This is a genomic window from Streptomyces nitrosporeus, assembly GCF_008704555.1.
In the GTDB taxonomy this organism is placed as follows: Bacteria; Actinomycetota; Actinomycetes; order Streptomycetales; family Streptomycetaceae; genus Streptomyces; species Streptomyces nitrosporeus.
On sequence record NZ_CP023702.1, the window covers coordinates 114,644 to 169,883 of the forward strand.

The 55,240-nt window shown below is 72.2% G+C and carries 53 protein-coding genes (2 of these 53 cut by a window edge); 23 read left to right on the plus strand and 30 right to left on the minus strand.

Annotated elements, in window-relative coordinates; genetic code table 11:
• The 4 genes from CP967_RS00525 to CP967_RS00540 all read right to left on the minus strand — a co-directional run.
• Positions 1-90, minus strand: the beginning of a protein-coding gene (locus CP967_RS00525; protein ID WP_208838854.1) for a carbohydrate ABC transporter permease. 804 nt of this gene lie to the left of the window's left edge; 90 of the gene's 894 nt are visible here — the first part of the coding sequence; the start codon lies at positions 88-90; its stop codon lies beyond the left edge, outside the window.
• 92 nt (positions 91-182) lie between these two features.
• Complete coding sequence (locus CP967_RS00530) at positions 183-1,505, minus strand: ABC transporter substrate-binding protein (RefSeq protein WP_229888423.1); 1,323 nt, start codon at positions 1,503-1,505, stop codon at positions 183-185.
• A 71-nt stretch (positions 1,506-1,576) separates the two neighbouring features.
• Positions 1,577-3,310 carry an alpha-glucosidase gene (locus tag CP967_RS00535; RefSeq protein WP_229888424.1) on the minus strand — a complete coding sequence of 578 codons (1,734 nt, stop codon included), beginning with the start codon at positions 3,308-3,310 and terminating at the stop codon, positions 1,577-1,579.
• Positions 3,311-3,392: 82 nt separating this feature from the next.
• The gene (locus CP967_RS00540) at positions 3,393-4,574 is read right to left on the minus strand and encodes an ROK family transcriptional regulator (RefSeq protein ID WP_150486005.1); all 1,182 of its coding nucleotides are present in this window, start codon (positions 4,572-4,574) and stop codon (positions 3,393-3,395) included.
• Positions 4,575-5,310: 736 nt separating this feature from the next.
• Between CP967_RS00540 and CP967_RS00545 the strand changes: the two genes are divergently transcribed.
• From CP967_RS00545 to CP967_RS00565, 5 genes are all read left to right on the plus strand, one after another.
• The gene (locus tag CP967_RS00545) at positions 5,311-7,659 is read left to right on the plus strand and encodes a family 49 glycosyl hydrolase (RefSeq protein WP_167535299.1); all 2,349 of its coding nucleotides are present in this window, start codon (positions 5,311-5,313) and stop codon (positions 7,657-7,659) included.
• A gap of 78 nt (positions 7,660-7,737) precedes the next feature.
• Complete coding sequence (locus tag CP967_RS00550; protein ID WP_150486006.1) at positions 7,738-8,172, plus strand: DoxX family protein; 435 nt, start codon at positions 7,738-7,740, stop codon at positions 8,170-8,172.
• Positions 8,173-8,248: 76 nt separating this feature from the next.
• Positions 8,249-8,902, plus strand: coding sequence for a lytic polysaccharide monooxygenase auxiliary activity family 9 protein (locus CP967_RS00555; RefSeq protein ID WP_190175123.1), 654 nt, complete (start codon positions 8,249-8,251; stop codon positions 8,900-8,902).
• A gap of 388 nt (positions 8,903-9,290) precedes the next feature.
• Positions 9,291-9,569, plus strand: a complete 279-nt coding sequence (locus tag CP967_RS00560) for a hypothetical protein (RefSeq protein WP_150486007.1) — start codon at positions 9,291-9,293, stop codon at positions 9,567-9,569.
• 47 nt (positions 9,570-9,616) lie between these two features.
• A complete protein-coding gene (locus CP967_RS00565) occupies positions 9,617-10,921 on the plus strand; it encodes an ABC transporter ATP-binding protein (RefSeq protein WP_150486008.1) in 1,305 nt (434 codons plus the stop codon).
• Positions 10,922-11,530: 609 nt separating this feature from the next.
• Here CP967_RS00565 and CP967_RS00570 read toward each other — a convergent pair.
• On the minus strand, positions 11,531-12,979 hold the full coding sequence (locus CP967_RS00570) for a dihydrolipoyl dehydrogenase family protein (RefSeq protein WP_150486009.1): 1,449 nt from the start codon (positions 12,977-12,979) through the stop codon (positions 11,531-11,533).
• A 117-nt stretch (positions 12,980-13,096) separates the two neighbouring features.
• On the opposite strand from CP967_RS00570, the gene trxA reads away from it, so the two are divergent.
• A complete protein-coding gene (gene trxA / locus CP967_RS00575) occupies positions 13,097-13,480 on the plus strand; it encodes a thioredoxin (RefSeq protein ID WP_150486010.1) in 384 nt (127 codons plus the stop codon).
• Positions 13,481-13,647: 167 nt separating this feature from the next.
• Here the strand turns inward: trxA and CP967_RS00580 are convergent, their stop codons facing one another.
• From CP967_RS00580 to CP967_RS00590, 3 genes are all read right to left on the minus strand, one after another.
• Positions 13,648-14,010, minus strand: coding sequence for a hypothetical protein (locus CP967_RS00580; protein ID WP_150486011.1), 363 nt, complete (start codon positions 14,008-14,010; stop codon positions 13,648-13,650).
• 162 nt (positions 14,011-14,172) lie between these two features.
• The gene (locus tag CP967_RS00585; protein WP_150486012.1) at positions 14,173-15,201 is read right to left on the minus strand and encodes a LacI family DNA-binding transcriptional regulator; all 1,029 of its coding nucleotides are present in this window, start codon (positions 15,199-15,201) and stop codon (positions 14,173-14,175) included.
• Positions 15,202-15,283: 82 nt separating this feature from the next.
• Entirely contained in the window at positions 15,284-16,120 is an 837-nt protein-coding gene (locus tag CP967_RS00590; RefSeq protein WP_150486013.1) for a TIGR02452 family protein, read from the minus strand.
• A 149-nt stretch (positions 16,121-16,269) separates the two neighbouring features.
• On the opposite strand from CP967_RS00590, the gene egtA reads away from it, so the two are divergent.
• The 4 genes from egtA to egtD are packed head-to-tail and all read left to right on the plus strand — an operon-like array spanning position 16,270 to position 20,634.
• Positions 16,270-17,574 carry an ergothioneine biosynthesis glutamate--cysteine ligase EgtA gene (gene egtA, locus CP967_RS00595; protein WP_150486014.1) on the plus strand — a complete coding sequence of 435 codons (1,305 nt, stop codon included), beginning with the start codon at positions 16,270-16,272 and terminating at the stop codon, positions 17,572-17,574.
• Positions 17,571-18,920 (plus strand): ergothioneine biosynthesis protein EgtB, encoded by a 1,350-nt coding sequence (gene egtB, locus CP967_RS00600; protein WP_150486015.1) that lies wholly within the window; start codon positions 17,571-17,573, stop codon positions 18,918-18,920. Before egtA ends, egtB begins: the two co-directional genes overlap by 4 nt.
• Positions 18,920-19,675 (plus strand): ergothioneine biosynthesis protein EgtC, encoded by a 756-nt coding sequence (gene egtC, locus CP967_RS00605; protein ID WP_150486016.1) that lies wholly within the window; start codon positions 18,920-18,922, stop codon positions 19,673-19,675. Before egtB ends, egtC begins: the two co-directional genes overlap by 1 nt.
• Entirely contained in the window at positions 19,672-20,634 is a 963-nt protein-coding gene (gene egtD, locus CP967_RS00610) for an L-histidine N(alpha)-methyltransferase (protein WP_150486017.1), read from the plus strand. Before egtC ends, egtD begins: the two co-directional genes overlap by 4 nt.
• On the opposite strand, the gene CP967_RS00615 is transcribed toward egtD, so the two are convergent.
• The 3 genes from CP967_RS00615 to CP967_RS00625 all read right to left on the minus strand — a co-directional run bounded on the left by CP967_RS00615 (position 20,577) and on the right by CP967_RS00625 (position 23,627).
• Positions 20,577-21,416: a lysophospholipid acyltransferase family protein gene (locus CP967_RS00615; protein WP_150486018.1), complete on the minus strand. Its 840-nt coding sequence runs from the start codon at positions 21,414-21,416 to the stop codon at positions 20,577-20,579. The genes egtD and CP967_RS00615 overlap by 58 nt on opposite strands.
• Complete coding sequence (locus CP967_RS00620) at positions 21,413-22,198, minus strand: GNAT family N-acetyltransferase (RefSeq protein WP_150486019.1); 786 nt, start codon at positions 22,196-22,198, stop codon at positions 21,413-21,415. The genes CP967_RS00615 and CP967_RS00620 overlap by 4 nt, the downstream gene beginning before the upstream one ends.
• Positions 22,199-22,373: 175 nt before the next feature.
• Positions 22,374-23,627 carry an extracellular solute-binding protein gene (locus CP967_RS00625; protein ID WP_150486020.1) on the minus strand — a complete coding sequence of 418 codons (1,254 nt, stop codon included), beginning with the start codon at positions 23,625-23,627 and terminating at the stop codon, positions 22,374-22,376.
• A gap of 205 nt (positions 23,628-23,832) precedes the next feature.
• On the opposite strand from CP967_RS00625, the gene CP967_RS00630 reads away from it, so the two are divergent.
• The gene (locus CP967_RS00630; RefSeq protein WP_150486021.1) at positions 23,833-24,048 is read left to right on the plus strand and encodes a dodecin; all 216 of its coding nucleotides are present in this window, start codon (positions 23,833-23,835) and stop codon (positions 24,046-24,048) included.
• A 37-nt stretch (positions 24,049-24,085) separates the two neighbouring features.
• On the opposite strand, the gene CP967_RS00635 is transcribed toward CP967_RS00630, so the two are convergent.
• Positions 24,086-24,574, minus strand: coding sequence for a phosphatase domain-containing protein (locus tag CP967_RS00635; protein WP_150486022.1), 489 nt, complete (start codon positions 24,572-24,574; stop codon positions 24,086-24,088).
• Between the two features lie 118 nt (positions 24,575-24,692).
• Between CP967_RS00635 and CP967_RS00640 the strand changes: the two genes are divergently transcribed.
• Complete coding sequence (locus tag CP967_RS00640; protein WP_150486023.1) at positions 24,693-25,262, plus strand: type 1 glutamine amidotransferase domain-containing protein; 570 nt, start codon at positions 24,693-24,695, stop codon at positions 25,260-25,262.
• Here CP967_RS00640 and CP967_RS00645 read toward each other — a convergent pair.
• The 3 genes from CP967_RS00645 to CP967_RS00655 form a co-directional block, all read right to left on the minus strand.
• Positions 25,243-26,520 (minus strand): PP2C family protein-serine/threonine phosphatase, encoded by a 1,278-nt coding sequence (locus CP967_RS00645; protein ID WP_150486024.1) that lies wholly within the window; start codon positions 26,518-26,520, stop codon positions 25,243-25,245. The two genes, CP967_RS00640 and CP967_RS00645, sit on opposite strands and share 20 nt — an antisense overlap.
• Positions 26,517-27,317, minus strand: a complete 801-nt coding sequence (locus tag CP967_RS00650; protein WP_150486025.1) for an alpha/beta fold hydrolase — start codon at positions 27,315-27,317, stop codon at positions 26,517-26,519. The genes CP967_RS00645 and CP967_RS00650 overlap by 4 nt, the downstream gene beginning before the upstream one ends.
• Positions 27,318-27,448: 131 nt before the next feature.
• A complete protein-coding gene (locus CP967_RS00655) occupies positions 27,449-27,733 on the minus strand; it encodes a hypothetical protein (protein ID WP_150486026.1) in 285 nt (94 codons plus the stop codon).
• Positions 27,734-27,923: 190 nt separating this feature from the next.
• Between CP967_RS00655 and CP967_RS00660 the strand changes: the two genes are divergently transcribed.
• Both CP967_RS00660 and CP967_RS00665 read left to right on the plus strand, forming a co-directional pair.
• Positions 27,924-28,115: a DUF6381 family protein gene (locus CP967_RS00660; protein WP_150486027.1), complete on the plus strand. Its 192-nt coding sequence runs from the start codon at positions 27,924-27,926 to the stop codon at positions 28,113-28,115.
• A gap of 106 nt (positions 28,116-28,221) precedes the next feature.
• Positions 28,222-30,639, plus strand: a complete 2,418-nt coding sequence (locus CP967_RS00665; protein WP_150486028.1) for an excinuclease ABC subunit UvrA — start codon at positions 28,222-28,224, stop codon at positions 30,637-30,639.
• A gap of 54 nt (positions 30,640-30,693) precedes the next feature.
• Here CP967_RS00665 and CP967_RS00670 read toward each other — a convergent pair whose 3' ends face one another.
• From CP967_RS00670 to CP967_RS00680, 3 genes are read right to left on the minus strand one after another with little or no spacing between them, the layout of a single operon-like run.
• The gene (locus tag CP967_RS00670) at positions 30,694-31,440 is read right to left on the minus strand and encodes a succinate dehydrogenase/fumarate reductase iron-sulfur subunit (RefSeq protein ID WP_150486029.1); all 747 of its coding nucleotides are present in this window, start codon (positions 31,438-31,440) and stop codon (positions 30,694-30,696) included.
• Positions 31,437-33,386 (minus strand): fumarate reductase/succinate dehydrogenase flavoprotein subunit, encoded by a 1,950-nt coding sequence (locus CP967_RS00675; RefSeq protein ID WP_150486030.1) that lies wholly within the window; start codon positions 33,384-33,386, stop codon positions 31,437-31,439. Before CP967_RS00675 ends, CP967_RS00670 begins: the two co-directional genes overlap by 4 nt.
• 1 nt (position 33,387) lies before the next feature.
• Positions 33,388-34,095 (minus strand): succinate dehydrogenase, encoded by a 708-nt coding sequence (locus tag CP967_RS00680; protein WP_150486031.1) that lies wholly within the window; start codon positions 34,093-34,095, stop codon positions 33,388-33,390.
• Between the two features lie 95 nt (positions 34,096-34,190).
• On the opposite strand from CP967_RS00680, the gene CP967_RS00685 reads away from it, so the two are divergent.
• Complete coding sequence (locus CP967_RS00685; protein ID WP_150486032.1) at positions 34,191-35,129, plus strand: LysR family transcriptional regulator; 939 nt, start codon at positions 34,191-34,193, stop codon at positions 35,127-35,129.
• Between the two features lie 11 nt (positions 35,130-35,140).
• Here the strand turns inward: CP967_RS00685 and CP967_RS00690 are convergent, their stop codons facing one another.
• A complete protein-coding gene (locus CP967_RS00690) occupies positions 35,141-37,315 on the minus strand; it encodes a putative bifunctional diguanylate cyclase/phosphodiesterase (RefSeq protein ID WP_150486033.1) in 2,175 nt (724 codons plus the stop codon).
• Positions 37,312-38,130 carry an SAM-dependent methyltransferase gene (locus CP967_RS00695; RefSeq protein ID WP_150486034.1) on the minus strand — a complete coding sequence of 273 codons (819 nt, stop codon included), beginning with the start codon at positions 38,128-38,130 and terminating at the stop codon, positions 37,312-37,314. The genes CP967_RS00690 and CP967_RS00695 overlap by 4 nt, the downstream gene beginning before the upstream one ends.
• A 1,125-nt stretch (positions 38,131-39,255) precedes the next feature.
• Between CP967_RS00695 and CP967_RS00705 the strand changes: the two genes are divergently transcribed.
• Positions 39,256-40,023: a bestrophin-like domain gene (locus CP967_RS00705; RefSeq protein ID WP_150486035.1), complete on the plus strand. Its 768-nt coding sequence runs from the start codon at positions 39,256-39,258 to the stop codon at positions 40,021-40,023.
• 230 nt (positions 40,024-40,253) lie between these two features.
• Entirely contained in the window at positions 40,254-40,778 is a 525-nt protein-coding gene (locus CP967_RS00710; RefSeq protein ID WP_150486036.1) for a hypothetical protein, read from the plus strand.
• Positions 40,779-40,876: 98 nt separating this feature from the next.
• On the opposite strand, the gene CP967_RS00715 is transcribed toward CP967_RS00710, so the two are convergent.
• Complete coding sequence (locus CP967_RS00715) at positions 40,877-41,473, minus strand: hypothetical protein (protein WP_150486037.1); 597 nt, start codon at positions 41,471-41,473, stop codon at positions 40,877-40,879.
• 309 nt (positions 41,474-41,782) lie between these two features.
• Here CP967_RS00715 and CP967_RS00720 point away from each other — a divergent pair, with 309 nt between their 5' ends.
• Positions 41,783-42,442 carry a class F sortase gene (locus CP967_RS00720; RefSeq protein WP_150486038.1) on the plus strand — a complete coding sequence of 220 codons (660 nt, stop codon included), beginning with the start codon at positions 41,783-41,785 and terminating at the stop codon, positions 42,440-42,442.
• Positions 42,443-42,582: 140 nt separating this feature from the next.
• Positions 42,583-43,050 (plus strand): universal stress protein, encoded by a 468-nt coding sequence (locus CP967_RS00725; protein WP_150486039.1) that lies wholly within the window; start codon positions 42,583-42,585, stop codon positions 43,048-43,050.
• Positions 43,051-43,074: 24 nt separating this feature from the next.
• On the opposite strand, the gene CP967_RS00730 is transcribed toward CP967_RS00725, so the two are convergent.
• Positions 43,075-44,274 carry a CapA family protein gene (locus CP967_RS00730; protein ID WP_150486040.1) on the minus strand — a complete coding sequence of 400 codons (1,200 nt, stop codon included), beginning with the start codon at positions 44,272-44,274 and terminating at the stop codon, positions 43,075-43,077.
• 257 nt (positions 44,275-44,531) lie between these two features.
• Here CP967_RS00730 and CP967_RS00735 point away from each other — a divergent pair, with 257 nt between their 5' ends.
• Positions 44,532-45,101 carry a sigma-70 family RNA polymerase sigma factor gene (locus CP967_RS00735; protein WP_150486041.1) on the plus strand — a complete coding sequence of 190 codons (570 nt, stop codon included), beginning with the start codon at positions 44,532-44,534 and terminating at the stop codon, positions 45,099-45,101.
• Here the strand turns inward: CP967_RS00735 and CP967_RS00740 are convergent.
• Positions 45,035-45,232, minus strand: a complete 198-nt coding sequence (locus CP967_RS00740) for a zf-HC2 domain-containing protein (RefSeq protein WP_150486042.1) — start codon at positions 45,230-45,232, stop codon at positions 45,035-45,037. The two genes, CP967_RS00735 and CP967_RS00740, sit on opposite strands and share 67 nt — an antisense overlap.
• Positions 45,233-45,345: 113 nt before the next feature.
• Here CP967_RS00740 and CP967_RS00745 point away from each other — a divergent pair, with 113 nt between their 5' ends.
• The gene (locus CP967_RS00745) at positions 45,346-45,858 is read left to right on the plus strand and encodes a hypothetical protein (protein WP_150486043.1); all 513 of its coding nucleotides are present in this window, start codon (positions 45,346-45,348) and stop codon (positions 45,856-45,858) included.
• A gap of 19 nt (positions 45,859-45,877) precedes the next feature.
• Here the strand turns inward: CP967_RS00745 and CP967_RS00750 are convergent, their stop codons facing one another.
• From CP967_RS00750 to CP967_RS00780, 7 genes are all read right to left on the minus strand, one after another.
• On the minus strand, positions 45,878-47,065 hold the full coding sequence (locus CP967_RS00750; RefSeq protein ID WP_150486044.1) for a sensor histidine kinase: 1,188 nt from the start codon (positions 47,063-47,065) through the stop codon (positions 45,878-45,880).
• A 22-nt stretch (positions 47,066-47,087) separates the two neighbouring features.
• Positions 47,088-48,551, minus strand: coding sequence for a sodium/solute symporter (locus CP967_RS00755; protein ID WP_150491621.1), 1,464 nt, complete (start codon positions 48,549-48,551; stop codon positions 47,088-47,090).
• 23 nt (positions 48,552-48,574) lie between these two features.
• Entirely contained in the window at positions 48,575-48,937 is a 363-nt protein-coding gene (locus tag CP967_RS00760) for a hypothetical protein (protein ID WP_150486045.1), read from the minus strand.
• Positions 48,938-48,992: 55 nt separating this feature from the next.
• Positions 48,993-49,745 carry a LytR/AlgR family response regulator transcription factor gene (locus CP967_RS00765; protein WP_150486046.1) on the minus strand — a complete coding sequence of 251 codons (753 nt, stop codon included), beginning with the start codon at positions 49,743-49,745 and terminating at the stop codon, positions 48,993-48,995.
• 104 nt (positions 49,746-49,849) lie between these two features.
• Complete coding sequence (locus CP967_RS00770) at positions 49,850-50,737, minus strand: amidohydrolase family protein (RefSeq protein ID WP_150486047.1); 888 nt, start codon at positions 50,735-50,737, stop codon at positions 49,850-49,852.
• Positions 50,734-51,723 carry an aldo/keto reductase gene (locus CP967_RS00775; protein WP_150486048.1) on the minus strand — a complete coding sequence of 330 codons (990 nt, stop codon included), beginning with the start codon at positions 51,721-51,723 and terminating at the stop codon, positions 50,734-50,736. Before CP967_RS00775 ends, CP967_RS00770 begins: the two co-directional genes overlap by 4 nt.
• A gap of 372 nt (positions 51,724-52,095) precedes the next feature.
• Positions 52,096-54,162, minus strand: coding sequence for a SpoIIE family protein phosphatase (locus tag CP967_RS00780; RefSeq protein WP_150486049.1), 2,067 nt, complete (start codon positions 54,160-54,162; stop codon positions 52,096-52,098).
• A gap of 134 nt (positions 54,163-54,296) precedes the next feature.
• Between CP967_RS00780 and CP967_RS00785 the strand changes: the two genes are divergently transcribed.
• Positions 54,297-55,169 carry a YndJ family protein gene (locus tag CP967_RS00785; RefSeq protein ID WP_150491622.1) on the plus strand — a complete coding sequence of 291 codons (873 nt, stop codon included), beginning with the start codon at positions 54,297-54,299 and terminating at the stop codon, positions 55,167-55,169.
• Positions 55,166-55,240: the 5' end (the start) of a DUF1990 family protein gene (locus CP967_RS00790; RefSeq protein ID WP_150486050.1), read on the plus strand. The gene runs 435 nt beyond the window's last position; only the first 75 of its 510 coding nucleotides appear in the window; it begins with the start codon at positions 55,166-55,168; its stop codon lies off the right edge, out of view. The genes CP967_RS00785 and CP967_RS00790 overlap by 4 nt, the downstream gene beginning before the upstream one ends.

Genomic DNA, 55,240 nt, shown 5'->3' on the forward strand with positions numbered 1-55,240 from the left:
CGGGACGACGAGGAAGAGCAGGCTCAGCAGCAGACCGGGGGCGAGGAAGGCGCCGTACCCCGTGGGCCGCGGGTGACGTGTGGTTTTCACTGTTGCTCCAAGAGGGGCGGGACGGCGGCCCGGTGCGGGCGGGCCGCCGTCCCCGGGAAGAAGGGGCTGACGCGCGGGCGGGCGGGTCGGCCTCAGCGCCGCGAGGCGGTGTACTTCTCGTAGGGGGCCTTGAGCTCGTCGAGGACGGCGTGGGGCTTGCCGCCGTTCATGAGGTTCTGGGTGGCGCCCGTCCAGGTGTCGTAGTAGCCGGGGGCCGGCCAGTCCGGGTAGAAGGCGAGCCCGTTGCCGTCCTGGTAGGTGTTGAACGCGGTGATGAGCTCGCGGGACTTGGGGTTCTCGATGGAGTCCGGCTTCGCGGCGAGCGGGACGTTGCCCTCTTCGCCGAGGATCTTCTGGATCCTGTCCGACATGGTGATGTCGATGAAGTCCTCGGCGAGCTTCTTGTTCTTCGCCTTGGTGGGGATGACCCAGTGGTTGCCGCCGGAGCCGAGGGTCTTCTTGCTGCCGGGGTAGGGGGCGGTGGACCAGGAGAAGTCGGTGATGTCGGTGGTCAGGCCGCCGAACCACCAGTTGCCGCCGACCATGATCGGCCGCTTCTGGGAGACGAACTGCTCGGTCATGTCGCTGCCCTTGAGGCCGACGTCCTTCTTCTCGAAGTAGCCCTTGTCGAGCCAGTCCTTGTAGGTCTCGACCGCGTAGGTCCACTCCGGGCCGTGGAAGTCGACCTTGCCCTTGTAGAGCTGGTAGTTGTCGACCCAGGCGTCATCGGCCTTGGCCAGGGCCAGGAGGTAGAGCCAGTGGCCGGCGGGGTGGTCGTTGCCGGCGTTGGCGAGCGGGGTGATTCCGGCGGCCTTGAAGTCGGCCAGGGCCGCCTCGAAGCTCTGGAGGTCGGTGGGCTTGGCGATGTTGTGCTTCTTGAAGAGGTCGTCGTTGTAGTACGCCAGAACGAACTCGCCGTAGTTGGGTACGCCGTACCACTTGTCGCCGCCCATTTCGCCGTTGGCGTCGTAGCGGGCGGTCACCGAGGCGCTCTCGCTGATCTTCTTGTCCCAGCCGCGTTCCTTCGCGGTGGCGGTCAGATCGGTGAGCAGCCCTTGCTTGGCCAGCAGGCCGGTGGTGGCGTTGCCCTTGTTGTACTCCATGACGTCGGGCGCCTTGTCGGAGTTGAGGATCATGCCCGCGTTCTGCTGGATCTGCTCGAACGTCTTGCGTTCGAAGACGACCTTCACGTCGGGGTGGGTCTTCTTGAACTCGGCTATGGCCGCGTCCCAGGCGTTGCTGAGGGCGCCGTCCTCCTGCTCGTAGTGCCACAGGCGCAGGGTTTTGCCGTCACCCTCTGCGGTGTCGGAGCCGCCGCCGCACGCGGCGAGGGGTGCGACGAGTGCCAGGGCGGACATCGCGAGCAGGGCCCGGCGTGTGGTGTGGCGTGTGGCACGGAAGCGCATGGTCGTCATGAGGATTCCTTGGGTATGCGCGGATCGGGGCGGTGCGGGGGGAGACGGTGCGGGACGGGCAGTGGGGGTGGTCACGCGTTGCGGCGGTGGACGCGGGCTTCCCAGGGCCGCAGGGTGTGCGGTGCGCTGAGGGGTGTGGTGGCGGGAACGTTGGCGATGAGCGTCTCGCTGTGTTCCCAGCCGTCGGGCAGGTCGACGGTGAGGTCGGCCGGACCGAAGTTCGCGAGGACGAGCAGCTCGGTGCCGGAGGCCGCGTCGTGGCGGGTGAAGGCGTAGAGCTGTTCGTGGTCGGGGTGGAGCATCTGGAAGTCGCCGTGGGTGAGGGCGGGTTCGGTGTGCCGCAGGGCGATCAGACGGCGGTAGTAGTGGAAGACGGAGTCGGGGTCGGCGAGCTGGGCCTTGGCGTTGGTACGGGTGTGGTCGGGGTTCACCGCGATCCAGGGGGTGCCGGCGGTGAAGCCGGCGTGCTGGGAGGTGTCCCACTGCATGGGGGTGCGGGCGTTGTCCCGGCTGCGGTGGCGCAGCCCTGCCAGGACCTGTTCCTCGTCGACGCCGTGGGCGGTCTGCTCGCGGTGGTAGTTGAGGGATTCGATGTCGCGGAAGTCATCGATGGAGGTGAAGCGGGTGTTGGCCATGGCGAGCTCTTCGCCCTGGTACACGTAAGGGGTGCCGCGGTGCAGGTGGAGCACGGTGGCGAGGAGTTTCGCGGAGCGGTCGCGGTAGGCGGGGCTGTCGTCGCCGAAGCGGGAGACGGCTCGCGGCTGGTCGTGGTTGTTCCAGTACAGGCTGTTCCAGCCGGTCTCGCCCAGGCCGGTCTGCCAGCGGCCGAGGCTGGCCTTGAGGTCGGTCAGTTTGAGCGGGCGGACGTCGAACTTCCCGCCGGGGCCCTGGTCCAGGCCGACGTGCTCGAACTGGAAGACCATGTCGAGTTCGCGGCGGGAGGGGTCGGTGAAGAGCTTGGCTTCCTCGACGGTGACGCCGGGCATCTCGCCGACGGTGAGCAGGCGGCGCGGGTGGTCTTCGAAGACCTCGCGGTGCATCTCCGCCAGGTACTCGTGGATGCGGGGGCCGCAGATGTAGTGGGGGCTGCCGTCCCCGTGCAGGGCGCCTTCGTGGACGATGCCGTCGGGGAGGCCGGGGGTCTTGGAGATGAGGTTGACGACGTCCATGCGGAAGCCGTCGACGCCCCGGTCGAGCCACCAGCGCATCATGGCGTGGACCGCCTGGCGCACGGTGGGGTTCTCCCAGTTGAGGTCGGGCTGCTTGCGGGAGAACAGATGCAGGTAGTACTCGCCGCTCTTCTCGTCGTAGGTCCAGGTGGGACCGGAGAAAAAGGAGCCCCAGTTGTTGGGTTCCGCACCCGGGGTGCCCGGTTCCATGCCCTCGCGGGCGGGGCGCCAGATGTACCAGTCCCGCTTGCTGCCCTGGGGGCCTTCGTCGCGGGAGGCGGTGAACCAGGGGTGTTCGTCGGAGGTGTGGTTGACGACCAGGTCCATGACGAGCTTCATGCCGCGCTCGTGGACGGCGGCCAGGAGCCGGTCGAAGTCGGCGAGGGTCCCGAAGAGCGGGTCGATGTCCTGGTAGTCGCTGATGTCGTACCCGTTGTCGTCGTGCGGGGACGGATAGACGGGGGACAGCCACAGGACGTCGACGCCGAGCTGGGCAAGGTAGTCCAGCCGTTCGATGATGCCTTGCAGGTCACCGATGCCGTCCGCGTTCGAGTCGGCGAAGCTGCGGGGGTAGATCTGGTACACCACCGCTTCGCTCCACCAGGCGTCGGCAGGGGTGGCTTCGATTTCGGGCACGTCAAACCTCATCGTGTTCGAATGATTACTTTGAGTGACTTCACTAGGGGCGGGCCGCCGCGGCATCGGCGGGCGCTCCGGGTCAGGAGATGGCCGCACCCACGGTGTCGCGGATGACGAGACAGGCGGCGCCCCTGGCCCACAGGTCGTGGCGGGCGGGGTCGACGTGGATGGCGCAGTCGGTGGCCGCGGTGGAGAACGCCTGGGCTTCCATCGCCGCGTTCATGTGCGGGCCGAACAGGTCGTAGGCGACCGCGCCCTCTCCGGCGATGATGATTTTCTGCAGGTTGAGCAGGTTGCACATGCCGGCCACGCCCCTGCCGAGGGCGGTGCCGGCTTCGGCGAACGCGGAGCGTGCCACGGTGCGGGCCGCCCCGGCTTCACCTCGCGCGAGGTCGATGGCGTCGGTGATCGTGTCGCGGGGGAACCCGCCGTCCGCCGGGTGGCGCAGGATGGCACGGTCGCCCGCCAGGGCTTCCAGGCACCCCCGGCGGCCGCAGCTGCACATGGGCCCGGAGGGATCCAGGGGCAGGTGGCCGAGTTCGCCCGCGAGCCCGGTGGCGCCGGAGAACAGCGCGCCGTCCAGGAGCAGACCGCAGCCGATGCCGGGGCCGACGGTGACCACGGCGAAGGAGTCGATGTCACGGCCTTCACCGAACCAGCGCTCGGCGACGACCAGGGTGTTGACGTCGTTGTTGACGACCACCGACAGCCCGGTCGCCTCCCGCAGGGGCCCGGCCACGTCGACCTTGTTCCAGTCGAGCAGGGCCGAGTAACGGCAGATCCCGGCTGTCGAGTCGACGTGGCCGCTGACACCGACGCCGAGGCCGAGCACCCTGTCCGCCGCTTCGGGCGCCTCTTCGAGAAGCCTGCCGGTCAGGGAGGCGGCGGCGGACAGGGCGGTACGAGGGGTGCAGTCGGCCAGGGGCTCCTCGCCCCGGGCCAGGACGTTGGCCGCCATGTCGGTGACGACGCCGAAGACCCGTCCGGGGCCGATCTTCATGCCGACGACCACATGCTTGTCGGGATTGACGTGCAGCATCTTCTGCGGCCTGCCCCGCCCCTGGGAGACCGGGTCGCTCTCGCGCAGGTAGTCGTGCTCGAGCAGCGGCGGCAGCATGCGGGTGACCGAGGAGGGCACCAGGCCCAGGCGCTGGGCGAGCTGGGTGCGCGAGATGGGTCCTGCGGTGAGCACGGTCGCGAAGATCTCCGCCCGGGTCTGCTCACTGACAAGCTCCGAGAACCGGATCTTGGACGGGCTCATCACGCGGTGCCTCCAGGTAGTGGTCTGTCAGGGCCGTTGCATCACGTTCAGCGCCATCGAACCCGATGCGGGCGGCGAGGGCTTCCCGTATGCGCGGGGCCGGTACCGCCAAGCGTTGCAGAAATCGTCATCGCGCCTCCTGCGGCTGGGACGCCGTCGACCTGTGGAAGTCGGCGCCGCTGCTTATGACGGGAGTGTGTCCCTCAGCATTTAAGTGCGTCAAGGAAGAAAATATCGCGTTACGCAACCGTGATGACCCACCACCGCCAGACACTCGTTGAAGTTTTGCACCTTTTGCGCCTCTTGTTACGCACATGTTGAACCCGAAGGCCGAAGGATCCTGTTCATTTCATTGACACGGGGAAGAAATGACGGGAAGTTGACCGGCAACCGGGGCGGTGCCAGGGCCTGTTGGGCCACAGGTCGCCGTCACGCCTGCAGCCCCCGCCCCCCTCGGGGCGGGCAGGACCGGTTCGTTCCGCTCGCAGGACCGGTGTCCTGTGCCCCTGGCCCTGCGAGTGACCCCCGCATGGATTTCCTCAGCCGGCTCCCCCCGAAGAGAGACGAACCGCCGGCCATGACGAGTGCCGCACCCCGGTCAAGCCCCGGAAACGGGCGACCGCATGCACCGATGACTCCGCCACGCAGCTGTCCCAGCTGTTTCGGCGGTGTCCGTGCCCGCCCCCGGCGGGCGCCCTGGGGCCATGCCCCGATTCATCAAGGAGAGGACATCACCATGCCCGCAGGAAGACTGCGACGGCTCAACCCGCTGGCGGCCATCGCCGCCGGCCTGGCCCTGGCGCTCGCCGGTGCCGTCGTGCCCGCCGGCGCCACGGCCTCGGCCGCCCCCGCTCCCGCCCCGGCAGGACAGCTCGTCCCCGCCTCCGCCCTGGTCACGGGGCCGGCAGCAGGAGCGGCGGGCGACACCGCCGACAGCGAGCAGCTGCAGACCTGGTGGCACGACAACCACGAGTTCAACACCAGCAGCCCGGTGGGCGGTGACAAGGTGCGGCGGTCCTCCTTCTACGACGTGAAGGTGGCCACGGCCGCGGCACCGACGGCGAAGTACGACTCCTTCGCCTACATGAGCATCCCCCGCAGCGGCAAGGGGAAGATCGGCTACACCAAGGAGGACGGCGCGGAGTTCTCCGCGTCGGCGAACCTCACCATGAGCTGGTCCTCCTTCCAGTACACGGCCGACGTATGGGTCGACGTGTCGCTGCGCACCGACCAGAGCATCTCCTCGGCCGGCCAGGTCAAGATCAAGCCGAGCAGTCTGAACTTCGACAAGGAGCTCGTCAACAGCAAGACCATCCGGATCAAGGTGCCCTACAGCGGCAAGGGCTACCGGTTCTCCGTCGAGTTCGATCCGCAGCTCTACACGGCCTACAACGACATGTCCGGGCCGGCCGGCGGCGGCGGCGACAACCGGGCCATCCACACCGAACCGCGCAACTCGATGATGGTCTTCGCCGAGCCGGCGCCGACCGGCGCGGAGAAGGAACGGCTCATCCCCACCGCCGCGTCGGGGAGCATCCACTACCCCGAGCCCGGCCAGGTCACCGACCTCAACGACATCGACAAGGAGATCATCTACTTCCGCCCCGGCACCTACACCATGGGCTCGAAGTACCACGCGGTGCTCCCGCCGAACGTGAAGTGGGTCTACCTCGCCCCCGGCGCCTACGTGAAGGGAGCCTTCCGCTTCTTCCACGACAACCAGAGCCTGTACAAGGTCACCGGGTACGGGGTGCTCTCCGGTGAGCAGTACGTCTACGAGGCGGACACCAACAACAACTACGACCACCTCAGCGGTGCGTCGAACTGCCACGCCTCCTGCGTGAAGATGCTCCAGTTCCAGTCCGCGGACGCCCAGCAGTACCTCGACCTGCAGGGCGTGACCATCAACGAACCGCCGTACCACTCGTTCGTCGTCTACGGCAACGAGCAGACGTTCCGGATGCGGGTCGACAACTACAAGCAGGTCGGCTCCTGGTACTGGCAGACCGACGGCATCGAGCTCTACCGCGGCAGCACCATGAAGAACACGTTCTTCAACGCCAACGACGACGTGCTGAAGATGTACCACAGCGACGTCGACATCGATGACACCGTCATCTGGAAGAACGAGAACGGCCCCGTCATCCAGTGGGGCTGGACCCCGCGCGGCATCGACAACGTCCACGTGAGCAACACCCATGTCATCCACAACCGGATGTACTGGAAGGACGTCAAGTACAACACCTGCATCCTCAACTCCTCCTCGCACTGGGAGGACATGGGCTCGACCGCCAAGGCCGACCCCGGCACGTGGGTGAAGAACATGACGTTCGAGAACATCACCGTCGAGGGCATGACCAACTGCGCCATCCGCGTCTTCGCCCTCTCCAGCACCGAGAACATCCACGTCAAGAACCTGAAGATCGACGCCTGGAACCAGCTCGACCCCTCCTCGCAGGTCAGCCTCCTCAAGCGGTACACCAACTCGGCCGGCCAGAAGGTCACCCTCGGCAACGAGACGAGCCAGAGCCGCGGGCTGAAGCTGGAGAACTACACCGTCGGCGGCACCGTCATCGACAAGGCCGGCACCAACTGGGCCGCCGACAAGCCCGGCCGGATCGGCTTCGACACCGAGAACTGGGACAACTGGAACGCCTGGGGCCCCGGCGGCAACAACCCCGGCCCCGGCCCCGACCCGGTCACCGGCGGCAAGATCGTCAACGGCGCCACCGGCAAGTGCGTCGACCGCGCCGGCGCCGGCACCGCCAACGGCACCGCCATCCAGCAGTGGGCCTGCGCCGACACCCCCTCCATGACCTGGACGCTCGACGGCCAGCAGCTCAAGTCCGGCGGCAAGTGCCTCGACGTCGAAGGCGGCTACACCGCCAACGGCACCAAGGCCCACCTGTGGGACTGCGGCGGCTGGGACAGCCAGAAGTGGGCCTTCCAGACCGACGGCACCCTGAAGCACCTCAAGTCCGGCCGCTGCCTGGACATCGCCGCACAGAGCACCGCCGACGGAGCCCGCCTCCACCTGTGGGACTGCGGCACCTGGGCCAGCCAGAAGTTCGCCCTGACCGCCTAGCCCCTCCCGGCGCCGGTGGCCACGGTCACGACGGTCACCGGCCTTTAGCCCCTTGTCCGCAGAAAGGTGTGCCGCACCATGCCATCAGCCAGATCCGAACAGTCTCTCCTGAGTCTCTTCCGCATCGTGGTCGGGCTGCTGTTCGCCTGCCACGGAGCGGCCACCCTCTTCGACGTCCTGGGTGGCCCGCACGGACAGGCGCCCGGCACCGGGCAGTGGCCCGGATGGTGGGCCGCCGTGATCCAGCTGGCCGGCGGCGCACTCGTACTGATCGGCCTGGGCACCCGCCCGGCCGCCCTCCTGTGCTCCGGCTCCATGGCCTACGCCTACTTCGTCCACCACCAGGCCGACGGCCTGTTCCCCCTGCAGAACGGCGGTGAGAACGCTGCGCTGTTCTGCTGGGCCTTCCTGCTCATCGCCGTCCTCGGCCCGGGCCGGTGGTCCATGGCCGCCCTGCCGCACCCGTCCAGCAGCCGCCGAGAGGAGGTGAGCAACGACCCCGGCAACGCCTGAGCACATGCAATTGTCATGTGCACGTAATTGGGTCGAAAGTGGCCCGTAGTCTCCCCACACCCGGAGGAAGAACACCGTGAACCGCATACCCGCAGCTCTGACCCGCGTGGTCGCGCTGGGCTCCGCCGTACTGGCGACGTCGCTCGTCGGCGTCATCCAGGCACCGGCGGCCTCCGCACACGGCACCGTCATCACCCCCGAGACCCGCAACTACGGCTGCCTGCAGCGCTGGGGCTACGCCGAGCCCAGCGAGTCCCAGGACCCCATGTGCTACCGGACCTACCACGAGAACGCGAACGCCATCGGCGCGTGGAAGGCCGTCTACGCCAACAACACCGGCGACGACTACAAGCAGGTCATCCCCAACGGCCAGATCTGCAGCGCCGGCGGCCAGGGCGAGACGAACTACCGGCCCCTCGACCGTCCGGGCCCGTGGAAGATGACCGACATCGGCTCCGACTTCACCGTCGACCTCTACGACGAGGCCCGGCACGGCGCGGACTGGCTCGAGGTCTATGTCACCAAGCAGGGCTTCAACCCCGAGTACCAGCTGATCGGGTGGGACGACCTCGAACTGGTGAAGAAGACCGGCAGCTATCCCTACCAGGCGCACTACGTCACCGACGTCAGCACCTCCGGCTACAGCGGACGCCACGTCGTGGTGACCGTGTGGAAGGCATCGCACATGGACCAGAAGTACTTCCTGTGCAGCGACGTCAACTTCAGCTGACAGCTGGCTGACCGGGGCCCCGTGGGAGGCACTGCCTCCCACGGGGCCCTTCCCCTTCCGGACCCCGCAGGTCCGGGGCGGGGGCCGACCGCCCTCGTCAGGTGCCCAGCAGTCCGCACCCGTGACCGTTTCCAGCGGAGGACCGACGATGACCAGCACTTCCCACCGCCGCCACCCCGCCGAAACCCCTGCCCCCACCGGCCAGGCGCCCGCTCCGCGGCCGAGCGCACGGCAGTCCCCGCGAAGCCGCCTCGCACCCCGCGCGCACCGCAGCACGCGGGTCAGCCCCGCCGTTCCACGCGTCTGCATCGGTCTGATCTTCTGATGGTTCGGCATCCTGAAGTCCTTCCCCGGTGCGAGCGCGGCCGAGGGCTACGCCATCAGCGCCATGACCGAAATGGCCATGGGGCTCATCCCCGCCCCCGCCTGCCTGCTCGCGGTTCCGGAGACGGGCATCGGACTCGCGCTCCTGGCCGGCTTCCTGCTCCGCCGGGCCCTGGCAGCGTTCTTCCTCCACATGGCCGGAGTCTTCCTCTTCCTGCTGGTCCTGCCGGACACCGCCCGGCACACCGTGGCTGTTCCCGCCCTCGAAGGCCAGTACGTCATCAAGAACATCGTCCTGGTCGCCGCATGCCTTCACATCACCGCCGGCGGACTCACCCCCTGACCGGCCCCTCCCTTTCCCGCCGAGCGCGACACGTACCAGGAGCACCCGTGGGCAGCACCATCACCCTGCACAACCTCGCCAAGACCTACCCCAACGGGCAGAAGGCCGTGCGCCGGCTCTCCATGACCGTCGCGGACGGCGAGTTCCTCGTCCTGCTCGGCCCCTCCGGATGCGGCAAGTCCACCCTGCTGCGCATGATCGCCGGTCTGGAAACGATCAGCGGAGGCGAGCTGCACCTCGACGGAAAGATGGCCAACGACCTCCAGCCCAGCGAACGCGACATCGCGATGATCTTCCAGAGCTTCGCGCTCTACCCCAGCATGACCACCGCGCAGAACATCGGGTTTCCCCTGGCGGTCCAGAAGCAGGACCACGACCGGGTGAACGCCCGTGTGCACTCCGTCGCCCAGACCCTGGGCATCAGCCACCTCCTGGACCAGATCCCCGGCCGGCTCTCCGGCGGTGAGCGCCAGCGCGTCGCCATGGGCCGCGCCGTGGTCCGGCGCCCCTCGGTCTTCCTGATGGACGAGCCGCTCTCAAGCCTCGACGCCCGGCTGCGCGCCCGCCTGCGCACCGAGATGCTCGCGATCACCCGAAGTACCGGGGCCACGACCGTCTACGTCACCCACGACCAGGCCGAAGCCATGGCACTCGGCGACCGGGTCGCGGTCATGCGCGACGGAGTCCTCCAGCAGATCGACACCCCCCGCAGCCTCTACGCGCTGCCCGCCAACGCCTTCGTCGGCACCCCGAGGAACAACCTGCTGCACGGCACGGTGCACGCCCCCGTCGACGGCGTCATGGCACTCAGTTCCGGGGCCCAGAAGATCACTCTGTCCTACCCGCTCACCCATGACCACCAGATGCTCCGCGTCGTCCAGGGACAGCCGCTTCTCATCGGCCTGCGTCCCGAAGCCATCCGCATCGCCGATCGGACACACGCCACCGTCTTCGAGCGGGCCATGACCGGGATCGTCGAGCACACCGAGTTCCAAGGCCACGAAGCACTGCTCCACCTCTCACTCGGCGGGCAACGGGCCGACGTGCCGGATCAGCTCGCCGACCACGCCCCCCACGCCCCGGCTCGCAGAAGCGCCGCCGCCTTCGTGCGGCGCCTGCGCCACCGCACCGGACTCCTCGGCCGCCGCCTCCCCCACCCCGGAAACACACAGCCTCCGGCGCAGCCCCCTGCTCGCAAAGACATCGGAGAACTCGTCATACGCGACAGTCCGGGCGCCCGTCATCGGAGGGGCCAGCACATCCCCCTCCTCATCGACGTACGCAACCTGCTCGTCTTCGACGAACGCGGCGAACGCGTCAGCCCCGACCCCACCCGGGTACCGGATCTCTGACCCCAGCCGGAAACCGCACACTCCGGACGCGACCGGCCGCCCTGCCCACGCCGGGTGCGAGGTTCCGGTGAGTGTCACCAAGTGACGGTGCCAGGACATCGCAGGGCGGGCCGGACAGCGGCGCCGCTCGGGCGTATGACGGCCGAGCGGTATCCAGCGGAGCGGGCCTCTGCCCCGGACAAGGCCCCAGCGGAGGGCTCGGATCGGTCGGGCGGGCGGGCAGGCGGGCAGGCGGGCGAAGTTCGATCGAAAATCGAAAGAGCGTCCGTCGGCCGTGGGGGACCTCTGGGACTTCTCCGGGACTTCCGGCCCCGTCAACCGGCACGAGCGCGAAGGAACCGAAAGGTCATTCGCACAGGTAAGCGGCCATCGCACGTTCATCGCAGCAGGCCACGGCGCTCGCTGGTCTCTTCCAGGGCATCTGACCAGCGGGTGCAGTCGGTCTGCACCCGGCGTCGCCTGCCCTCGTCGCATCAGCGGCGCTGGGCCCCCTGACAAGGTTTGGCCTGCCCGACAAGGTACAACGACGACCGGGCCGAAACCTGCGACGGTCTCCGAGTTCCCCAGCCCGCAGAGGCGTTTCCCGGTGCGTGTGCTCAACGGCGGTTCCTACCCCCTGAAAGTCTCCAGCAGCCGCAGCCAGACCTCGCTGATGGTGGGGTAGGCCGGGACCGCGTGCCACAGCCGGTCGAGGGGGACCTCACCGACGACCGCCACCGTCGCCGAGTGCAGCAGTTCACCGACGCCCGGACCGACGAAGGTCACGCCGAGCAGGACCTCCCGGTCCAGGTCGACGACCATCCTGGCGTGGCCCCGGTACCCCTTCACGTACAGACCGGAGCCGGCGACGGAGGCCAGGTCGTAGTCGACGGCCCGCACCCGGTGCCCGGCCTCCTCCGCCTCGGCCAGGGTCAGGCCGACCGAGGCGGCCTCCGGGTCGGTGAAGACCACCTGGGGGACCGCGGCGTGGTCGGCGGTGGCCGCGTGCGCCTCCCAGCGTCCTGTCGCCGGCGGGGGTGTCCCCGTGGCGCGGGCGGCGATCGCGGCGCCCGCGACGCGGGCCTGGTACTTGCCCTGGTGCGTCAGCAGCGCGCGGTGGTTCACGTCTCCGACCGCGTAGAGCCAGTCGCTCCCCTCCACCCGGCAGCTGTCGTCGACGGACAGCCAGGAGCCGGGTTCGAGCCCCACGGTGTCGAGGCCCAGGTCGTCGGTGCGCGGGGCGCGGCCGGTGGCGAACAGGATCTCGTCGGCCTCCAGGGACCGGCCGTCGTCCAGTTCCACGGTGACCGGGCCGTTCTCCCCCTCCCGCCGCACGGAGGACGCGGACACCCCGGTGAGGACCCGCGCCCCGGCCCCGGCGAGGGCCTCGCCCACCAGTTCCCCGGCGAAGGGCTCCATCTTCGGCAGCAGCCGGTCCCCCCGGACCAGCATCGTGACCTGGGCGCCGAGCCCCTGCCAGGCGGTGGCCATCTCGACGCCGACCACTCCCCCGCCGACGACGACGAGACGCCCGGGGACCTGGTGGGCGCTGGTGGCCTCACGGCTGGTCCAGGGGCGTACGCCGTCGGCTCCGGGCAGTGGGGGCACGACGGCCCTGCTGCCCGTGCACACCGCCACGGCGTGCCGGGCGGTGAGCCTCTTCTCCGTACCGTCGGGACCGTCGGGCCCGGTGACGGTCACCTGCCGTACGCCGCTGAGGCGGCCCCTGCCGCGGTGGACGTCCGCGCCGATCCCTTCGAGCCAGGCCACCTGGCCGTCGTCCTTCCAGTGGGCCGCCTCGTCGTCGCGGTAGGCCAGCACGGCGTCCGCGTCCAGAGGGCCGCGCACCGCGCCGTCCAGCCCCGGGACCTTGCGGGCGTCGGCGCGCGCCACGACCGGGCGCAGCAGTGCCTTGCTGGGCATGCAGGCCCAGTAGGAGCATTCGCCTCCGACGAGTTCGGACTCCACCACCGCCGTGCTCAGCCCGGCGGCCCGGGTCCGGTCCGCCACGTTCTCCCCCACGGGTCCCGCTCCGATCACCACGACGTCGTACTCGGTGTCCTGCGCTGCGTCAGTCATGGCCACCAGTGTGGTCGTGGGCGTGGGGGCCGGCCACACGGGCAGGCGGAATAGCGCACGCGGCGCCACCGTTGTGCGGGACAGGACCGAACCGGACCCAGGAAGAGGTAGCAGCGTATGAGCACCGTAGAGCTCACCAAGGAAAACTTCGATCAGGTCGTATCGGACAACGAGTTCCTGCTGATCGACTTCTGGGCTTCCTGGTGCGGTCCGTGCCGGCAGTTCGCACCGGTCTACGACGCGGCGTCCGAGCGCCACCCCGACCTGGTCTTCGCCAAGGTCGACACGGAGGCCCAGCAGGAACTCGCGGCCGCGTTCGAGATCCGCTCCATCCCCACCCTGATGATCGTCCGCGACAACGTGGCGGTCTTCTCGCAGCCCGGCGCCCTGCCGGAGGCTGCGCTGGAGGATGTGATCGGCCAGGCGCGGAAGCTGGACATGGACGAGATCCGCAAGTCCGTCGAGGAGGAGCAGCGCGCCGCCCGGAAGGACCAGCCGTAGGCCCGTCCCGTCTTTCGGCAGCGGGCGCGGGACCGGATCTCCGGTCCGCCTGTCCGGTGGCCGCCGTGAGGGCCGGTCCGGCCGGCACCGTCGTCCGACGGTGCCCGGCGGGGCCGGTCCTCACCGCTGTCCGGCCCTCGTCCCTGTCCGGGCGGGCGGCTCCGGGCTCAGCCGGACCGGTCCCCCGGGTCCGGCGCGTCCCGGCCGCCCCGGGGGCCCGGCTCCGGGGCGCCGGGTTCACCCGCCGTCCCCCCGGGGCGCTCGGCGATCTTGGCCGTGAGGCCGTAGCCGAGTTCGGCCCCGTCCACCAGGAGGGCTTCCACGGTACGGGTGGCCGGGTCGATGTCGGCCTCCACGCCCTCGCCCGCGTAGCGGGGGTAGCCGGAGGCGCCCGTGTCGCCGGTGGCGGCGACGACCGCCGAGCGCAGGGCGGTACCGGGCGCGGGCGCCCCTGCGGCGTTCCGGTCGTGCTCCGGGACCAGGTCGTGCTCCGGGACCAGCAGGATCTCGTAGCTCTGCGGATGGCTCATGGGGGTGACGCTAGACAGTCGTCCCGGGGCGCGCACGTCGTGCCCGGGCGGCAGGCGGGCGGCCCCCCGGTGCGACGGACGAACGGTTCCCGGCGTGGTGGCCGGGCGGCCCCCGGCGCGACGGCCGGGTGGTCCCCGCGTGGCGGCCGGCGGTCCGCTCCCTCAGCCGGACTCCCGGACCACGGTCCTGGCCCGCAGCAGGTCGTGGCGCTCGCGCGGGCCGCCCGGGTGCCTGATGAGCCGGTCGATCAGCTCGGCGGGCGGCTGCGCGGCGGCCAGTTCCATCCTGACGCTGGTCAGCCGGGGCCTCAGCAGGCGCCCCAGCATCAGGTCCCCGGCGCCGACGACGGCCGTCTCCTCCGGGATCCCGACGCCCGCGTCCTGCAGGGCCCGCATCAGCAGCATCGCGTACTCGTCGTCGTAGGCGATCACCGCGTCCAGCCCCAGCGTCCGCCACCGGGCGGCGAGCCGGGCAGCCGGTTCCTCCTCGTACGCCAGGGGCAGCGGCTCGGCCCGGGCCGCCGCGCCCGATGTCTCGACCGCGCGGAGCACGCCCGCCAGGCGGGGCCCGGCGAAGACCGCGAGTCCCGGGTCCTGCGGCATGAGGACGCCGATGCTGCGGCGTCCGCGGGACAGCAGGTGCCGCGCGGCGCTGGCACCCACCTCGCGCTGGTCCAGGACCAGGGCGTGCGCGCCCTCGACCGGCTGCGGTCCGAGGGTGATCACCGCCTTGGCGCCGGAACGGGTCAGCACCCCTGTGCGGTGCGGGGTGAGGTGGACACCACCGGGCGCGACGACGGCCACGGGTCTCAGTTCGGCCCAGGCCCTGACCGCCTCGTCGGCGTCGAGTCCGACGCTGCCGTACTGCACGACGGTGTAGTCCAGGCGGCGCAGGTCCGTCTGGAGGTCGGTGAAGAACCGCTGGTGGAGCGGGCCGGGCAACTGCTGTGCCGCGGGCAGCAGCACCATCCGGCTGTGTCCCGCCCGCAGACTGCGGGCCGCCGCGTGCGGGACGTAGCCGAGGTCGAAGGCGGCTTCCCTGACCCTGCGGCGGGTGGCGTCGCTGATGCGCACGGTGGTGTTGTCGTTCAGTACGTACGACACGGTGGCCCGGGAGACTCCGGCGAGCCGCGCCACATCGGCGCTGGTCGGTACGGAAGGGCCGGCGGACTGCTCGGGTAACTGGCTCATGGCGTCCGGCAGTCTTCCAGACGCGGTGGCGGGGGTGGTGGGCCGGGGCGGGTACGGGCCGGCCCGGGACTCCGCCGGAACGTCACTGCTGGAGCTGGGTCGCGAACACCCGTGCGAATGCCTCCCGGACGGCGGCTCCCGGGCTGCGGTCCAGGACCCCGAAGACGACCTCCTCGAAGTGGCCCGCGAACCGTCCGCCGTCGCACAGCAGCCCGTGGAAGGCGCCGGCCACCTCCGCCGGGTCGTTCCGGAAGACCCCGCAGCCCCAGGCGCCGAGCACCAGCCGGCGGTAGCCGCTCACGGCGGCCACCTCCAGCACACGGCCGGCGCGGGTCGCGAGGGCCCCGGGGATCAGATGCGCCCGGTCCGGCTCCTGCCTGCGGACGACACCCGCGTTGGGCGCCGGCGAGGTCAGGAACCCGGCGGTGTACGGGGCTTCGAGGAACCGGCCCCGGTCGTCCCGGAAGACCGGCACCCCGGGCGAGTGGATGACCCGGTCGGTGTAGAAGGCGCTGCGGCAGGCCCGGTGGCGGGCGTAGTACTCGGGGGCCCGCAGCAGCGTCGCGTACAGCGCCGAGCCGCGGCAGAGCGCCTCTTCCTGCGCCTGGGCGCCGTTCAGGTAACCGCCGCCCGGGTTCCGGGCGGAAGCGTAGTTCAGTACCGCCACCTTGCCCGGCGCGGCGGCGGTCAGCCGCCGGGCCGCCTGGAGACTGCTCTCGCCGGTGACCTCGAACACCGGCGTACGGCAGGTGTCCAGGGCGGCGACGGGAACCGGCCCGGGCCCGTACAGACGGGTACCGGACAGCGCGGCGGCCAGCGGGCGCGCGAGGTCCACCTCGTGTCCGCCGGGCGCGCGGTAGCGCCCCGCCCCGACGACGGCCTCGGTCTCCCGTGCGATCCCGCGCAGTCGCGCGCTCACCGGCGCTCCCCCCTGTGGTGCATACGGGGCATGCTGGACGGCCCTCCGCCACGGACGCAACCGGTTTTCGGTGGCGCGGGGGCGCCCTTGTGCGAACTCCGGGTAAGGGTTTGGGTGGGAAAGGACGTACCCGAAGAGGAGGCACCGGCATGCCCCTGGACACTCCCGGCGCACACGGCTCGGCCGTGGACGCGGAGCCCCTCGGCGAGGAGGAGGCCGAGGACCGGCTGCGCGGCATATGTTTCAAGACGGGCCCGCCCGGGACCGTCGGTGTGGAGCTGGAATGGCTGCTCCACGACGTGGAACGGCCCGGGGCCGCCGTCTCCCACGGGCGCCTGACCGCCGCCTCGGACGCCGTGCGCGCGACCCGGCTGGACGCGGCCCTGACCTTCGAGCCGGGCGGGCAGCTGGAGCTCAGTTCCCGGCCCGCCGGGTCGCTGATGGCCTGTGTGGACTCGATGACGGACGATCTGGCGGCGGTCCGCGCCGTCCTGGCGCGTTCCGGCCTGGAGCCGGCCGGTCTGGGGGTCGACCCGTGGCACTCCCCCCGCCGTCTGCTCAGGGAGCCCCGGTACGACGCCATGGAGGCGTCGCTCGACCGGTGGGGCAGCGCGGGCCGCGCCATGATGTGCACCTCGGCGTCCGTCCAGGTCTGCCTGGACGCCGGTGAGGAGGAGCCGGGCCCCCTGGGGTACGGGCGGCGGTGGCAGCTCGCGCACCTGCTGGGCGCGGTCCTCGTGGCGGCCTTCGCCAACTCGCCTTTCCGGCAGGGCTCCCCCACCGGCTGGCGCTCCACCCGGCAGGCGCTGTGGGCCGACCTCGACGCGGCCAGGTCGCTGGCTCCGCCGGGGCACCACGCGCCGCGTGAGGCGTGGGCCGCCCATGTGCTGGACACACCCGTGATGTGCGTCCGGGGCCGGGACGGCCGCCCCTGGACCGTCCCGGAGAGGCTGAGCTTCCGGGACTGGATCCGGGGTGCCGGGGAGCGGCCGCCGGACCGGACCGACCTCGACTACCACGTCACCACGCTGTTCCCGCCGGTCCGCCCGCGCGGCCATCTCGAACTGCGCATGATCGACGCCCAGTCGGGCCCCGACGGCTGGCTGGTGCCGCTGGCGGTCACCACCGCCCTCTTCGACGACCCGGAGGCGGCCGAAACCGTGTACCGCGCCGTGAAACCCCTGGCGGAGACCGCCGGCCCGTCCCCCGCCCCGCGCAACCCGCTCTGGACGGCCGCGGCCCGGGACGCCCTCGGCGATCCGGAACTGGCCGCCGCGGCCGCGGTGTGCTTCGCCGCCGCGCAGGAGGCGCTGCCCCGGCTCGGCGCGGACACCAGGGTCCAGGACGCGGTGGCCTCCTTCACCGACCGGTACGTGGCGCGCGGCAGATGCCCCGCCGACGATCTGCCCGACCCCGCGACGGCGGCACGCCACGGAAGGAGCCCGGCCCGATGACCGACGGCACAGGCGCGCCCGGAGGGGCCCGGGGACCGGAGTCCGACGCCGAGGCGCTGCGGGGGCGGGCCCTGGCCGCGCTGCTGGCCGCCCGCGAGCGTACCGCGCTGCTCACCGACAGCGTCGACGACCACGAGCTCACCGCCCAGCACTCCCCCCTGATGTCGCCCCTGGTGTGGGACCTCGCCCACATCGGGAACCAGGAGGAGCAGTGGCTGCTGCGTGCCGTCGGCGGTCTCGACGCCCTCCGCCCGGAGATCGACGGGCTGTACGACGCGTTCGAGCACCCCAGGGCCAGCAGGCCCTCGCTCCCGCTGCTGCCGCCGGCCGAGGCGCGCGTCTACGCCGCCGAGGTGCGGGGGCGGGCCCTGGACATCCTCGGCGGCGCCCCGCTGCACGGTGGCGGGCGCCCGCTGGAGCGTGCCGGTTTCGTCTTCGGCATGGTCGCCCAGCACGAACAGCAGCACGACGAGACCATGCTGATCACCCATCAGCTCCGTTCGGGGCCGCCCGTGCTGGACGCGCCCGAGCCGCCCCGGCCGCCGGACGCGGTCACACTGCCCTCCGAAGTCCTGGTCGAGGGGGGCCCGTTCACCATGGGCACCTCCACCGAGCCCTGGGCGCTGGACAACGAACGGCCCGCGCACCGGCGGGAGGTGGCGGCCTTCCACATCGACACCGCGCCGGTGACCTGCGGCGCCTACGAGCGTTTCGTCGAGGACGGCGGTTACGGCGATCCTCGCTGGTGGGCCCCCGAGGGCTGGGCGATGGTCCGCGAACACGGGCTGTCCGCACCCCTGTTCTGGCGCCGGGAGGCCGGACAGTGGCTGCGCCGCCGCTTCGGGGTCACCGAGCCGGTGCCGGCCGGCGAACCCGTTCTGCATGTGAGCTGGTACGAAGCGGACGCGTACGCCCGCTGGGCGGGGCGGCGGCTGCCGACCGAGGCGGAATGGGAGAAGGCCGCCCGGCACGACCCCGCTTCGGGCCGCTCCCGCCGCTATCCGTGGGGGGACGAGGACCCCTCCCCGGTCCACGCCAACCTGGGACAGCGCCATCTGCGTCCGGCTCCCGCCGGCGCGTACCCGGCGGGGCGTGCCCCTTCGGGTGCGGGACAGCTGATCGGTGACGTCTGGGAGTGGACGTCGAGCGACTTCCTTCCCTACCCGGGGTTCGTGGCCTTTCCCTACCGCGAGTACTCGGAGGTGTTCTTCGGTCCGGCCCACAAGGTGCTGCGCGGCGGTTCGTTCGCGGTGGACCGGGTCGCCTGCCGGGGGACCTTCCGCAACTGGGACCTGCCGGTGCGCCGCCAGATCTTCTCCGGTTTCCGGACCGCGAGGGATGCCTGATGTGCCGTCATATCGCTTATGTGGGGCCATCGGTGCCTCTTGGAGAGATACTCACGGCCCCTGAGCGCTCGCTGGTGCGCCAGTCCTGGGACCCGCGGCACCAGCGCTCCGGCACGGTCAACGCGGACGGTTTCGGCGTCGGCTGGTACGCCGAGGGCGACCCGGTGCCGGGCCGGTACCGCCGCCGGGGGCCGGTCTGGGGCGACGAGACGTTCACCGATCTGGCCCGTGTGGTGCGCAGCCCCGCGCTGCTCGGCGCCGTACGGGACGCCACCCGGGCGGGTGCGGACGGGGAGGCGGCCGCCGCCCCGTTCACCGGCGGCCGCCTGCTGTTCAGCCACAACGGCGCGGTGCGGGGCTGGCCCGGGTCGCTGGCGGCGGCGGCCGGGGCCCTCCCGCCGGAACGTCTGCTCACCCTGGCGGCGCGCAGCGACTCCGCGCTGGTCTGGGCCCTCGTGCAGCACCGGATCGCCGAGGGCGGGGACATCCCCCGCGCGGTGGCCGGCACGGTGCTGGACATCGCCGGCGCGGCTCCCGGTTCGCGGCTCAATCTGCTGCTCACGGACGGCGCGGTGATCGTGGCGACCGCGTGGGGCGACTCGCTCTGGTATCTGCACGAGCCGGGGCACCGCGCCGTGGTGGCCTCGGAGCCGTACGACGGCGCCCCGCACTGGCGGGAGGTGCCCGACCGCACCCTGCTGACCGCGTCCCGCACCGGCGTTTCCCTGTCCCCGATCGAGGAGCCCTTCGCGTGAGTGACTTCCGGCTGACCCGCACCCTGCCTGCGGACGCGACGGACGCGGCGCTGCGTGCCGACGTGTCCGAGGGGCTGACCCGGTATCCGAAGTCGCTGCCGCCCAAGTGGTTCTACGACGCGCGCGGCAGCGAGCTGTTCGAGGAGATCACCCGTCTGGAGGAGTACTACCCGACCCGTGCCGAACGGGAGATCCTGCTGGCCCACGCCGGGGACGTCGCCGCCGCGTCCGGTGCGCGGACCCTGGTCGAGCTGGGCTCGGGGTCGTCGGAGAAGACCCGGCACCTGCTGGACGCGCTGCCCGGGCTGCACACCTACGTCCCCGTGGACGTCAGCGAGAGCGCGCTGCGCGGGGCGGCCGGCACCGTGCTGGCCGGGAGGCCCGGGCTGTCGGTGCACGCGCTCGTCGCCGACTTCACCCGCCCCCTGGACCTTCCGGACAGCCCCGGCCCGCGGCTGGTGGCGTTCCTGGGCGGGACGCTGGGCAATCTGCTACCGAAGGAGCGCGCGGGCTTCCTGCGGTCCGTACGGGAGCGGCTCGCGCCGGGCGACGGGCTGCTGCTGGGGACCGACCTGGTCAAGGACGAGGAGACGCTCGTCTCGGCGTACGACGACGCGGCCGGGGTGACGGCCGCGTTCAACAAGAACGTGCTGTCGGTGGTGAACGGGGAACTGGGCGCGGACTTCCCGCTCGACGCCTTCGACCATGTCGCCCGGTGGGACGCGGAGCACGAGTGGATCGAGATGCGGCTGCGTGCCCGCCGGGCGCTGAACGTGAAGATCCGCGAGCTGGATCTGGTGGTGGCCTTCGAGCGGGGTGAGGAGCTGCGGACCGAGGTGTCGGCGAAGTTCCGCCGGGAGGGTGTGCGGGAGGAACTGGCCGCCGCCGGACTGCGGCTGGATCAGTGGTGGACGGACGCGGCGGGCCGGTTCGCGCTGTCGCTGTCGACGGCCCGCTGAGCGGCGCGGGCCAGGGCGCGCCGGCCTGGCCCGCTCCCGGCCGGCAGCGGGGGCAGGACGCTGATCTCCGCGGTGAGCCCGGCGGCCGTCACCACTCTCCAGAGCGAGGCGGTGAGCGGGTCGTCGCCGACGAAGGCGGCGGCCCCCGCCGCGTCCGGGCCCGTGGTGCGGTAGCTGATGCGGACGGGCCGGACGGCGGCGCCCGCGTCGATCGCCGCCTGGAAGGCGGCGGGCCGGAACGGGCCCCCGGGCCCGCGCCCGCACCAGGTGCTGCCCTGCGGGAAGACGGCCACCCGTGATCCGCCGCGCAGCGCGCCGGCCATGGCCCGTACGGAGCCGGGGAGGGTGCGCAGCCGGTCCCGGTCGACGAAGAGCGTGCCGCCGAGCGCGGCGAGCGGTCCCAGGAGCGGCCAGTGGCGGATCTCGGCCTTGGCGACCATCCGGGCCGGGAACACCGAGGCGACCAGCAAGACGTCCAGCCAGCTGATGTGGTTGGCGACGACCAGTTCCCCGGGGCGGGGCCGGGCGCCGCCGGCGGGCCGCCCGGTGACCCGTACCCGTACGCCGAAGCCGCGCACCACCGCGTACGCCCAGCCGCTGACCAGCCGGTCGCGGCGGTGCGTCCCCAGGAGCGGCACGAGGGGCAGGGCGAGCACCCCGAGCAGGGTGAGCAGGCACCCGGTGAGCAGCAGGAGGGCGGCGTGCGGGGGTGTCCGGGAGGCGCCCCCGTGGCCGGCGCAGCGCTGGGGGGTGCACGGGGCGGCGGGGAGCCAGGCGCTCATCGCAGCGGGGCGAGCGAGAGGAAGTGGCGCAGGTAGCGGGGGTCGGTGCGGCGCATGGACAGCAGGACGTAGAGGTCGGCGACACCGAAGCCGGGGTCGTGGGCGGGTGCTCCGCAGACCCAGGCGCCGAGGCGGAGGTAACCGCGCAGCAGCGGCGGCAGCTGCGCCCGGGATCCGGGGCCGCCCGCGTGGCCGGTGGTGTCCCAGAGGCGGTGGGGCGTCACCCAGTACTCCTGGGGCGCCAGGTGGCCGGCGCGTACGGTCTCCCAGCTGCGGGCGGCCAGGGCGCCGCCGTCGGCCAGGGGTATGGAGCAGCATCCCGCCAGCCAGTTGTGGCCGGTGCGTTCCATGTAGCGGGCGATCCCGGCCCAGAGGAGGGCGATGACGGTGCCGTGCCGGTGGGCGGGGTGGACGCAGGAGCGGCCCGCCTCGACGAGGTCGTCGCGGATCGTCAGCAGCTTCCCGAGGTCGAACTCGCCCTCCGCGTAGAGCCGTCCGGCGCGCCGGGCGCCCTGGGGCGGCAGCAGCCGGTAGGTGGCGACCACCTGGCCGGTGGCCGTCTCGCGCACCAGCAGATGGTCGCAGTGGATGTCGAAGGCGTCGCTGTCGAGGCCCGGTTCGAGGGTGTCGAGCCGGGCACCGAGTTCCCCGGCGAACACCTGGTGGCGGAGCCGCTGGGCGGCTTGTACGTCCTCGGGTCCGGTGGCCAGCGAGACGGTGTACGCCACGGGGGCGGGCGGTGCGGGGGCCGGGGTGGAGGGGGCGGAGGGCAGCACGGTCATGGCGTTCTCCGGGGACGGATCGGTGAGGGCGGCCGCCGGGCCATCGCGCGAGTGCGGTGGCCCGGCCCCTTACTTCTTCCGTGACCGGCTGGATTCGACGTGACCGCCACCGATCGGGCGGATGTGCGACGGCTGAATCCCGGGGTGTCCCGTCCTCACCGGATCCGCCGGTGCGTCATCCCGCGATGAGTTTGGCCGTGATGCTGTCCGATGCCTTCTTGGCCTCGGTGGCCGGGTCGGCCCCTTCCAGCACGGCCGTCATGTAGGGCTTGATCGGGTTGACCGCCTCGACCGCGGCCCAGTTGGGCGAGTTGGGGGTGGCGCGGCCCCGGGCGGCTCCCTCGGCCATCGCCGCGGTGCCCTCCTGGCCCTCGACGACCCCGGCGAGGGAGGTCTTGTTGGGCACGTAGCTCATGGTCCGGGCGAGCTCCGTCTGCCACTTCTCCCCGGCGAGCGCCTTGACGACCTCGATGCCCTCGCGGCGGTCGGAGCTGCTCTCCGGCACGATGAGGTCCGATCCGCCGGTGAAGACGGCACCCGGCGCGGCGGCGGTCTTGCCGGGGATGGGGAAGAAGCCCAGTTTCCCCTTCAGTTCCGGGTTCTTCTTCTCGATGGCGGCGGCGGATCCGGGGGTGGTGATCATCTGGGCTATGTCGCCCTCGGCGAACTGCTCGTCCTGCGAGGGCGTCTCCTCGTCGCCGCCCTTGGGGCCGTCGCCGTACTGCTGGAGCCGCTTGTAGAAGTCCATGCCCTTGAGCGCCGCGGGCGAGTGCAGGGTGCCCTCCCAGTCGCCCTCGGAGTCGTCGGCCAGCTCGCCGCCCTCGTCCCAGATGAACCCGGCCAGCACGTACCAGTTCTGCCCGGGGAGGTAGATGCCCTGGGTACCGCCCGTGTTCAGCTTCTCGCTGGTCTCCAGCCACTGCTTGCGGGTCTTGGGGGTCTCGGTGATACCGGCCTGCTCGAAGAGCTCCTTGTTGTAGACCACCACGCGGTTGGCGGCGTACCAGGGGATGCCGTACTGCCCGCCGTTGACCTTGCCGGGCTGGGCGAGGCCGGGGATCCAGTCGTCGCCGCCGAGGTCGCGCATCGACTCCAGCGTGAGGTCGCGCAGGTCGCCGGTCGCCGCGTACTGGGCGACCTGGGTGTTGCCGACCTCGATGACGTCCGGCGCGTCGTCGCTGTCCAGGGCCTTGATCACCTTGGGGCCGATGCCGCTCCACTCCTGGATGACGAACTCCAGTTCGACAGAAGGGTGCTCGTCCTCGTAGGACTCCGTGAACCGGTCCAGGAAGTCCTGGGAGACGCTGCCCTTCATCAGCCAGACGGTCACCGTGTGACCTCCGTCCCCCAGACCGGGAATACTTCCGCAGCCACTGAGCACGAGGGACGAGACAAGAGCAACGGCGCCGGCCGTCATTCGGTTCTTCACGGGTGTCACCTTCTGCGAAACGGCAAGATCAAGACACAGGACCCGGGTGGGGGGACTGCGGGCATCGCTCGCACGGGTGTGTGGCTGGGAAGTTTGGTATGGACCATTCGCGAGGTCAAGCCCGGCTCCGGCGATTTGCCCGTGGTGTTACCTCGCGGCGCCGGGTCCCGTGAGGCACCGTGGAATAAGCGAAAGGGGACAATCGATGTCGAATCACACCTACCGGGTCACCGAAATCGTAGGAACCTCCGAGGAGGGCGTCGACGCGGCCATCCGCAACGGTGTCGCGAGGGCCGCCGAAACGTTGCACAATCTCGACTGGTTCGAGATGACGGCCGTACGCGGACATATCGAGAACGGCCGGATCGCGCACTTCCAGGTCGGCCTCAAGGTGGGCTTCCGGCTCGACGGCGACACCTGAGCCCTCCGGCCGTGCCCCGGTGCGCCGGGCGGACCGTTCAGGTGCGTCCTTCCCTCTCCTGCGCGTCCTTCAGCACGGGCGACACGAGGGCCCACCGGGCCCGGACGACGGTGAAGCCCGCCCGCTCGGCGGCGTCGCAGACCAGTTCGTCGTCGTCGACGAGGACCCGCACCTCGCGGGTGCGGGCCAGCTCGCGAAGGACGTCCAGCTTGGTGTGCCGGGCGGGCCGGCGGTCGTCGTTGCGCCGCATGCGGACGGGGCCGCGGGGAAGCCCGTGCCGCTCCAGCCAGGCGAGCGTGTCGCGCCGGCACCGCTCCGGCCGCCCGGTGAGGTACACGACCTCGCACTCCTTCGCGTGCGAGCGGGCCAGCTCCACTCCCTCGGCCAGCGGCGGGTCGGCGGCGGCCGCGGCGAAGAACGCCGCCCAGTCACGCCGCCGGCCTTCCAGAAGGTGCTGCCGGTGGCGGCTGTCCGCGACGGTCCCGTCCAGGTCGAACACGGCCAGCGGCCGCGGGGTGTTCCTCATCCCGCCCACCCTAGGACCGAGGCGGCCGGCCCGCGGCACCCGGTGCCGGGCCCTCCGGCCCCCGCACATCACAGATCGGTCCCCGTGACACCACGGGCGACGAGAAAGGACCGGATCCATGACCGACACCGACCTCGACGGGCGCCGCGTTCTGGCCATCGTCACCAACTACGGCGTGGAGCAGGACGAACTCGTCGTGCCCGTACGGCGCCTGCGGGAGGCGGGCGCCACCGTCGACGTGGCCGCCGTCTCCGCCGACGCCATCCGCACACTCGTCGGGGACAAGGACCCCGGGGAGACCGTGCGGCCCTCCCTGACCCTGGCCGACGCAGACCCGGCGGGCTACGACCTGCTGCTCGTCCCCGGCGGCACCCTGAACGCCGACAGTCTGCGCCTGGACGACGACGCCCTGGACGCCGTCCGTTCCTTCACCTCCTCGGGCCGTCCGGTCGCGGCGATCTGCCACGGCCCGTGGGCTCTCGTCGAGGCGGGCGTGGTCAAGGAGAAGACCCTCACCTCGTACCTCTCGCTCAGGACCGACATCCGCAACGCGGGCGGCACCTGGGAGGACCGCCCGGTCGTCACCGACGACGCCGGCGGCTGGCTCCTGATCACCTCGCGGAACCCCGGCGACCTGGAGGACTTCCTCCGGGAGATCGGCAAGGCCCTCACTTCCGCGGGGTCCTGACCGCCCGTCCGCCCGTCCGCGGCGAGACGGGCGGAACACTGATCGCCAGGATCGCCGTGTCGTCGTCGATGCCTTCGCCGAGCTCCTCCAGGAGCGAGGTGAAGGCATCGACGGCCCCGGCGGCGGACGTGGGCGCCAGGGCCCGGGCGAACTCCAGCAGCGCGTCCTCGCCGTAGCGCGCGCTCTCGCCGTCCACACGCGCCTCGGTCAGCCCGTCCGTGTAGAAGAGCAGGGTGTCCCCGAGGCCGAGGCAGACCTCTCTGGCCGCGATGTGCGCGTCCGGTACCGCGCCGACCAGCTGGCCCTCCGGGGTGTCGAGGTACTCGGCTCCGCCGTCGGCCCTCAGCAGCAGGGCCGGCGGATGGCCGCCGCTCGCGAGCACGACACGGAACTCCCCCTCGCGGCCCACCGGCGTGAGCAGCCCGAAGACCACCGTGCAGAAACGCGGTTCCTCCTCCTGGCTCTCCTCCTGGAGCACGGCGTCCAGGGTCCGCAGCACGGCTGCCGGGTCCGGGTCGTAGACGGCCGCCGTACGCAGGGTGTACCGGGCGATCGAGGTGGTCACCGCCGCTTCGGCGCCCTTGCCCCGGACGTCCCCCAGGAACAGGCCCCACCGGCCGGAGCCGAGCGGGAAGAGGTCGTAGAAGTCACCGCCCACCTCGTCGGAGGAGGCGATGCGGTAGTGGGCCGCCACGTCCAGGCCCGGTACGGATTCCAGGGCGGGCGGCAGCAGGGTCCGCTGCAGCGTGGCCGCGAGCCTCTGCAGCCGCGCGCGTTCGCGTTCGGCCTCGTGGCGTGCCGCCAGCAGTTCCCGCTCGTAGGTGCGCCGGTCCCGGGCGTCGAGCAGGGTCGTCCGGATCATCAGCGGTTCGCCGTCGGGCCCCTTCCTGACGACGGCGGTGACCAGCACGGGCAGCCGGCCGCCGTCCGCCGCCAGGAGGTCCAGGTCGATCCCGCTGACCTCGCCCTGCATACCGAGCAGCGGGGCGAGGTGCGTCTCGTAGTAGATGCGGCCGCCCACGGTCAGCAGGTCGGTGAACGTCCGCCGTCCCACCAGTTCGTCGCGCCCGTAGCCGAGCCACCTCAGGAGCGTGCCGTTGACCAGGACGATGCGTCCGTCGGGCAGCGTGGAGAGGTAGCCGCAGGGGGCGTTCTCGTAGAGGTCCTCCGCATCGAGTTCCGGCAGGGCGGAGAGGTCCGGGGCGCCGGGCGCCCCGCACCCCTCCCGCTCGCCCTCGCCGGGGGGCCGGGGGGTCACCGTTCCAGCACGAAGTCGGTGATCGCCGACGCGGTGGCCTCCGGAGCGCTCAGCTGGGGGCAGTGCCCCCGCGCGTCGAGGGTGACGATCCTGCTGCCGGGGATGCGGGCGTGGACGTACGCTCCCACCTCGCGCGGGGCGATCACGTCGGACGCGCACTCGATGACCAGGACCGGCAGGTGCACCCGGGGGAGGTCGTCGCGGTTGTCGGAGAGGAACGTCGTACGCGCGAAGACCCGGGCCATCTCCGGGTCGGTGCGGCAGAAGCTGTTGGTCAGTTCCTCGCCCAGTTCGGGCCGGTCCGGGTTTCCCATGATCACCGGAGCCATGGCGGCGGACCAGCCCAGGTAGTTGCTCTCCAGGGACGTCAGGAGCTCGTCGATGTCGCTCTCGCTGAACCCGCCGCGATACCCCTCGTCGTCGATGTAGCGCGGTGAGGGGGTGAGCAGGACCAGCTTGTCGAAGAGCCCGGGTTCGCGCAGCGCGGCCCGCACACCGATCATGGAACTGACCGAGTGCCCGACGAAGACCACCGGTCCGGCGCCGAGTGCGTGACAGATCTGCCGGACGTCCTCGGCGTAGCCGTCCAGGGTCGAGTAGCGCTCGGGGTCCCACGCGGCGGGGTCGGAGTTCCCCGCCCCCACGTGGTCGAAGATGACGACGCGAAACCGCTCCGCGAGCCTGGGCGCCACCAGGCGCCACAGGTTCTGATCGCATCCGAAGCCGTGGGCGAGCATCACCACGCGGCCGTCCTCGCGGCCTGTCACCGACACCCGGTTTCTGCGCCAGACATCCATGGAGCCATGGTGGCACCGGCGGGGCCGGGGCGCGCGCCTGGAGCCGGGGGTGTACCGGGCACCGCGCGTCCGGCGAGGTGGTGCCCCGGGCCCGCGGGACGGGTCTCCCCGCCCCGCGGGTCCCACGGGGTTCAGCCGGTCGGCTCGTCCGGGACCGGGTGCTCGGGGTGGGCTCCCCCCTGGCGCGGCACGGACCGGCCGGCGCCGGACTCGTCCAGCTCGGGCAGGTCCTCCTCGGTGTGCCCGTCCCCCGGAGCAAAAGCGCGGTCACCGCTGGTGCCGAGGTCCGGTGGGAGCGGTACGCCCAGCGGGTCCTCCCCCTCCCGTACCTGCTGGTCGGGCGGGTCGCGGGGGACGGGCGGGTCCTGGGCCCGTCCCGCGGTGCGGGCGGCCCCGTGCGGACGGCGGTCCGTCATGCTGCCTCCTGTCGCCGTACTGCCGTGTTCCCGGGGCGCCTACCCCGCCACCGGCCGGTGACGCCCCCGGCCGGTCCCGTGCCGCCGGCGGTGGCGTGCGAGCTCCTCCCGCCGCGTCTCCCTCCGAGATGCATACCGGCCGTCCCACTGGTTCGCTGGCCCTGTCCGCTCCACCGAACCAGGAGGAATCATGAGCGTTGCGGGTGAATCCGGCGGCCGCGTCAAGCAGCTCCGGGACAAGGCCCAGGAGCTGAAGCAGGCCGCTGAGCGTGCCACGGACCCGGAGCAGCGTCAGCGGCTCCAGGCCAAGGCCCGCCGCCTGCGGGAGCAGAGCGAGCAGGAGAGCAGTATGCGGGACCGTGGCATGGACCCGATGGTCTGAGACCTGTCCCGTCGACCTCTGCCGGTGGCGTCCCGGGCCGTCGCCCGGGGGATGATCACCGGCAGAGCCGTGTCCGCGTCGCCGATCCGTACGGAGCCGTCCCACCATGACCACCACCGACGATCCGTACGTCCGGGTACGGGGTGCCCGCGAGAACAACCTGCGCGACGTGGACGTCGACATCCCGCGCGACACCCTCACCGTCTTCACGGGCGTCTCCGGGTCGGGCAAGTCCTCGCTGGCCTTCGGCACGGTGTACGCCGAGGCCCAGCGCCGCTACTTCGAGTCCGTGGCGCCCTACGCCCGCCGGCTGATCCACCAGGTGGGCGCCCCCGACGTCGACGAGATCACCGGTCTGCCGCCCGCCGTGTCCCTGGAACAGCGCCGGTCGGCGCCCGGATCGCGGTCGTCCGTGGGCACGGTCACCACCCTCTCCAACTCCCTGCGCATGCTGTTCTCCCGGGCCGGCGACTACCCTCCGGGCGCCGAGCGGCTCGACTCCGACGCCTTCTCCCCCAACACCGCGGCGGGTGCCTGCCCGACGTGCCACGGCCTGGGGCTGGTCCATCGCACCAGTGAAGAGCTCCTGGTGCCGGACCCGTCGTTGTCCGTCCGGGAGGGGGCGATCGCCGCCTGGCCCGGCGCGTGGCAGGGGAAGAACCTCCGCGATGTGCTGGACGCGCTCGGGTACGACGTCGACCGGCCGTGGCGGGAGCTGGACCCGGCGGACCGCGAATGGATCCTGTTCACGGACGAGCAGCCGGTGGTGACGGTCCACCCGGTGCGCGAGGCGGGGCGGATCCAGCGCCCGTACCAGGGCACCTACATGAGTGCGCGGCGCTATGTGATGCACACCTTCGCGGATTCCCGGAGCCGTGCGCTGCGGGCGAAGGCGGAGAGCTTCCTGACCGGGGAGCCGTGCCCCGCCTGCGGTGGCAGCCGGCTCCGGCCGGAGGCCCTGGCGGTCACCTTCGCCGGCCGTACCGTCGCCGAGCTCGGCGCCCTGCCGCTGGACTCCCTCGCCGGTCTGCTGCTCGCCGAGGGGGGCGCGAACGAGACCGTCCGGGTGCTGACCGCGGAACTGCTGGCGGGGATCGAGCCGGTCACCGAGCTGGGCCTGGGCTATCTCAGCCTCGACCGCACGGCGCCGACGCTCTCCTCCGGTGAGCTGCAACGGCTGCGGCTGGCCACGCAGTTGAGGTCGGGGCTGTTCGGGGTGGTCTATGTGCTGGACGAGCCGTCGGCCGGACTCCACCCCGCCGACACCCGGTCGCTGCTCTCCGTGCTCGGCAGGCTCAGGGAGGCGGGCAACTCGGTGTTCGTGGTGGAGCACCAGCTGGACGTGGTACGGCAGGCGGACTGGCTGGTGGACGTGGGGCCGCTGGCCGGCGAGCACGGGGGCCGGGTCCTGCACAGCGGGCCCCCGGCGGGCCTCGCCTCGGTGACCGGATCCGCGACCCGCCGCTTCCTCTTCGACGAGGCTCCCGTGCCGGAGCGCACGCCCCGCGCCCCGTCGGGATGGATCCGGTTGCGCGGGGTCGACCGGCACAACGTGCGCGGGGTGGACGCGGACTTCCCGCTGGGGGTGCTGACGGCGGTCACCGGGGTCTCCGGTTCGGGCAAGTCGACCCTGGTGGGCCAGGTGCTGGCGGGAGTGCTGACGGACCGGCTGCAGGGCGGTGCCCCCCGGGTGCGGGAGGCCCGGGGCTGTGCGTCGGCCGAGGGGCTGGAGGCGGTGGACCGGCTGGTGCAGGTCGACCAGCGGCCCATCGGCCGTACGCCCCGGTCCAACCTGGCGACGTACACCGGCCTGTTCGACGTCGTGCGGAAACTGTTCGCCGCGACGGACACCGCCCGTGAGCGGGGTTACCGGGCGGGGCGGTTCTCCTTCAACGTGGCGGGCGGGCGGTGCGAGACGTGCCAGGGCGAGGGGTTCGTCTCGGTGGAGCTGCTCTTCCTGCCGAGTACGTACGCCCCCTGCCCGGACTGCCACGGCGCGCGCTACAACCCCGAGACGCTGGACGTCACCCTGAAGGGTCTGACGATCGCCGGGGTGCTGGATCTGACGGTGGAGGCGGCGGCCGGGTTCCTGGCCGGGACCCCGGCGGCGGAGCGTGCCCTGCGGACCCTGCTGGACGTGGGGCTGGGATATCTGCGGCTCGGCCAGCCGGCGACGGAGCTGTCGGGCGGGGAGGCCCAGCGGATCAAGCTCGCCACGGAGCTCCAGCGGTCCAGGCGGGGCCACACCCTGTATCTGCTGGACGAGCCCACGACGGGTCTGCATCCGGCCGATGTGGAGGTGCTGATGCGGCAGTTGCACGGTCTGGCCGACGCGGGTGACACCGTGGTGGTGGTGGAGCACGACATGGCGGTGGTGGCGGGCGCGGACCATGTGATCGACCTGGGGCCGGGCGGCGGGGACCGGGGCGGCCGGATCGTGGCGGCCGGCGCCCCGCGCCGGGTGGCGGAGGCGGCGGGGAGCCGTACGGCCCCGTATCTGGCGAAGGCGCTGCGGACGGGCTGAGCCCGCCCGCGGCGCCTTCGCCCGGGCCGCGGGCGGGGCCGGAAAGGGCCCGGGTCAGCGGCGGACCTTGCGGGCGGCCCGCAGCCACTCCTTGTTCATCGCGGCGATGGACGGCAGCGGGATGCCCTTGGGGCAGGCCGTGGCGCACTCGCCGGCCAGGGTGCAGCCGCCGAAGCCCTCGTCGTCCATGGTGGCGACCATGTCCAGGACGCGGGTCTCGCGCTCGGGCGCGCCCTGCGGGAGCACGTTGAGGTGGTTGACCTTCGCGGAGGTGAAGAGCATCGCGGAGCCGTTGGGGCAGGCCGCGACGCAGGCGCCGCAGCCGATGCACTCGGCGTGCTCGAAGGCGAAGTCGGCGTCCGGCTTGGGCACCGGGGTGGCGTGCGCGTCGGGTGCGGTGCCGGTGGGCGCGGAGATGTACCCGCCGGCCTGGATGATCCGGTCGAAGGCGGAGCGGTCGACGACCAGGTCCTTGACGACCGGGAACGCGGAGGCGCGCCACGGTTCGATGTCGATGGTGTCACCGTCCCGGAAGGACCGCATGTGGAGCTGGCAGGTGGTGGTGCGTTCCGGGCCGTGGGCGTCGCCGTTGATGACGAGACTGCACGCGCCGCAGATGCCTTCGCGGCAGTCGTGGTCGAAGGCGACGGGCTCGTCACCGGCGAGGATGAGTTCCTCGTTGAGGGTGTCGAGCATCTCCAGGAACGACATGTCCGGGGAGATGCCGGCGACTTCGTAGGTGGCCATGGCGCCGGGCGTCTCGGCGTTCTGCTGGCGCCAGACGCGCAGGGTGAGCTTCATGCGTAGCTCCGCTGGGTGGGGTGGACGTACTCGAAGACGAGGTCTTCCTTGTGCAGGACGGGGGCGTCGCCGGTGGCGCTGAACTCCCAGGCCGCGGCGTAGGAGAACTCCTCGTCCCGGCGGGCGGCTTCGCCGTCCGGGGTCTGCGACTCCTCGCGGAAGTGACCGCCGCAGGATTCGGCGCGGTGCAGGGCGTCGAGGCACATCAGCTCGGCGAGTTCGAGGTAGTCGACGATGCGGTTGGCCTTCTCCAGCGACTGGTTGAACTGCTCGCCGGTGCCGGGCACCTTGATCCGGCGCCAGAACTCCTCACGGATCTGCGGGATGCGTTCCAGTGCCGTGCGGAGCCCCTCCTCGGTACGGGCCATCCCGCAGTGCTCCCACATCAGTTCGCCGATCTCCCGGTGGAAGGAGTCGGGGGTGCGGTCGCCGTCGACGGCGAGGAGGAGGCTGAGCCGGTCCTCGGTCTCGGCGAGCACCTCGGCGACCTCGGGGTGGCCGACATCGACCTCGTCCGTGTGCGGGTTGCGGGCCAGGTAGTCGTTGATGGTGGAGGGCAGGACGAAGTAGCCGTCGGCGAGCCCCTGCATCAGCGCGGAGGCGCCGAGGCGGTTGGCGCCGTGGTCGGAGAAGTTGGCCTCGCCGATCGCGAACAGGCCGGGGATCGTGGTCTGGAGGTCGTAGTCGACCCAGAGCCCGCCCATGGTGTAGTGCACGGCCGGATAGATCCGCATCGGGGTCTCGTACGGGTTCTCGGCGGTGATCCGGGCGTACATGTCGAAGAGGTTGCCGTACTTCTCCTCGACCCGGGCGCGGCCCATGCGGGCGATGGCCTCGGCGAAGTCGAGGTAGACGCCCTGGCCGCCGGGGCCGACGCCGCGTCCTTCGTCGCAGACGTTCTTCGCGGCCCGGGAGGCGATGTCGCGGGGTACGAGGTTGCCGAAGGCGGGGTAGAGGCGCTCCAGGTAGTAGTCGCGCTCGTCCTCGGGGATCTCGTTGGCCGGGCGGTCGTCGCCCTTGGCCCTGGGGACCCAGATGCGGCCGTCGTTGCGCAGCGACTCGCTCATCAGGGTCAGCTTGGACTGGTGGTCGCCGGTGCGCGGGATGCAGGTGGGGTGGATCTGGGTGAAGCAGGGGTTGGCGAAGTAGGCACCGCGGCGGTGGGCACGCCAGATCGCGGTGGCGTTGGAGTTCATGGCGTTCGTCGAGAGGTAGAAGACGTTGCCGTAGCCGCCGCTGGCCAGGACCACCGCGTCGGCGAAGTAGGTGTCCACCTTGCCGGTGATCAGGTCGCGGGCGACGATGCCGCGGGCCTTGCCGTCGACGACGATCAGGTCGAGCATCTCGGTGCGGGCGTGCAGTTCGACGTTGCCGGCCGCGATCTGCCGGGAGAGCGCCTGGTAGGCGCCGAGCAGCAGCTGCTGCCCTGTCTGGCCGCGGGCGTAGAAGGTACGGGAGACCTGGACGCCGCCGAAGGAGCGGTTGTCGAGGAGTCCGCCGTACTCGCGGGCGAAGGGGACGCCCTGGGCGACGCACTGGTCGATGATCTCCACGGAGATCTCGGCGAGGCGGTGCACGTTGGACTCGCGGGCGCGGAAGTCGCCGCCCTTGACGGTGTCGTAGAACAGCCGGTGTACGGAGTCGCCGTCGTTGCGGTAGTTCTTCGCGGCGTTGATGCCGCCCTGGGCGGCAACGGAGTGGGCGCGCCGGGGCGAGTCCTGGAAGCAGAACTGGACGACGTGGTAGCCCTGTTCGGCGAGGGTGGCGCCGGCCGATCCGCCGGCCAGGCCGGTGCCGACCACGATGACGGTGTGCTTGCGGCGGTTGGCCGGGTTGACCAGCTTCGCCTGGAAGCGGCGGGTGTCCCAGCGTCCGGCGACGGGGCCCTTGGGGGCCTTGGTGTCGGTGACGGGCTCGCCGGTCGTGTAGTGCGTGTAGTCGGTCATGTCAGCTCACCACTCCGGTCATGACGGCGACGGGCACGGAGACGAATCCCGCCGTCAGGACGACGGCGAGAAGACCGGCGAGGGTCTTGAGGACACGCTCGCGGGCCGCGTTGCCCGCACCGAGGGTCTGTGCCGCGCTCCAGAAGCCGTGCCGCACGTGCAGGCCCACCGCGACCACGGCGACGATGTAGATGACGTTCCCGTACCAGGTCGAGAAGGTGTCGATCACGTTCTGGTAAGGGCGGCCGGACTCGAAGCCGCCGGAGTGCACGGTGCCGGTCGTCAGGTCGAGGATGTGCCAGACGATGAACAGCGCCATGATGATCCCGCCCCAGCGCATGGTGCGGGTCGCGTAGCTCGCCCGTGCCTTCCGGTGCACGTACGCCGTGGGGCGCGCCCTGAGGTCACGGCGGCTCAGCTGGTACGCGGAGACGGCGTGCAGCACGACCGCGGCGACGAGGACCACGCGGACGATCCACAGGGCCCACTCGTGGTGCAGGAAGGGCTCGCCGAGGGTCCGCAGCCAGTGCGCGTAGTGGTTGAACTCGTCGGATCCGAAGAAGATCTTCAGGTTGCCCAGCATGTGGACGACCAGGTAACCGAGCATGATCAGGCCGCTCACAGCCATGATCGTCTTCTTCCCGACGGACGAGTCCCAGAGCGTACGCGTCATGGACGGCCGTCGGTCCGTCCGCGTTGCCAATGCCATGGACACGACGCTAGGGCCGAACGGTCCATCAGTCCAAGACATGGATCGTCTGATCTTCATAGGCATGCCCTATGAAAGATGCCTATGCTCGGTCCATGCACTTCCAGCAGCTCGCCTATTTCGTCGCCGTCGCCGAGGCCAGGCACTTCACCCGTGCCGCCGAGGCGGTCCATGTGTCGCAGCCCTCGCTGTCGCAGCAGATCAAGGCGCTGGAGAACGAACTGGGGGCCGAGCTGTTCAGCCGGGCCCGGGGCAACATCGCCCTCACCGACGCCGGCGAGGCACTGCTGCCGCTGGCCCGCCGGATCCTCGCGGACGCGGACACCGCGCGGCACGAGGTGCAGGAGCTGGTGCAGCTGCGCCGGGGCCGGATCAGGCTCGGCGCGACGCCGAGCGTGTGCACCGGTCTGCTGCCCGACGTCCTGCGGGCCTTCCACGACCTGCACCCGGGGATCAGGCTCCGGATCGAGGAGGGCGGTTCCCACGACCTCGTACGGCAGCTCGCCCGGGGCGCGCTCGATCTCGCGCTGCTGGTACTGCCGCTGCCCGCCGCCTCACCGGCGCTGACCACGGTGGAACTGCTCCAGGAGGATCTGGTGGTGCTCTCCTCGACCGCGCGCCCGGCACCCGGGCGCCGGGGGACGGTGCGTGTCGCGGACCTGGAGGACGAGCCGATGGTGATGTTCCGGCACGGCTACGACCTGCGTGAACTGACGGTGGCCGCGTGCCGTGCGGAGGGTTTCGAACCGCAGTTCACGGTGGAGGGCGGCGAGATGGACGCCGTGCTCGGCTTCGTACGGGCGGGGCTGGGTGTCGCCGTGATGCCCAGCATGGTCGCCGCCCGGGCCGGCCAGGACCTGCGGATGACCCCGCTGGCCCCGCCCGGCCTGCGGCGCACGATCGCGCTCGCCCACCGCAGCGACGTCGCGCCACCGCGCGCCGCACGCGAACTGCAGCGGCTCCTGCTGGCCGGGCGGCCGGACGCGCCCGCCGGCGCCCCGGCCCCGGGCGGGCCGGGGCCGGGCGGGGGCTGAGTCCCCCCGGGTCAGACCGCGTCCGCCAGCAGCAGCGAGTGGATGCGGTCCGGCGCGCCGGGCCGGGCGTAGTACCACCCCTGGGCGGTGTCGCAGCCCAGCTGCCTGAGCTGCTCGGCCTGGGCCCCGGTCTCCACCCCCTCCACCGTGACCGCGAGGTCCAGGCTGTGGGCGAGCGAGACGATGCCCTCGACGATCTTCAGGTCGACGGGGTCGGCCGGGTGCTGCTGCATGCCCTGAGTGAAGGAACGATCCAGCTTGAGCACGCTCACCGGAAGCCGGCGCAGGTTGGCCAGGTTGGAGTATCCGGTGCCGAAGTCGTCGAGCGCGATGTCCACACCCATCTCCGCCAGCTGCCGCAACGGCTTGAGCAGGTCGTCGTCCGCGCCGATCAGCGCGGACTCGGTGACCTCCAGGCAGAGCGCGCCCGGCTCCAGTCCCGAGCGCTCCAGTACGTCGACGGTCTCGGCGACCAGCCGGGGGTGGTGCAGCTGGGCCGGCGAGAGGTTGACGTTGATCCGCAGCGGCCCGCCGTCGGTGTGCCGCTCCTGCCAGAAGTTCGCCTGGCGTACGGACTCCTCCAGGACCCAGCGGCCGAGCGGCACGATCAGCCCGGTGTGCTCGGCGAGCGGGATGAACCGGTCGGGGCCGAGCACCCCGTGCTGCGGGTGGCACCACCGCACCAGCGCCTCGGCCCCGTGCACACTGCCGTCGCCGAGGTGGACCAGCGGCTGGTACTCGATGAAGAACTCGCCGCGGTCCAGCGCCGTGGGCAGCGCGGTGGTCAGCCCGTGCCGGGTGATGGCCCGTGCGTCGGCCTCCGCGTCGGCGAACTCGAAGCGGTTGCCGCCCGCCGACTTCGCCCGGTACATCGTGATGTCGGCGCTGCGCAGCACCTCGGCCGCGGTCCGCTCCCCCGAGGGGCCTTCGACGATGCCGATGGACCCGCGTACGGTCAGCTCCCGGCCGTCGAGGCGGATCGGCGTGGCGAGTGCGGAGAGGATGCGCCCGGCCAGCTCGTGGACCTCGTCCTGGGTGCGCGGCCCGGTCGTCAGCGCCACGAACTCGTCGCCGCCGAGCCGTGCGACCATCTCGCCGGGAGCGGTCGCGCAGCTCTGCAGCCGGTCGGCGACCTCGACGAGCAGCCGGTCCCCCGTCGCGTGCCCCAAGCTGTCGTTGATCGCCTTGAAGCCGTCGAGGTCCAGGTAGCAGAGGCCGAAGCGCATGCCCTCCCGGTGGGCGAGCGCCTTCTCCAGGCGCTCGAAGAACAGGGTCCGGTTGGGCAGCCCGGTGAGCGCGTCGTGTGTGGCCTCGTAACGCAGCCGGAGGTTGAGCAGGCGGCGCTCGGTGGTGTCCTCCATGAGGGCCAGCTGGTACTGGGGCCGGTCCTCCGCGTCGCGCAGCAGCGAGACGGTGAGGTTGGTCCAGAGCACGGTGCCGTCGTTGCGGTAGTAGGGCTTCTCGACGCTGTAGTGCTCGCGGTCGCCGCGTACCAGCTCGTCGTAGTACTTCCACACGTGCGGTGAGTCCTCCGGGTGGACCCACTCGTTGAGCCGGTGGCTGCGGACGTGGTTCTCCAGGCCGCCGAACATCCGGGTGAGGGTGTCGTTGATCTCCAGGATGTTCCCGTCGAGGTCGGCGATCCCGATGCCGATCGCGGCGTCCTTGAACACCGCGCGGAAGCGCGCCTCGGTGGCGTGCAGCGCCTCCTCCGCGCGGGTGCGCGCGGTGAGGGCCGAGCGGGCGATGGCCTCCTGCTCGGCGAGGGTCCGTTCGCGCAGCGCCTGGGTGAAACCGCCGGCGAGCGCGTGCTGGATCCGTGCGCAGCGGGCCCGGCTGTCCTCCGTCGCGAGCTCCACCGGGCCGTTGCCGCCGCAGTAGAGCACCAGGTAGGAGTCGACGACACCCAGGGAGGAGCTGAGGGCGTCGGGATCGGTGCAGTGCGCGGCGACGAGCGCGGCTCCCACCCGCTGGGCGGGGGCCGCGTCGAAGGGACGGGCGTGCAGGATGCCGCTGAGGTCCCGGGCCAGCGGCAGCAGGTGCTCCTCGAACTCCGGCCGGGTCATCGAGGTGGCCGTGGAGGGGAAGATGGCCCGGCTCCAGATGGTGGCGAACCTCCGGAGCCGGCCCTCGGGCCCGTCCGGCTCCGTGCCGGACGTGGCGGGCGACTGGGCGGGAATGCTCACGCCTTACGCCCAACCCCGCCGAAGCCCGAGAAGGCGTACGGGTCTTCCTGGGCCGGTACGTAGGCGGAGTCGGGGCGCCAGTCCGGCATGGAGACGAGGCCCGGCTCGACCATCTCGTACCCCTCGAAGAAACGGCTGATCTCCGCGCGTGAGCGCAGGATCACCGGGTTGCGGGTGTCGCGGTAGACCCCCACCGCTCCACCGGTCTCCTCCGCGGGGAGCGGCACCCCCTCGTACGAGGCGTGGGTCAGGACGAGGAGGCTGCCGGGCGCCAGCGCCTCGCGCAGTTCCGCGACCGCCGCACAGGGGTCGTCGGCGTCCTCGACGAAATGGAGCACCGCCACGAGCAGGAGCGCCACAGGCTCGTCCAGGTCGAGCAGGCCCCGGACACCGGGGTGCTCCAGGATGTCCCCCGGCTCGCGCAGGTCGGCCGCGGCGATCACGGCCCGTTCGTTCCCCTCCAGCACCGCCTCGCTGTGCGCCACCGCCACCGGGTCGTGGTCGACGTAGGCGACCCGCGCCCCGGGGTGGGCGGCCTGGGCGACTTCGTGCACATTTCCGAAGGTCGGTATGCCGGAACCGATATCGAGGAACTGGGTGACACCCGAGCCGATCGCGTAGTTCACGGCCCGCCGCATGAAGGCACGATTCGCCTGCATGATCTTGGGGAGCCCCGGCACGAACTCCATGGCCTTACGGGCCGTTTCCCGGTCCACCTCGAAATTGTGCGAGCCGCCCAGATAGAAGTCGTACATGCGGGACACGCTCGGCACCGATATGTCGATGCCCTTCGGTGCCCAGGCGGGACGCTCCATCGATGTCTCCAACAAGTCGCCACGACGATCCGGCCATGTTCATGGTCAGTGTGAACCAGAGGCTACTGATCGTCCGCCAAGAGAGCGAGTGGAAACGGAAATTAGAGATCCGTAATTGGTCACACCCCGACGACATGTGCAATTCCCGTCGCAGCGCGTGCCCGAGACGCGACGGACCGGCACCTCGGACCGGCGCGAAGAGGACCGACAGGGCGTCACCCCGGGGCTCCTCCGGCCGCCGTACGCACCATCTGCCCTCCACGGTACGCCCGTTGACGGCATGGGTGCCCACGGGCCATGCGGCGACCCGTCCGGCGGGGGTTCCGCCGCGGACCGCGGGCGGCCGCCCGCCGCGCGCCCGCAGGCCCGGTCCTCGCGGCGCGGCCGTCACGGAAATGTGGCCAGATGTTCGATACCGTCGCCGACAGGCCTTGCGGCGTACAAACATGGATGTCCCGATATCCCTCCATCAGGCGAATCAGCTCCATCTACGGCGTGTCTCGCCGCAGCGGGGATCATGCTCCCCGGCGTGTACGGATCACGCACAGCGCGGCTCACGGCCGCCGCCCTCCTGTTCTGGCTCCTCGCCGTACCGGTGCCCGCCACCGGTGACAGCTGCGCCTTCGCCGTCGTCGGCCAGGGGGACGGCGACACCTCCGTGGCCGTGTCCGGCACGGACTGCGAGCCCACGCCGCCGCCCCCGCCGCCCTCTCCGTCACCACCGGCGCCCCCGCCGCCCCCTCCGTCACCGTCGCCGCCCCCACCACCCCCGCCGCCCTCCCCGTCACCGCCGGCGCCCCCACCGTCACCGCCGGCACCTCCGCCCCCGGCACCTCCGGCACCGGTGCGCGAACCGGAACCGGAACCGGAATCTCCGCCGCCACCCGTCGTCCCACCGCCGGCGCCGCCACCGCCCTCCCCGTCACCCACCGCCCGCCCGGCGCCCCCCAGCGCCCGTCCGGTCGCGATCCCCACGTACCGCAAACCGACCCGCAAGACCCGGCACACCGGGCCCTCGCTGGTCTCCCTGACTCTCGTCATCACCGCCCCCGCCGTATTCGCCGTGGCGGTACTGCGCCCCCGCGGGTCCCGCTGACGCCTCCCGCCGGCCTACGAAGGAACTCAATGTCGGAATGGCTTGTTCTGACCATCGCCATGGCCTCGGCCTGCGCCGTCGTCCTGACGATCGCCGTCCTCAACAACCGGCGTCTCGCCGATGACGACGACCCCTCCGAGACACCCGACGTCATCGAGTACATGACGATGATGATCGGCGTGGTCTACGCCATCGTGCTCGGCCTGGCCATCGCCGGCGTCTGGGAGGGCCGCAGCGCGGCCCAGGAGTCGGTGCGTCTGGAGGCCCAGGCGCTGCACGAGGTGAGCGCGCGGGCGGCCGTCTATCCGGCGGAGGTCCGCGATCGCGTCCGCAGCGACGTCGACGCGTACGTGGCCCACGTCGTGGACGAGGAATGGCGCGCCATGACGGAGCACGGCAGCCTCACCGCCGAGGGCACCCGGCTCCTGGACAAGGTGCGGGCCGACGTCACCGAGTACCGGCCCCGCGACGACCACGAGGCACAGGCCTACCAGCCGCTGGTGGACCATGTGGCCGCCGCCGACGACGCCCGCGGGGCCCGGGGACAGAACGCGGGCGCCACCATGCCCGGCGTCGTCTGGTTCGGCCTGATCACCGGGGCGCTGGTCACCGTGGGGCTGATCTTCACGCTCCAGATCCGCAGAACCTTCCGCGAACTGCTGCTGGCGGGACTCTTCAGCGCCCTCATCGCGTTCCTGCTGTTCCTGATCTGGGACTTCGACGCCCCGTTCGGGCGGGGCATCTCGGCGACCGCGGCCCCCTTCCTCGACCTCTTCCCGCAGGTCGACTCGCCCTGACTCCCCCGGGCCGGGCCGCCCCGGGCACCGGCCGGACCGTCGGCCGGCGCCGGGAGGGGCCGGTGCCGGGAGGGGCCGGGGGGGCCGGTCGAGGGACCGCACTGCCCCATTCGCCGGACCCCCAATAGCGCCCATTTCGGGTAACTTCTACCGTTTCGCGCATCGAGGTGCATGTCCCATGCCTGCGGAACCGTTCCGCAACTGCTCCTCGGGGACCCGGAGGATTCACCATGCGCGCGATACGTGTCGCACCTGCCGCCCTGCTGGGCGCCGCCTTGTGCGCCCTGACGGCACCGGCCGCGTCGGCCACCGTGCTCACCGGTGGCACGTCCACCTCGTTCACGCCGGCCATCACTCCGTCGACGGTCGCGCCCGGAGGCCAGGTGACCCTCGGTGCCGTGGGGTGCACCAGCGACGCGACCGCGTTCTCGGGAGTGTTCGACACCATCACCATCCCCCGCGGCAGGTCCGCCACCGCCACCGTCGACCGGGACGCGCGGCGGGGCGCCGTCTACGCGGTGACCTTCCGCTGCGGCACCGCCACCAAGACCGCGAACCTCACCGTCACGAGCGCCCCGGCCACCTCCTCCACCACCAGCTCCACCGTCACCCCCAGCGGCGTACTGGGCGGCCTCGGCGGAAGCGTGGACACACCGGACCCCACGGAGATCGCCGCCGGTTCCGCCCTGGTGGCGGTGGCCGCCGCCGGCGCCTTCCTGGCCCTGCGCAAGCGCCGTACCGGCCGCCTGCACTGAGAACCGCCGCCCCCTCCCCCGCGTACGGCAGTCGCCCCGGGTCCTGATCCAGGACCCGGGGCGACGGACGTATCGGACCGGCGGGGAACGCGGACGCGTCAGGCCGCCGCATTGCTGCCCGTCCGACGGCGGACGACGAAGACGGCACCGCCGAGAGCCGCCGCCGCGACCAGACCGCCACCGATCTGCATCTCGGTGGAGCTCGGCCCCATGGAACCGCCGAGTCCGCCCTGCGCGCCCCGGCTGGGCAGCACGGTGAAGCGGGCGGTCGCGACACCGTCGGCGTTGCCGCGGCCCTCGGCGTCGTCCCGGCCGCCCTCGTTGCCGCCGTTGCCTCCGTTACCGCCGCTGCCTCCGTCGCCGCCGAAGTTGTTGCCGCCGGCGTTGCACTTCACCGACAGGCTGTACTGGCCCGGCGTGGCGTTGGGCCGGATACGGGCGGTGGCGTAACCCACGCGGCCGGGCGACAGGTCCACCGTCGGGAAGGCGTTGGACCAGACCTTGCCACCGGAGTGGCCGCAGCCCTCGGCGCTGATCTGCAGGGTGGCGCCCTGGTGGACACGGGACGGGTCGACGGTCACATGGGTGGGGACCGGGTCCTTGCCCGGGCCGCCGCCCGCGACGGCCAGCGGGGCGGCGAGCCCGACTGCCGCGAACGCGGCCGCGGTCACCGCGAAAGCGCGTGAAGCACGCATCTCTTGACCTCCTGCGGAATGCGCGCCCGGAGTCCTGTCCTCCGGGACCGATGAGAACGCATTCCATGACGAACCATCACCAGACGTGCATAAGAGCGCATTTCGGAGCAGAGTTCTCCGACTGCCCGACACGCCGTGCGGCACACGCCGTACCTGACGGATCCGCAGGTCACGAGGCGTCAGAAATCCTGGGTCCGCGTTACTCCGAACAGAGCGGAACGCCACGCGCCGTCCCCCGTTCGCACGCCCCTGATCGCCGTGACCGCGCCCCGCACCTAGCGTGACCGTGTCGCGACGAAGGGAAGAGCCATGGGCCGGGACCAGTGGGGAGCCGTACGGAGCAGACGGACACCGTGGGGCGCGATCGCCCTGGTGATGCTCACGGGGCTCGCACTCATGCGCAACGGCGCGGAGACCTCTCCCGGACCGCCCCAGCCGGCGGCCGCCGCGTCCGTCTCCCGGGACGGCGCGGCCGTCGCGGCACCCGTCACCGACGAGGGGGTGCGGCCGCTCCCCTACGCGCCCGCCTCCCGTGTACGGATCCCCCAGATCGAGGTGGACGCGCCGGTCGTCGACGTGAACCTGGACCCGGCGGGCTGGATCGAGGCACCGCCCGCGCAGGACCCGAACCTCGCGGGCTGGTACCAGAACGGCATCGCCCCCGGACAGCGCGGAACGGCCGTGGTGGTGGGCCACGTCGACAATCTGGCGGGCCCTGCCGTCTTCTACGGCCTCGGTTCCCTCCGGAAGGGGCAGCACGTCGAGGTCTCCCGCTACGACGGCCAAGTCGCCGTGTTCGAGATCTACGGGGTCGAGGTCTTCTCCAAGAACGACTTCCCCGGCGCCCGTGTCTACGGCGACACCGGTTACGCCGAGCTGCGGGTCATCACCTGCGGCGGCGGCTACTCGAAGGCGGACGGCTACGACGGGAACGTGGTGGTCTTCGCCCGTCTCGTGGAGACCCGGTAACCACCGGAGCCGGGTGCCGCACCGGGGCGCCCGGTCACGGCACCGGCCATGGAGCGCATCCGGTCCGCCCCGCGCCGTCGTCCCGGGCGCGGGGCGGACCGGCGGGAGCGCCCGCGCGGCGAGCGGCTAACCTCGTGGCCGTGACAGAGCACCAGCACCAGCACCACCGGTTCGAGCGCGGCACGGACGGTCCCAAAGTGATCGTCGCGGGGATCGACGGGTCGGAGTCGTCGATGCGGGCGGCGGCGTACGCGGCCGGGCTCGCCCGCCGCCAGAACGCCGTGCTCACCCTCGTCTACGTACAGCCGGTGATGGCCACGGGGGCCGCCATGGGCGCCCCGGTGGCCGATGCGACCGGGGAGGTCGCCGAGGGCCTGGTGAACGAGATCAGGAGCTCCGCCGAGCGGCTCAAGGACATATGGAACGTCCGCTGGGAGTTCCACACCTTCCGGGGGGATCCGTACAACGGTCTGGTGTCCGCCGCGGACGAGCTGAAGGCGGACGCGGTGGTGGTGGGCGCCTCGGAGTCCGCGGGGCACCGGTTCGTCGGTTCGGTGGCGGTGCGTCTGGTCAAGGCGGGGCGCTGGCCGGTCACCGTCGTACCGTGACCGTGCCGGCCGGCGGTGCGGCCGTCACCGGCCCATGACGAGACCGTCCTCGGCGGCGCCGCGGCTGAGGACGGTGTCGCGGATCCGGTCGCGGACCGCGCTCAGCCGGCCGGCGGCGGGCGGGGTGCTCAGGCCGACCACGCGGCCCGCCGCCGGGTCGTACCACTGGGGGATGAACTCGGCCTTCGTCACCCTCCAGCGGCCGCCCTCCTCCCGGGGCGGCGCGAAGGTGAAGCGGCCCATCGTGCTCTCGTTGCCCCGCGGGTCCCGGGCCCCCTCGTCGTTGATCATCGCCCCGGCCACCTGGTCGCCCATGCCGTAGACGACCCAGGTGCCGTTGACCTTCTCGTACGCCTGGGGGACGTGGGCGTGGGTGCCGATGAGCAGGTCGATGTCGGGGCGCCCCGCGGTGGCGGACGCGGTCAGGGCGCGGGCCAGTTCGAGCTGGGTGCCGTCGGGAGCGTCCTGCCACTCGGTGCCCCAGTGCATCGAGGCGACCACCACGTCGGCGCCGGCCCGCCGGGCCGCTCTGGCGTCGGCGACGATCCTCTCCTCGTCGGTCATGGCGACGGACCAGGCCCGTCCGGCCGGGGGCTCGCCCTCGTTGAGCCCGTAGGTGTAGGCGAGGTGGGCGACCTTCGCCGCGTGGTCCCCCTCGCCCGCTTCCAGGAGGGTGGGGCGGCCCGCCTCGGCGGCGGACCGGGCGGAGCCGGCGTGGGCGATCCCGGCCCGGTCGAGGGCGTCCAGGGTGCGGCCGATCCCGGCGGCACCGTCGTCCAGGGTGTGGTTGGAGGCGGTGGAGCAGGAGTCGTAACCGGTGGCCGCGAGGGCCGCCGCGATCTCGGGCGGTGACTTGAAGGAGGGGTAACCCGTGTATGGGCCGCCCGCCGGTCCGTACACCGTCTCCATGTGGCAGATCGCCAGGTCGGCGCCGGAGACGAGGGCGGCCGCGCCCTTGAGCATGGGCCGGAAGTCGTATCCCCTGCCGCCCGCGTCGGCCGCGGCGCGTTCGATGACCGAGGAGTGGGGCAGGACGTCCCCGGAGGCCAGCAGGGTGAAGGGGCGTGCCCGGCCGGTCTCCGCCCCGCCCGCTCCCCGCTGCTCGGCGGTCAGGTGCCGGCCGGCGAATCCGGGTGCCGTGGACTGCTGGCCGGTACAGGCGGTGGCGGCGGCCAGCAGGCCGGCGACGGCCGTCATCACGCCGTATCGAGTGCGCTTCGTCATCTGCAGGACTCTCCGTTTCGGATGATTTCGGCCATCCGAATTGACATATATTCATATTGGTGAGTCAAGGACAAAGGTTTCCAAGTACCTGAATCGGCCGTATCGCCGCCCGTGAACCGTTCACCGCACCATTCGCCGCTCCGTGCGACCGCTCGGCGCACATCTCGGCATACCGGGTGTTCCCCCGCGCTCCTATGCGTTCGTATACGCCAGGCGGGAGCGAGGCGTCAGGGCCTCTTCGGGAAAGGACGGTTCACATGACCACGGCGACGACCGACGAGCGGGCTCTCGCGGAACTTCAGCGGGAGCACGGGCCGGCCCTGCTGCACTTCCTGCTGGGGCTGACCTTCGGCGACCGGCAGCGGGCCGAGGACCTGATGCAGGAGACGCTGGTACGCGCCTGGCAGCATCCGGAGGCCTTCGACGCGCCCTACGAGTCGATGCGGCCGTGGCTGTTCACCGTCGCCCGGCGCCTGGCCATCGACGCCCGCAGGTCCCGGCTGGCCCGGCCCACCGAGGTCAGCGACGTGGTGCTGGAGAGCGCGCCCGCGCGCGAGAACACCGCGGACTCGGCGGTCCGCGCGCTCGACGTACGCCGGGCGGTGCGGACGCTGAGCCCCGAGCACCGGGCGGTACTGGTGCAGATCTACTTCCGCGGGCTGAGCGTGGGCGAGACGGCCGAGGTCCTGGGCATCCCTGCGGGCACGGTCAAGTCCCGTTCGTACTACGCGCTGCGGACCCTCTCGCGCAGTCTGCCGGGCTACTCCAGCAGTTCGTCCTCGTCGAGCAGGGCCAGCAGGCAGACGGCCTCCGCGACCTCCACATAGGCCGCGGCACAGGCGTCGCACCGCTGGAGGTGCCGGGCCACCGGGCCGCTCTCGGCCGCGGGCAGCGCGTCGAGCACATACGCGCCCAGCAGCTGCCGCACATGCGCGTCGTCACCGTGTTCGGTGGTCATCGCACCTCGTATCTCCCGACGGATCCTGCTCTTTGGCCCACGCAGGGCGGGCGTGACCGGTTCAATGCTGCGTGGGGCCCGGTGGGCGGAGTCCGAGAAAGAGGCGAGACGGGATGCGTCCCGAAGAGTACGGCACAACCGGCGGGGACGGACTGCTGGTCCCGATGGCGTGGATGTACGCCGAGTACGTCGCGGACGGGCTGCTGGCGACCGGCGACCTGATGGACCCGGCGACGCTGGAGTACCGGGCGGGGCGGGAGGCGCTGGCCCTGACGCTCTTCCTGTCCGACGGAGCGGTGGCCGGCGCGCTGCCCGCCGCCCGGGTGGAAGAGCTGCGGCTGCTGACGGCGTACGGCGCGGCCTGGCGGCGGTGGGTCCGCGCGGGGCTGGAGGACCGGGAGCGGGCGGCCGCCGCGGACGGTCGTCCGGCTCCCGGCCTGGACCTGGCGCGGGCGGCGTGGCGGTGGCTGGAGGAGACGGAGCTGCTGGCGGCCGACCTCGGCGCGATCGGGGCGCCGCGCCGGGAGCGGCCGGGGCGCGAGGAGGAGGACGGCGAGGTGCGGGTGTGGACGCCCGCCTGGCAGCTGGGGCTGCCGCTGGGGCATCTGGCGATCCATCTGTACTGACCGGTGGCGAGCGGTGTGTTCAGGAACCGTGCACCCCGGCACGGTACTTGGGCAGCCGGAGGGTGATCTTCATGCCCGCGCCGATCCCGGTCTCGATGACCAGGCCGTAGTCGTCGCCGTACACCTGGCGCAGCCGCTCGTCCACGTTGAGCAGGCCGATGCCGGTGGAGGTGCCGCCTTCTCCGCGCAGGATCTGCCGCAGCCGCCCGGGGTCCATCCCGGTGCCGTCGTCCTCGATGACCACCTCGGCCTCGGCGCCCGCGTCCAGGGCGCTGATGGTGATGCGGCTGCGGCGCACCGCGCCTTCGAGGCCGTGCTTCACGGCGTTCTCCACGAGCGGCTGGAGGCAGAGGAAGGGCAGGGCGACGGGCAGCACCTCGGGGGCGACCTGGAGGGTGACGGAGAGCCGTTCGCCGAAGCGGGCGCGCACCAGCGCCAGGTACTGGTCGATGGAGTGCAGTTCGTCGGCCAGCGTGGTGAACTCGCCGTGCCTGCGGAACGAGTAGCGCGTGAAGTCGGCGAACTCCAGGAGGAGTTCGCGGGCCTGCTCGGGGTCGGTCCGGACGAAGGAGGCGATGGCCGCCAGCGAGTTGAAGATGAAGTGGGGTGAGATCTGGGCGCGCAGTGCCTTGATCTCGGCTTCGATCAACTGTGTGCGTGAGCGGTCGAGTTCGGCGAGTTCCAGCTGTACGCAGACCCAGCGGGCCACCTCGCCGGCCGCCCGGGCCAGGACCGCCGATTCGCGCGGCGCCCAGGCGACGAGGGTGCCGAGCACCCGGTGGTCGACGGTGAGGGGGACGGCCACCGCCCAGCGCAACGGGCAGTCCAGGTCGGCGCATCCGGTGCGGAAGGCGGTGTCGCGTCCGCTGTCGAGGAGGCCGCGGACATGGTCCATGACGTCCTTGCCGTGGTGGTCGCCCTCGCCGTCCCAGACGAGCACCCGGTCCCGGTCGGTCAGGCACAGCGCGTCGGTGCCGAGCAGCGAGCGCAGCCGGCGGGCGGACCTGCGGGCGCTCTCCTCGGTGAGCCCGGCGCGCAGCGGGGGCGCGGCCAGGGACGCCGTGTGCAGGGTCTCGAAGGTGGCGTGCTCGACGGGTGTGCCCACGTCGCTGGTGCGTTTGGGGCGGGCGGTGCGGCCGAGCAGGAAGCCGGTCGCGAGGAGGAGCACGGCGAGCACGGTGACGGCGGCGACGCCTGCGCCGGTCATCCGGGGTGTCCGGGGCCGTGGTTCATCGTTTTCTCCCCGTGGTCAGGGTCTCCGGCAGGTGGAAGCGGGACATGGCGGCGTTGGTGCCGGGCGGGATGCGCCCGGGGGTGGCGAGGGAGACCAGGACCATCGCCAGGAAGCCGACCGGTACGGACCAGACGGCGGGCCAGGCGAGCAGGGCGTGCGGCCAGCCGGGCGGGCGCACCGCGCCGCTGACGGTGATCGCGACGGAGAGCAGGGCCGAGCCGCCGCCGAGCAGCAGACCCGCGATGGCGCCGGGCGGGGTGAGCCGCCGCCACCAGATGCCCAGCACCAGGAGCGGGCAGAAGGAGGAGGCGGAGACGGCGAACGCCATGCCGACGGCGTCGGCCACCGGCACCCTGCTGACCAGGAGGGAGCCGGCGAGGGGTACCGCGATGGCGAGGACGGTGGCCAGCCGGAAGTGGCGTACGCCGCGCGAGGGCAGGACGTCCTGGGTGATCACTCCCGCGACGGCCATGGTGAGCCCGGAGGCGGTCGAGAGGAACGCGGCGAACGCCCCGCCCGCGATCAGCGCGCCGAGCAGGTCGCCGCCGAGCCCTCCGATCACTCTGCCGGGCAGCAGCAGCACGGCGGCGTCGGCGTCACCGCCGTGGATGAGTTCGGGGGCGTAGAGCCTGCCCAGCGCTCCGTAGAGGGGGGGCAGGAGGTAGAACAGGCCGATCAGGGCGAGGACGGCGACGGTGGTGCGGCGGGCGTCGCGTCCGTTGGGGCTGGTGTAGAAGCGCACGACGACGTGCGGCAGGCCCATGGTGCCGAGGAAGGTCGCGACGATCAGGCCGTACGTCGCGTAGAGCGGGTGGTCGGCGCGGAAGGCGGATATCTGGTCGTCGAAGCTGACCCGGGGGGCGCCGTCCCCCCGCCAGGCCAGCACCAGGAAGACCATCGGGACGAGGAGGGCGGTGAGCTTCAGCCAGTACTGGAAGACCTGGACGAAGGTGATGGAGCGCATGCCGCCCGCCGCGACGGCGATCACCACCACCGAGGCCACCAGCACGTCCCCGAGCCATCCGGGGGCTCCGGTGAGGATCTTCAGGGTGAGGCCGGCGCCCTGGAGCTGCGGGACGAGGTAGACCCAGCCCGCGCCGACGACGAACACGCTGACGAGCCGGCGCACCTGCCGGGACTCCAGGCGCCCTTCGGCGAAGTCGGGCAGGGTGTACGCCCCCGAGCGGCGCAGCGGGGCGGCGACGAAGACCAGCAGGACGAGGTATCCGGCGGTGTAACCGACCGGGTACCAGAGCATGTCGGGGCCGTGCACGAGGACCAGGCCGGCGATGCCCAGGAAGGAGGCGGCGGAGAGGTACTCGCCGCTGATCGCCGCCGCGTTGAGCCGGGGCCGGACGGTGCGCGAGGCCACGTAGAAGTCGGAGGTGGTACGGGAGATGCGCAGGCCGAAGCCGCCGACGAGGACGGTGGCGAGGACGACGAGGGCGACCGCCGCCATCGACGCGGGGTGGCCGGTGATGCTCACGGTGCGGGGCGGCCTTCCACGAGGCGGGCGAAGTCGCGCTCGTTGCGCTCGGCCCGGCGTACGTACCACCAGGCGGCCAGGGTGAGCGGCGGGTAGGTGGCGAAGCCGAGCACCGCCCAGACCACGGCGTTGCTGTGCAGGGCCTCGAAGAGCAGCGGCAGGGTTCCGGCGACCAGCGCGAGCACCGCGAAGACGGTGAGCCCCGCTCTGAGCTGACTGCGCATCAGGGACCGGACGTAGGCGGCGCCGAGCGCGGTCTGCTCGTCGATCTCCGACTGGGTGCGGTAGCGGGGCAGCGGACGGACCCTCCGGGGCTCGCCCGTGACCACCTCGCGCCGGGGCGTGCTCTCCTGGGACATGCGCCCGGAGTCTAGTGCCTCGGCCGGGCCCGGCCGGTGAGGGGGCCGGACCGGGTCAGCGGCCGGTCTGCCGCATCAGGAGGTCGCGCAGCGCGCGGCTGTGGCGGCGGCTCACGGCGAGTTCCGCGCCGGCGATGCGGACGCTCATGCTGCCCGCGTCGAGCCGGAGCTCGTCGATGCGGCCCAGGGCGACGAGGTGGCGGCGGTGGATGCGTACGAAGCCGCGGGGGCGCCAGCGTTCCTCGAGGGTGGTGAGCGGGATCCGTACGAGGTGGCTGCCTGCGGCGGTGTGCAGCCGGGCGTAGTCGCCCTGCGCCTCGGCGTAGGCGATGTCCTCGACCGGGACGAAGCGGATCACGCCGCCGAGTTCGACCGCGATCTGGTCGGCCGCGGTGTCGTGGACGGACGCGGAGCGGTCGCCGACCTGTTCGGCGACCCGGCGGACGGCTTCGGCCAGGCGTTCGCGGCGGACCGGTTTGAGCACGTAGTCGACGGCCTTGAGGTCGAAGGCGTGCACCGCGAATCCCTCGTGGGCGGTGACGAACACGATGAGCGGGGGTGCGGCGAACCCGGCGAGGAGCTGGGCCACGTCGAGTCCGGTCAGGCCCGCCATGTGGATGTCCAGGAAGACGACGTCGATGGCCGAGGGGTCGTCGGGGCCCGCGTCGACGGCGCCGCCGATGCGGCGCAGTGCCTCGGTGGCGCCGGTGGCGCCCTCGGCGCTGCGGATCCGGGGATCGGCGCGCAGCAGGTAGAGGAGTTCCTCCAGGGCGGGTTCTTCGTCGTCGACGGCCAGTACGCGCAGCATGGCGGGAGTTTAGGGGGTGGCGCCGGGAATGGCTGCCCTCCGTTTCCGGGAAGTGCGGCGGGCGGGTGCGGTCGCCGTGCCGGCGGCCCGGCGCCGCCGCCCCGTCATGGTGCCCCGGGCGGTCCGTCCAGCCGGTAGACGCGTCGCGCGGTGGTGGCGAACACGGCCCGCCGCTCGTCCTCGCCCAGGTGGGAGGTCAGCGTGCGGGCGGTATCGAGGACACCGGCGTACGGTGCGGCGAGCCGGCAGACCGGCCAGTCGGAGCCGAACATCAGCCGGCCGGGTCCGAACGCGTCGAGGACCACGTCCGTGTAGGGGCGCAGGTCCGCGGGTGACGCGCTTGGGGGACCGGCTTCGGTGACCAGGCCGGAGAGCTTGCAGACGGTGTTGGGCAGGGCGGCGAGAGCCCGCAGTCCGTCGGCCCAGGGGTGGGTGCGGCCGGTGGCGACCGGCGGTTTCCCGGCGTGGTCGAGCACGAAGGTGAGTCCCGGCAGCAGCTGTGCGGCGCGGGCGGCCGCGGGGAGCTGGTGGGGGCGGACGACCAGGTCGTAGACGAGCCCGGCGTCGGCGACGGCGGCGAGGCCGCGCAGCACGTCGGGGCGCAGCAGCCACTCGGGGTCCGGCTCGTCCTGGACCTGGTGGCGGATGCCGGCGAGCCGGTCGCCGCCGGGCAGGGCGGCGAGGGCGGCGAGGGTGCCGGCGACGTCCGGGGCGGTGAGGTCGCTCCAGCCGACGACCCCGGCGACCAGGCCGCCGCCGGCCGCGAGCGCGAGGAGTTCGGGGGTCTCCTCGGCGACGGTGACGGTCTGGACGAGGACGGTGGCGCCCACCCCGGCGGCCCGCGCCTCGGGTTCCAGTTCGCCGAGGGTGAAGGTGCGGCGGATCGGGGCCAGTTCCTCGCCGGTGATCCATTCCTGGTCCCGTACGGAGAGGTCCCACACATGGTGGTGGGCGTCGACGTACGGCAGCGCGGTGTCCGTCCCGGTGCTCATGCCGTCTCCTCGCCGGTGCCGCCCAGCAGCCGTTCGGCGCGCAGCTCCTCCCAGAGCGCGTCGGGGACGGGCGTACGGAGCAGGGCGGCGGCGTCGCGTATCTCCTCGGGGGAGCGGGCGCCGACGAGGACGCCGGCGACGGCCGGGTGGCCCAGCGGGTAGTGCAGGGCCGCGGCGCGGAGCGGTACCCCGTGGCGGCGGCAGACGGTCTCGATGCGCAGGGCCCGGTCCAGGAGGCGGGCGGGGGCGGCCCGGTAGTCGTAGGTGGCGCCGGGCCGCGGGTCGGCCAGCAGGCCGGAGTTGAAGACGCCGCCGACGACGACGGAGCGGCCCCGGCTGCGGGCCTGGGGCAGCAGCGTGGTGAGGGCGCTGCGGTCCAGCAGGGTGAAGCGGCCCGCGCACAGCACGGTGTCGACGTCGGTGTCGCGCAGGAAGCGGGTGAGCATGGCGGTCTGGTTCATCCCCACGCCGATCGCGCCGACCACTCCTTCGGCGCGCAGCTCCTCCAGGGCCGGGTACCCCTCGCGGAAGGCGGCTTCCTCGTGGTTGTCGGGGTCGTGCAGGTAGACGATGTCCACACGGTCCAGGCCGAGCCGGGTGAGGCTGTCCTCGATGCTCCGGCGGACGCCGTCGGCGCTGAAGTCCCAGCGGCGGCGGTGGGTGTGCGGTACGGCGAAGCCCTCGGACGGGCCGGTCGCGGCCCGCTCCCCGGGCGGCAGCGGTTCGAGGAGCCGGCCCGCCTTGGTGGACAGTGTGTACGTGTCGCGGGGACGGCCTCGCAGGGCCTCGCCGAGCCGGCGTTCGGAGAGGCCCAGGCCGTAGTGCGGGGCGGTGTCGAAGTAGCGGACGCCTTCGTCCCACGCGGCGTCGACGGTGGCCGCCGCCCGGTCCGGGTCCACCTCGGTGAAGAGGTTGCCGATGGCCGCCGCCCCGAAGGCGAGTTCGGTGATCTCGACCGTGCTGTCCCCGAGCCCGTTCCGCCGCATTGGTGCCGCCCCCGCCGATGATCGCTGTTGGTCCCCACAGCGAATATTCATCGGATCACTGGAGCACGTCAACACCTGCACCGGCCTGTCCGCCAGGAATCCGGAACGATCTGTCCGACCTATCGGGCCGGTCCGCGGCCGGGACCGGCTGGGCCGGCGCCTGGAGGCCGCGGAGTGCGTCCGCCGGTACCGCCGCCGGCCGGCCGGGGCCGGGAGGCGCCTCACCGTCTGCCACCGGGCCGGCCCGGGCCCGCCCGCCGTACGCGAGCAGGGCGACGGCGAGCGGCTCCTCACGTCCGCTCGCGGACAGGCCGCCCGCGGATAGGCCGCCCGCCGTGGCGGACGTGCGTACGGGCGAGCGCCGCCGGGTGCCTACCGGTCCGCGGGGAGGAGGAACTCGCACCAGACGCATTTGCCCGTGCCGCGGGCCTCCACCCCCCAGAGGTCGGCCAGCCGGTCCACCAGCATCAGCCCGCGGCCGGACACCCCCGACTCCCCCGCCTCCCTGCGGCGCGGCAGAGCGCTGGAGCGGTCCTCGACGTCGACCCTCAGGCGCCGCTCCGGTCCGGTGAGCACCCGGATCGTGACGATGGCCCCGCCGTCGGTGTGCATCAGCGCGTTGGTGATCAGCTCGTCGGCCGCCAGCTCGACCTCGTCCGCGCACGCCCCGGCCCCCCACATGCGGACCGCCGACCTGATCGCGCGGCGGCACGAGCTGAGTGCCCCGGGGTCGTTCTGGGCGACGTGCCGCTGGAGCCTGCCGCCGGAGTGCGGGGCGTGCGGGGTGTCGCGGCGCAGCAGCAGCACGGCCACGTCGTCCTGGCCCCCGCGTTCGTCGACGACCTCGCAGAGGTGGTCGGCCAGGCGCTGGAGGTCCTGCGGCCCGTTGCCCACCAGGGACTTCAGCAGTTCCATGCCCTCGTCGAAATCGGCGCCCGGCAGCTCGACCAGCCCGTCGGTGAAGAGGATCATCGTCTGGCCCGGGTCGATGTCGATGGTGCTGACCGGATAGTCCAGCTGTCCGAACTCGGCGGAGAGCCCGAGCGGCAGCCCGCCCTCGGCGGGCAGTTTCCGGCAGTTGCCGTCGGTGTCCCGGACGAGCGGATCGACATGGCCGGCCCGCACGAGCTGCACCACCCCCGTGGTGGTGTCGACCTCCGCGTAGGAGCAGGTGGCGAAGCGGTCGGTGTCCAGCTCGTGGAGGAAGACGGAGGCGCGGGCCATGACCGTGGCGGGCGGGTGCCCCTCGGCCGCGTAGGCGCGCAGCACGATGCGGAGCTGCCCCATCACGGCCGCCGCGTGTGTGTCGTGACCCTGCACGTCGCCGATGACGGCGCCGACCCGGCCGCCGGGCAGCGGGATGACGTCGTACCAGTCACCGCCGATGTCCCGGCCGAGCCGTGCGGCCCGGTAGCGGACGGCGACCCGGGCACCGGGCACCTCGGGGATCCGGCGGGGCAGCATCGCCTGCTGGAGCCCCTCGGCGAGGTCGTGCTCCTGCTCGTAGAGCATCGCCCGCTGGAGGCTCTGGGCGATCGAGCTGCCGAGTGCCACCAGCAGGTTCCGCTCGTCGGCGGTGAAGCCGGCCTTGTCGCCGTACAGGAGGCCCAGGGCCCCGATGGGGCGGGCCTGGGCGACGAGCGGCAGATAGGCGGCGGCGGTGATGCCGAGGTGGCCGATGCGCTGCCACAGGGCGGGGTAGGAGGCGGCGAAGTCCTCGGCGCTCTCGATGAAGCGGGGGGTGAGGGTGCGGATCACCTCGCTCATCGGGTATGCCTCGTCCACCCGCGTGTAGCGGGTGCCGGCCACGTAGGCCCCCTCCGGCCCGTCGGCCACCAGATGGATGCGCCCGTTCTCCAGGAGCCCCATGACCAGGCTGGTGGCGCCGAGGAGCGAGATGCTCCTGGAGTGCCTGAGGACGTCGGTGACGTCCTGGACGGTCCGGGCGTGGGCCAGCGCGACGGTCGCCCCCTGCACCAGGCTGGTCCGGCGCCGCCGCTCCTCGGCGACCGCCATCCGGGCCGCGGAGTCGGCCAGCTCCTGGTCGGCGTCGCGGACGATGCCGATGACCCGCCGGGGCCTGCCGTCGCCGTCGCGGCGGATGAACCCCTGGGTGTGGGTCCAGCGCGCCGTGCCGTCCCGCCGCAGCCGGCGGAAGTAGGCGCCGTAGGTGTCGCGTCCGTCCTCGAGGGCCTGCCTGAGCATCGCGTCGAGCCGCGCCCCCTCCTCGGCGGGGACCCGGACCGCCAGGGAGGCGGGGCGGTTGTCCCACTCCTCGGCACCGAGGTCGAACACGTCGAGGGCGGGCGCGTCCATGTGCATGAGTCCACTGGCCAGATCCCAGTCGAAGCAGCCCATTCGGTTCAGGGCGAGGCTGAGATCCGGGTGGGCGGGCCAGTCGTCCGGGAGTGACAGGGCACCCGCTACCCGATCATCCATGCGGCACACTCTGCCATCTTTTGTCCGTGTTTTCGACTGAATCGAACCGCTTGAACGCGTTCAGAAATACCTCTAAGCTCAGCCCGAGAGAAAATGAACGCGTTCAGAAAACCTGGGAGCCGGGGGTGGCCTCGTTGTCCGTACTGGTCGGTGCCGTGGTGGCGCTGGGGATGCTCGTGGTCGTACCCGCGGGGCTGCGGCTCGTCGGGGACCCGGCGCTCGACCGGACGGCGCGGCTGTGGCCCGTCTTCGCCGTGCCGGGGGCCGTGTCCCTCTGGCTGCCGCGCGGCACCGCGGCAGCCGTGCCGGCCCTCTGCTACGCGCTGGGCACACTGGTCCTGGCCGCCCACGCGGCGCGCCGCGTGGGCCGTACCCGCAGCATGCGCCCCGCCGAGGCCGCGCTGCTCACCGCCCTGGCGGCCCCGTCGGTCGCGGCCCTCGCGCTGGTCGCCGAGCGTTCGGGGCACGAGCTGTTCGGCTTCGGGCCCGGCATCCTGGCCCTCACCGTGCCGCACTTCCACTTCGCCGGTTTCGCCGCGGCGCTGGTCGCGGGGCTGGTCTGCGGTGCGGCCGAGGGGCGCGCCGGTACGGCCGCGGGGATGCCTGCGGACAGGGCCCTGGGCCGGTTCGCCGCGCTGAGCGTGCCGCTGGGCACCGTGCTGGTCCTGGCCGGATACTTCGTCGGCGACCTCGCCGAACTGGGCGGCGCCCTCGTGCTGACCGCCGGCATGTGGGCGGTCGCCCTGCTCAGCCGGCGCACCGCCCGCCGCACGGGCCCGGACCGCACCACCCGCATCCTGCTCACCACCTCGGCCGCCGTCCTCGTGGCGACCATGCTGCTGGCGCTGAGCTGGGCGCTCGGGGAAGCCACCGGGCTGCCCCGTCCGAGCCTGGCGTGGATGGCCGCCACCCACGGTGTGGGCAACGCCCTGGGCTTCGCCCTCTGTTCACTGGCCGCCCTGCACCGCCTCCGGGGCGCCGCCTCTTCGAAAGGCAGGACCGTATGACCGCTCTGACGTACCCCGAGGTCGGAGCCACCCGGCAGGGACCGCTGCCGGCCGGCTACCACCATCTGCAC

What these genes read in the sequence shown, in the direction of transcription:
- CP967_RS00530 (WP_229888423.1), bottom strand. Translation starts at nt 1,505, where the DNA reads ATGACGACCATGCGCTTCCGTGCCACACGCCACACCACACGCCGGGCC.
- CP967_RS00540 (WP_150486005.1), bottom strand. Translation starts at nt 4,574, where the DNA reads ATGAGCCCGTCCAAGATCCGGTTCTCGGAGCTTGTCAGTGAGCAGACC.
- CP967_RS00545 (WP_167535299.1), top strand. Translation starts at nt 5,311, where the DNA reads ATGCCCGCAGGAAGACTGCGACGGCTCAACCCGCTGGCGGCCATCGCC.
- CP967_RS00550 (WP_150486006.1), top strand. Translation starts at nt 7,738, where the DNA reads ATGCCATCAGCCAGATCCGAACAGTCTCTCCTGAGTCTCTTCCGCATC.
- CP967_RS00560 (WP_150486007.1), top strand. Translation starts at nt 9,291, where the DNA reads ATGACCGAAATGGCCATGGGGCTCATCCCCGCCCCCGCCTGCCTGCTC.
- CP967_RS00570 (WP_150486009.1), bottom strand. Translation starts at nt 12,979, where the DNA reads ATGACTGACGCAGCGCAGGACACCGAGTACGACGTCGTGGTGATCGGA.
- trxA (WP_150486010.1), top strand. Translation starts at nt 13,097, where the DNA reads ATGAGCACCGTAGAGCTCACCAAGGAAAACTTCGATCAGGTCGTATCG.
- CP967_RS00580 (WP_150486011.1), bottom strand. Translation starts at nt 14,010, where the DNA reads ATGAGCCATCCGCAGAGCTACGAGATCCTGCTGGTCCCGGAGCACGAC.
- CP967_RS00585 (WP_150486012.1), bottom strand. Translation starts at nt 15,201, where the DNA reads ATGAGCCAGTTACCCGAGCAGTCCGCCGGCCCTTCCGTACCGACCAGC.
- egtA (WP_150486014.1), top strand. Translation starts at nt 16,270, where the DNA reads ATGCCCCTGGACACTCCCGGCGCACACGGCTCGGCCGTGGACGCGGAG.
- egtB (WP_150486015.1), top strand. Translation starts at nt 17,571, where the DNA reads ATGACCGACGGCACAGGCGCGCCCGGAGGGGCCCGGGGACCGGAGTCC.
- egtC (WP_150486016.1), top strand. Translation starts at nt 18,920, where the DNA reads ATGTGCCGTCATATCGCTTATGTGGGGCCATCGGTGCCTCTTGGAGAG.
- CP967_RS00615 (WP_150486018.1), bottom strand. Translation starts at nt 21,416, where the DNA reads ATGAGCGCCTGGCTCCCCGCCGCCCCGTGCACCCCCCAGCGCTGCGCC.
- CP967_RS00620 (WP_150486019.1), bottom strand. Translation starts at nt 22,198, where the DNA reads ATGACCGTGCTGCCCTCCGCCCCCTCCACCCCGGCCCCCGCACCGCCC.
- CP967_RS00630 (WP_150486021.1), top strand. Translation starts at nt 23,833, where the DNA reads ATGTCGAATCACACCTACCGGGTCACCGAAATCGTAGGAACCTCCGAG.
- CP967_RS00635 (WP_150486022.1), bottom strand. Translation starts at nt 24,574, where the DNA reads ATGAGGAACACCCCGCGGCCGCTGGCCGTGTTCGACCTGGACGGGACC.
- CP967_RS00640 (WP_150486023.1), top strand. Translation starts at nt 24,693, where the DNA reads ATGACCGACACCGACCTCGACGGGCGCCGCGTTCTGGCCATCGTCACC.
- CP967_RS00650 (WP_150486025.1), bottom strand. Translation starts at nt 27,317, where the DNA reads ATGGATGTCTGGCGCAGAAACCGGGTGTCGGTGACAGGCCGCGAGGAC.
- CP967_RS00655 (WP_150486026.1), bottom strand. Translation starts at nt 27,733, where the DNA reads ATGACGGACCGCCGTCCGCACGGGGCCGCCCGCACCGCGGGACGGGCC.
- CP967_RS00660 (WP_150486027.1), top strand. Translation starts at nt 27,924, where the DNA reads ATGAGCGTTGCGGGTGAATCCGGCGGCCGCGTCAAGCAGCTCCGGGAC.
- CP967_RS00665 (WP_150486028.1), top strand. Translation starts at nt 28,222, where the DNA reads ATGACCACCACCGACGATCCGTACGTCCGGGTACGGGGTGCCCGCGAG.
- CP967_RS00670 (WP_150486029.1), bottom strand. Translation starts at nt 31,440, where the DNA reads ATGAAGCTCACCCTGCGCGTCTGGCGCCAGCAGAACGCCGAGACGCCC.
- CP967_RS00675 (WP_150486030.1), bottom strand. Translation starts at nt 33,386, where the DNA reads ATGACCGACTACACGCACTACACGACCGGCGAGCCCGTCACCGACACC.
- CP967_RS00680 (WP_150486031.1), bottom strand. Translation starts at nt 34,095, where the DNA reads ATGGCATTGGCAACGCGGACGGACCGACGGCCGTCCATGACGCGTACG.
- CP967_RS00685 (WP_150486032.1), top strand. Translation starts at nt 34,191, where the DNA reads ATGCACTTCCAGCAGCTCGCCTATTTCGTCGCCGTCGCCGAGGCCAGG.
- CP967_RS00695 (WP_150486034.1), bottom strand. Translation starts at nt 38,130, where the DNA reads ATGGAGCGTCCCGCCTGGGCACCGAAGGGCATCGACATATCGGTGCCG.
- CP967_RS00705 (WP_150486035.1), top strand. Translation starts at nt 39,256, where the DNA reads ATGTCGGAATGGCTTGTTCTGACCATCGCCATGGCCTCGGCCTGCGCC.
- CP967_RS00710 (WP_150486036.1), top strand. Translation starts at nt 40,254, where the DNA reads ATGCGCGCGATACGTGTCGCACCTGCCGCCCTGCTGGGCGCCGCCTTG.
- CP967_RS00715 (WP_150486037.1), bottom strand. Translation starts at nt 41,473, where the DNA reads ATGCGTGCTTCACGCGCTTTCGCGGTGACCGCGGCCGCGTTCGCGGCA.
- CP967_RS00720 (WP_150486038.1), top strand. Translation starts at nt 41,783, where the DNA reads ATGGGCCGGGACCAGTGGGGAGCCGTACGGAGCAGACGGACACCGTGG.
- CP967_RS00730 (WP_150486040.1), bottom strand. Translation starts at nt 44,274, where the DNA reads ATGACGAAGCGCACTCGATACGGCGTGATGACGGCCGTCGCCGGCCTG.
- CP967_RS00735 (WP_150486041.1), top strand. Translation starts at nt 44,532, where the DNA reads ATGACCACGGCGACGACCGACGAGCGGGCTCTCGCGGAACTTCAGCGG.
- CP967_RS00740 (WP_150486042.1), bottom strand. Translation starts at nt 45,232, where the DNA reads ATGACCACCGAACACGGTGACGACGCGCATGTGCGGCAGCTGCTGGGC.
- CP967_RS00745 (WP_150486043.1), top strand. Translation starts at nt 45,346, where the DNA reads ATGCGTCCCGAAGAGTACGGCACAACCGGCGGGGACGGACTGCTGGTC.
- CP967_RS00750 (WP_150486044.1), bottom strand. Translation starts at nt 47,065, where the DNA reads ATGACCGGCGCAGGCGTCGCCGCCGTCACCGTGCTCGCCGTGCTCCTC.
- CP967_RS00755 (WP_150491621.1), bottom strand. Translation starts at nt 48,551, where the DNA reads ATGGCGGCGGTCGCCCTCGTCGTCCTCGCCACCGTCCTCGTCGGCGGC.
- CP967_RS00760 (WP_150486045.1), bottom strand. Translation starts at nt 48,937, where the DNA reads ATGTCCCAGGAGAGCACGCCCCGGCGCGAGGTGGTCACGGGCGAGCCC.
- CP967_RS00765 (WP_150486046.1), bottom strand. Translation starts at nt 49,745, where the DNA reads ATGCTGCGCGTACTGGCCGTCGACGACGAAGAACCCGCCCTGGAGGAA.
- CP967_RS00770 (WP_150486047.1), bottom strand. Translation starts at nt 50,737, where the DNA reads ATGAGCACCGGGACGGACACCGCGCTGCCGTACGTCGACGCCCACCAC.
- CP967_RS00775 (WP_150486048.1), bottom strand. Translation starts at nt 51,723, where the DNA reads ATGCGGCGGAACGGGCTCGGGGACAGCACGGTCGAGATCACCGAACTC.
- CP967_RS00780 (WP_150486049.1), bottom strand. Translation starts at nt 54,162, where the DNA reads ATGGATGATCGGGTAGCGGGTGCCCTGTCACTCCCGGACGACTGGCCC.